49 protein-coding genes and 1 other annotated feature (2 of these 50 only partly in view) are annotated in these 57,671 nt (G+C 36.6%); of the genes, 34 read left to right on the top strand and 15 right to left on the bottom strand.

The features are described 5' to 3' along the window. From GJU32_RS10180 to GJU32_RS10170, 3 genes are all read left to right on the top strand, one after another. Nucleotides 1–107, top strand: the 3' end of a protein-coding gene (locus GJU32_RS10180) for an anti-sigma factor (protein WP_155591829.1). It extends 874 nt beyond the left edge of the window; 107 of the gene's 981 nt are visible here — the last part of the coding sequence; its start codon lies beyond the left edge, outside the window; the stop codon is at nucleotides 105–107. Beyond that, complete coding sequence (locus GJU32_RS10175) at nucleotides 89–382, top strand: hypothetical protein (RefSeq protein WP_155591828.1); 294 nt, start codon at nucleotides 89–91, stop codon at nucleotides 380–382. Before GJU32_RS10180 ends, GJU32_RS10175 begins: the two co-directional genes overlap by 19 nt. 520 nt (nucleotides 383–902) lie before the next feature. Next, nucleotides 903–1,298 carry an NUDIX hydrolase gene (locus GJU32_RS10170; RefSeq protein ID WP_155591827.1) on the top strand — a complete coding sequence of 132 codons (396 nt, stop codon included), beginning with the start codon at nucleotides 903–905 and terminating at the stop codon, nucleotides 1,296–1,298. Nucleotides 1,299–1,528: 230 nt separating this feature from the next. On the opposite strand, the gene GJU32_RS10165 is transcribed toward GJU32_RS10170, so the two are convergent. From GJU32_RS10165 to GJU32_RS10150, 4 genes are all read right to left on the bottom strand, one after another. Continuing rightward, a complete protein-coding gene (locus GJU32_RS10165; RefSeq protein ID WP_155591826.1) occupies nucleotides 1,529–1,708 on the bottom strand; it encodes a YjcZ family sporulation protein in 180 nt (59 codons plus the stop codon). 195 nt (nucleotides 1,709–1,903) lie between these two features. Then, a complete protein-coding gene (locus GJU32_RS10160) occupies nucleotides 1,904–2,383 on the bottom strand; it encodes a GyrI-like domain-containing protein (RefSeq protein ID WP_155591825.1) in 480 nt (159 codons plus the stop codon). Between the two features lie 145 nt (nucleotides 2,384–2,528). Then, nucleotides 2,529–4,025, bottom strand: coding sequence for a serine hydrolase domain-containing protein (locus GJU32_RS10155; RefSeq protein ID WP_155591824.1), 1,497 nt, complete (start codon nucleotides 4,023–4,025; stop codon nucleotides 2,529–2,531). Nucleotides 4,026–4,198: 173 nt separating this feature from the next. After that, nucleotides 4,199–5,332 carry a hypothetical protein gene (locus GJU32_RS10150; RefSeq protein WP_155591823.1) on the bottom strand — a complete coding sequence of 378 codons (1,134 nt, stop codon included), beginning with the start codon at nucleotides 5,330–5,332 and terminating at the stop codon, nucleotides 4,199–4,201. A 380-nt stretch (nucleotides 5,333–5,712) separates the two neighbouring features. Between GJU32_RS10150 and GJU32_RS23365 the strand changes: the two genes are divergently transcribed. Then, entirely contained in the window at nucleotides 5,713–7,254 is a 1,542-nt protein-coding gene (locus tag GJU32_RS23365) for a xanthine permease (protein WP_230875004.1), read from the top strand. A gap of 91 nt (nucleotides 7,255–7,345) precedes the next feature. Here GJU32_RS23365 and GJU32_RS10140 read toward each other — a convergent pair whose 3' ends face one another. Both GJU32_RS10140 and GJU32_RS10135 read right to left on the bottom strand, forming a co-directional pair. Then, nucleotides 7,346–8,791 (bottom strand): M20 family metallopeptidase, encoded by a 1,446-nt coding sequence (locus tag GJU32_RS10140; protein WP_155591822.1) that lies wholly within the window; start codon nucleotides 8,789–8,791, stop codon nucleotides 7,346–7,348. A 13-nt stretch (nucleotides 8,792–8,804) separates the two neighbouring features. After that, complete coding sequence (locus tag GJU32_RS10135; RefSeq protein WP_155591821.1) at nucleotides 8,805–10,046, bottom strand: MFS transporter; 1,242 nt, start codon at nucleotides 10,044–10,046, stop codon at nucleotides 8,805–8,807. 137 nt (nucleotides 10,047–10,183) lie between these two features. On the opposite strand from GJU32_RS10135, the gene GJU32_RS10130 reads away from it, so the two are divergent. Further along, nucleotides 10,184–12,196, top strand: coding sequence for a helix-turn-helix domain-containing protein (locus GJU32_RS10130; protein ID WP_155591820.1), 2,013 nt, complete (start codon nucleotides 10,184–10,186; stop codon nucleotides 12,194–12,196). Nucleotides 12,197–12,406: 210 nt separating this feature from the next. Here the strand turns inward: GJU32_RS10130 and GJU32_RS10125 are convergent, their stop codons facing one another. Further along, nucleotides 12,407–13,411 carry a nucleoid-associated protein gene (locus tag GJU32_RS10125; RefSeq protein WP_155591819.1) on the bottom strand — a complete coding sequence of 335 codons (1,005 nt, stop codon included), beginning with the start codon at nucleotides 13,409–13,411 and terminating at the stop codon, nucleotides 12,407–12,409. A 460-nt stretch (nucleotides 13,412–13,871) separates the two neighbouring features. Between GJU32_RS10125 and GJU32_RS10120 the strand changes: the two genes are divergently transcribed. The 4 genes from GJU32_RS10120 (at nucleotide 13,872) to GJU32_RS10105 (ending at nucleotide 18,395) form a co-directional block, all read left to right on the top strand. Next, nucleotides 13,872–15,539 carry a spore germination protein gene (locus GJU32_RS10120; protein WP_155591818.1) on the top strand — a complete coding sequence of 556 codons (1,668 nt, stop codon included), beginning with the start codon at nucleotides 13,872–13,874 and terminating at the stop codon, nucleotides 15,537–15,539. A 21-nt stretch (nucleotides 15,540–15,560) separates the two neighbouring features. After that, on the top strand, nucleotides 15,561–16,658 hold the full coding sequence (locus tag GJU32_RS10115; RefSeq protein WP_155591817.1) for a spore germination protein: 1,098 nt from the start codon (nucleotides 15,561–15,563) through the stop codon (nucleotides 16,656–16,658). After that, the gene (locus GJU32_RS10110; protein WP_155591816.1) at nucleotides 16,655–17,845 is read left to right on the top strand and encodes a Ger(x)C family spore germination protein; all 1,191 of its coding nucleotides are present in this window, start codon (nucleotides 16,655–16,657) and stop codon (nucleotides 17,843–17,845) included. Before GJU32_RS10115 ends, GJU32_RS10110 begins: the two co-directional genes overlap by 4 nt. An 88-nt stretch (nucleotides 17,846–17,933) precedes the next feature. Then, a complete protein-coding gene (locus GJU32_RS10105) occupies nucleotides 17,934–18,395 on the top strand; it encodes an SAM-dependent methyltransferase (RefSeq protein WP_155591815.1) in 462 nt (153 codons plus the stop codon). Nucleotides 18,396–18,634: 239 nt separating this feature from the next. On the opposite strand, the gene GJU32_RS10100 is transcribed toward GJU32_RS10105, so the two are convergent. Next, a complete protein-coding gene (locus GJU32_RS10100) occupies nucleotides 18,635–19,330 on the bottom strand; it encodes a response regulator transcription factor (protein WP_155591814.1) in 696 nt (231 codons plus the stop codon). A gap of 145 nt (nucleotides 19,331–19,475) precedes the next feature. Between GJU32_RS10100 and GJU32_RS10095 the strand changes: the two genes are divergently transcribed. From GJU32_RS10095 to GJU32_RS10070, 7 genes are all read left to right on the top strand, one after another. Next, entirely contained in the window at nucleotides 19,476–21,101 is a 1,626-nt protein-coding gene (locus tag GJU32_RS10095; protein ID WP_155591813.1) for a flavin-containing monooxygenase, read from the top strand. A 20-nt stretch (nucleotides 21,102–21,121) separates the two neighbouring features. Beyond that, the gene (locus GJU32_RS10090) at nucleotides 21,122–21,853 is read left to right on the top strand and encodes an SDR family NAD(P)-dependent oxidoreductase (protein ID WP_155591812.1); all 732 of its coding nucleotides are present in this window, start codon (nucleotides 21,122–21,124) and stop codon (nucleotides 21,851–21,853) included. A gap of 31 nt (nucleotides 21,854–21,884) precedes the next feature. Beyond that, entirely contained in the window at nucleotides 21,885–22,838 is a 954-nt protein-coding gene (locus tag GJU32_RS10085; protein ID WP_155591811.1) for an alpha/beta hydrolase, read from the top strand. A gap of 132 nt (nucleotides 22,839–22,970) precedes the next feature. Then, entirely contained in the window at nucleotides 22,971–23,387 is a 417-nt protein-coding gene (locus GJU32_RS10080; RefSeq protein WP_155591810.1) for a YugN family protein, read from the top strand. A gap of 152 nt (nucleotides 23,388–23,539) precedes the next feature. Next, complete coding sequence (locus tag GJU32_RS23145; RefSeq protein ID WP_196426645.1) at nucleotides 23,540–23,704, top strand: hypothetical protein; 165 nt, start codon at nucleotides 23,540–23,542, stop codon at nucleotides 23,702–23,704. A 67-nt stretch (nucleotides 23,705–23,771) separates the two neighbouring features. Further along, a complete protein-coding gene (locus GJU32_RS10075; protein WP_155591809.1) occupies nucleotides 23,772–24,842 on the top strand; it encodes a PQQ-dependent sugar dehydrogenase in 1,071 nt (356 codons plus the stop codon). A 50-nt stretch (nucleotides 24,843–24,892) separates the two neighbouring features. Continuing rightward, the gene (locus tag GJU32_RS10070) at nucleotides 24,893–25,312 is read left to right on the top strand and encodes a universal stress protein (protein WP_155591808.1); all 420 of its coding nucleotides are present in this window, start codon (nucleotides 24,893–24,895) and stop codon (nucleotides 25,310–25,312) included. A gap of 53 nt (nucleotides 25,313–25,365) precedes the next feature. Here GJU32_RS10070 and GJU32_RS10065 read toward each other — a convergent pair whose 3' ends face one another. The 7 genes from GJU32_RS10065 to GJU32_RS10035 all read right to left on the bottom strand — a co-directional run bounded on the left by GJU32_RS10065 (nucleotide 25,366) and on the right by GJU32_RS10035 (nucleotide 32,654). Continuing rightward, nucleotides 25,366–26,223, bottom strand: a complete 858-nt coding sequence (locus GJU32_RS10065; protein ID WP_155591807.1) for a DUF6612 family protein — start codon at nucleotides 26,221–26,223, stop codon at nucleotides 25,366–25,368. Between the two features lie 269 nt (nucleotides 26,224–26,492). Continuing rightward, nucleotides 26,493–26,777 (bottom strand): cytochrome aa3 quinol oxidase subunit IV, encoded by a 285-nt coding sequence (qoxD, locus tag GJU32_RS10060; RefSeq protein ID WP_155591806.1) that lies wholly within the window; start codon nucleotides 26,775–26,777, stop codon nucleotides 26,493–26,495. Continuing rightward, nucleotides 26,777–27,376: a cytochrome aa3 quinol oxidase subunit III gene (gene qoxC, locus GJU32_RS10055; protein ID WP_155591805.1), complete on the bottom strand. Its 600-nt coding sequence runs from the start codon at nucleotides 27,374–27,376 to the stop codon at nucleotides 26,777–26,779. The genes qoxD and qoxC overlap by 1 nt, the downstream gene beginning before the upstream one ends. Nucleotide 27,377: 1 nt before the next feature. Beyond that, nucleotides 27,378–29,321 (bottom strand): cytochrome aa3 quinol oxidase subunit I, encoded by a 1,944-nt coding sequence (gene qoxB, locus GJU32_RS10050; RefSeq protein WP_155591804.1) that lies wholly within the window; start codon nucleotides 29,319–29,321, stop codon nucleotides 27,378–27,380. A gap of 56 nt (nucleotides 29,322–29,377) precedes the next feature. Further along, nucleotides 29,378–30,271 (bottom strand): cytochrome aa3 quinol oxidase subunit II, encoded by an 894-nt coding sequence (gene qoxA / locus GJU32_RS10045; RefSeq protein ID WP_155591803.1) that lies wholly within the window; start codon nucleotides 30,269–30,271, stop codon nucleotides 29,378–29,380. A gap of 828 nt (nucleotides 30,272–31,099) precedes the next feature. Then, the gene (locus GJU32_RS10040) at nucleotides 31,100–31,942 is read right to left on the bottom strand and encodes a DUF2785 domain-containing protein (RefSeq protein WP_155591802.1); all 843 of its coding nucleotides are present in this window, start codon (nucleotides 31,940–31,942) and stop codon (nucleotides 31,100–31,102) included. A gap of 247 nt (nucleotides 31,943–32,189) precedes the next feature. Beyond that, the gene (locus GJU32_RS10035; RefSeq protein ID WP_155591801.1) at nucleotides 32,190–32,654 is read right to left on the bottom strand and encodes a hypothetical protein; all 465 of its coding nucleotides are present in this window, start codon (nucleotides 32,652–32,654) and stop codon (nucleotides 32,190–32,192) included. 213 nt (nucleotides 32,655–32,867) lie between these two features. Here GJU32_RS10035 and GJU32_RS10030 point away from each other — a divergent pair, with 213 nt between their 5' ends. The 18 genes from GJU32_RS10030 to GJU32_RS09945 form a co-directional block, all read left to right on the top strand. Continuing rightward, nucleotides 32,868–33,851, top strand: coding sequence for a CDC27 family protein (locus tag GJU32_RS10030; RefSeq protein ID WP_155591800.1), 984 nt, complete (start codon nucleotides 32,868–32,870; stop codon nucleotides 33,849–33,851). Between the two features lie 118 nt (nucleotides 33,852–33,969). Next, the gene (tig, locus tag GJU32_RS10025) at nucleotides 33,970–35,259 is read left to right on the top strand and encodes a trigger factor (protein WP_155591799.1); all 1,290 of its coding nucleotides are present in this window, start codon (nucleotides 33,970–33,972) and stop codon (nucleotides 35,257–35,259) included. A 660-nt stretch (nucleotides 35,260–35,919) separates the two neighbouring features. Continuing rightward, entirely contained in the window at nucleotides 35,920–37,191 is a 1,272-nt protein-coding gene (gene clpX / locus GJU32_RS10020) for an ATP-dependent protease ATP-binding subunit ClpX (protein WP_155591798.1), read from the top strand. Nucleotides 37,192–37,421: 230 nt separating this feature from the next. After that, nucleotides 37,422–39,746, top strand: coding sequence for an endopeptidase La (gene lon, locus GJU32_RS10015; RefSeq protein ID WP_155591931.1), 2,325 nt, complete (start codon nucleotides 37,422–37,424; stop codon nucleotides 39,744–39,746). Nucleotides 39,747–39,750: 4 nt separating this feature from the next. After that, entirely contained in the window at nucleotides 39,751–40,332 is a 582-nt protein-coding gene (yihA, locus tag GJU32_RS10010; protein ID WP_155591797.1) for a ribosome biogenesis GTP-binding protein YihA/YsxC, read from the top strand. A 141-nt stretch (nucleotides 40,333–40,473) separates the two neighbouring features. After that, a complete protein-coding gene (locus tag GJU32_RS10005) occupies nucleotides 40,474–40,647 on the top strand; it encodes a YjfB family protein (RefSeq protein WP_155591796.1) in 174 nt (57 codons plus the stop codon). Nucleotides 40,648–40,788: 141 nt separating this feature from the next. After that, nucleotides 40,789–42,447: a DUF5666 domain-containing protein gene (locus GJU32_RS10000; RefSeq protein ID WP_155591795.1), complete on the top strand. Its 1,659-nt coding sequence runs from the start codon at nucleotides 40,789–40,791 to the stop codon at nucleotides 42,445–42,447. A 164-nt stretch (nucleotides 42,448–42,611) separates the two neighbouring features. Then, nucleotides 42,612–44,060 (top strand): S-layer homology domain-containing protein, encoded by a 1,449-nt coding sequence (locus GJU32_RS09995; protein ID WP_155591794.1) that lies wholly within the window; start codon nucleotides 42,612–42,614, stop codon nucleotides 44,058–44,060. A 59-nt stretch (nucleotides 44,061–44,119) separates the two neighbouring features. Beyond that, nucleotides 44,120–46,999, top strand: a complete 2,880-nt coding sequence (locus GJU32_RS09990) for a vWA domain-containing protein (protein WP_230875003.1) — start codon at nucleotides 44,120–44,122, stop codon at nucleotides 46,997–46,999. Nucleotides 47,000–47,196: 197 nt separating this feature from the next. Further along, on the top strand, nucleotides 47,197–48,561 hold the full coding sequence (hemA, locus tag GJU32_RS09985) for a glutamyl-tRNA reductase (protein ID WP_155591792.1): 1,365 nt from the start codon (nucleotides 47,197–47,199) through the stop codon (nucleotides 48,559–48,561). Nucleotides 48,562–48,756: 195 nt separating this feature from the next. Next, on the top strand, nucleotides 48,757–49,569 hold the full coding sequence (locus GJU32_RS09980) for a cytochrome C assembly family protein (protein WP_230875002.1): 813 nt from the start codon (nucleotides 48,757–48,759) through the stop codon (nucleotides 49,567–49,569). 18 nt (nucleotides 49,570–49,587) lie between these two features. Beyond that, nucleotides 49,588–50,520, top strand: coding sequence for a hydroxymethylbilane synthase (gene hemC, locus GJU32_RS09975; RefSeq protein WP_155591790.1), 933 nt, complete (start codon nucleotides 49,588–49,590; stop codon nucleotides 50,518–50,520). Next, nucleotides 50,510–51,271 carry a uroporphyrinogen-III synthase gene (locus tag GJU32_RS09970; RefSeq protein ID WP_155591789.1) on the top strand — a complete coding sequence of 254 codons (762 nt, stop codon included), beginning with the start codon at nucleotides 50,510–50,512 and terminating at the stop codon, nucleotides 51,269–51,271. The genes hemC and GJU32_RS09970 overlap by 11 nt, the downstream gene beginning before the upstream one ends. Continuing rightward, nucleotides 51,268–52,248, top strand: a complete 981-nt coding sequence (gene hemB, locus GJU32_RS09965) for a porphobilinogen synthase (protein WP_155591788.1) — start codon at nucleotides 51,268–51,270, stop codon at nucleotides 52,246–52,248. Before GJU32_RS09970 ends, hemB begins: the two co-directional genes overlap by 4 nt. After that, nucleotides 52,249–53,541 (top strand): glutamate-1-semialdehyde 2,1-aminomutase, encoded by a 1,293-nt coding sequence (gene hemL / locus GJU32_RS09960; protein WP_155591787.1) that lies wholly within the window; start codon nucleotides 52,249–52,251, stop codon nucleotides 53,539–53,541. Between the two features lie 243 nt (nucleotides 53,542–53,784). Beyond that, nucleotides 53,785–54,231, top strand: coding sequence for an SRPBCC family protein (locus tag GJU32_RS09955; RefSeq protein ID WP_155591786.1), 447 nt, complete (start codon nucleotides 53,785–53,787; stop codon nucleotides 54,229–54,231). Between the two features lie 174 nt (nucleotides 54,232–54,405). Next, entirely contained in the window at nucleotides 54,406–55,080 is a 675-nt protein-coding gene (locus tag GJU32_RS09950) for a valyl-tRNA synthetase (RefSeq protein ID WP_196426643.1), read from the top strand. Between the two features lie 273 nt (nucleotides 55,081–55,353). Beyond that, nucleotides 55,354–55,612, top strand: a binding site (T-box leader). 80 nt (nucleotides 55,613–55,692) lie between these two features. Next, nucleotides 55,693–57,671: the 5' portion of a valine--tRNA ligase gene (locus GJU32_RS09945; protein ID WP_155591785.1), read on the top strand. It continues 667 nt past the right edge of the window; the window shows 1,979 of its 2,646 coding nt (coding positions 1–1,979); the start codon lies at nucleotides 55,693–55,695; its stop codon lies beyond the right edge, outside the window.

Genomic DNA, 57,671 nt, shown 5'->3' with positions numbered 1-57,671 from the left:
CTGTTGTCATTACAGGCCCTAAAGCTGAGATTGAACAGTTACAAAATCTAAAAATGATTAAACATATAAAACTTGGGGAGGTTAAATTATGGAACTGGGTGCGTTAAATAAGTTCATTTTTAATGTCTTTGGCTGGGCTAGTGTTAGCTTAGGCTTATGGACACTTATAATAATAAATAGTTGGATTATCATTGGGTATGATGCGCCATTAACTATTAGCTTTAAGACAGTTATTATCTTGATATTCATTTTTGGCATACTTGCTGCCATACCCAAATCTAGCCGTGCTCTTGGAAAGTGGGGAATATTTCTTAGCTGCTACCTAGTAATATTTATGATTGTCATATTTATGGTTGGCTGGTCTATTACCCCATTTCCGTGAAAAGGCTGAAACAGTAATTTCTAGATGAAAAGCCAGTCAGGGTAACCTGACTGATTTTTCATCATAAATGAAAATGAATCTTGTTGATCTGTTTTTAAAATACATCTACAATAAATCTTCCTAAACCTCTAAATAGCCAATAAATTAATCTAAATGGGAATAAAATCAATTCTGGTATCCAAAATAGTATGTCAAAAAATAAATCTACTAGAGGGTACATGTTATGACTCCTCTTGGCTCTCCTTGCTTCGCTTTTCTTTCTTTGCCACCATTTCCTCATATGACCTGACCCCTTTTTCCAAAATAGTCACTGACTTTTCTTAAGGAAATTTACGATTCAGTATCTTGATTAATTTCATTTTTTAACATTATTCCGACAATCCTAACCGTTAAATAGCTTAAGCCAAAATTGTGTTTAACTTCATCTTAGCCCAATTTAGTAGAGAATATAGTTTCAAGCTAATACGTAATAAAATGAAGCAAGAGCACAAAAAATAGCGTAAGAAAGGGTGTTACAAAAGTGAGAAATAGAAGCTCAGTAGTTATCGTTGAAAATAATATGGTTGCACTTATTCGAAGGGAAAGAAATGGTAAGGTTTATTATGTTTTTCCTGGCGGTGGCATTAAGGAAAATGAAAAACCAGAAGATGCAGCAAGAAGAGAGGCATTAGAAGAGCTAGGGGTGATAGTCAAGGTCGAGGAATGTATTGCACAAGTTGAATTTAATGGCAATCAATATTTTTTCCTATCTGAAATAGTTGGAGGAGAATTTGGGACTGGACAAGGTGAGGAGTTTACGGATAAATACAAAGATAGAGGAACCTATTTACCAGTATGGATAGGCATTGAAAAAATGTTGTCAATGGATGTTAAGCCACAAGAGGTTGCTTTAAAGATACAGTCCTTATATATGTAGTGATACTTCCTTTAAAAGGATAAAATTTTTATTATTCACATAGCTAGTAAGTATTTTGAGGGGAAAGTGAATTCACATACTGATTAATGTTAGAGAATGACAAAAGGGTCACCAGGCTGGGAGCGACCCTTTTGTCACAGTAAATGTGTATAAGGAATAGGGTTATGGAAAGACCGTTACCATTAATAAAGGCGCTTACCATATTTTCATTCACTTAAAAATGATAAATATTAATATTCTTTTTGCACGAAAGTTGCGCCGACAATAATTAGCAGAATAAATAGTACAACGATTAATACGAATGTTGAACTATTATCCTTACCGTGGTCCATGCAATAACCTTTGCCATAGTCATTACCATAGCCTCCGTAACAACAATTATAATTACCTGCGTTTCCATAGTATCCCATTTGAACCTCTCCTTTCTTCAACTTATTGTATGTATTGATGTTGAAAGAAGAGGGGGTTTTCGTCTAATTAATCGTATTTAGGTAAAAAAACAAAAAAGGAAAGCTGATGATACTTACGAAAAAAATTGTCACAACATGATGATAATAGTCACATGATCGTGGCTTTTCTTATGCATTTGTCATTCAATTTTCAATCTATAAAGGAATATAGATTTTAATTAAATTATCGCTATTATTCATTGCTGTTAAATCTCCCCATTGTTCCATATCGAATGATCGTGGTGTAACATAATTATTTTCTTCTAACCAATCATTGATTGAAACGTAGGTGCTATCTATACCCTCTTCAGGTCCTTGGTGTTTAAATAATAAAAATTTTCCATTGGGAATTGTATGTGTAATCATATTATTTGGGACAAAAGAAAAATCTGTTACTTCCACTGCAATTATATGTGTATAGGGCGTATCTGGAGTCCATTCTTCATCATCATACACTTGAATAAGATAAATACTATCGTTGATCCTATTCGTAATTTGTGGAAATTCATTTAAAACTTGTTCTCTAAGATTTTTTACGATGTTTAATTGAATATCCTCATTTAAGCTAGCCTTAGTAGAATAACCAATTAATTTCATTTCTTGTCTGCTAATCATTTCAATATCTTTTAATAACATTTTTCACTAACCTTTCTATCTATAGGATGATCTAGAAAAGCTCACGGAAATCAGAACAATGGGTGATTTTAAGTTCTTAGTAATAGAAAAGTTCTTCATTAAGAATGGTTGTATAAGCTATTGCTATTCCTATGTGCCAAACCACTCAACTTTGAACTTTCTTTTTAGTAACAATTAGCGTAATGCCTACGAATAAAAAAAGAACACTTGTCAAAATAATGCTATACAATAATACCGAAATAGAAGTTGGTGCCCAAACTTTAATAAATGTCCAATTTAAGCCGCCAAGTAACATATTAGGTGCGAAAAATATCATAGTCAGTAGTATGACAACGAGTCCAATATGGACAGACAATAGGATTATTTTCTTGTAAGTTAATTTTGCCACACAGCGTTGCTTTTTAAAAAGACTATGGACACCTCTAAATAATAAATAACAGAAAATCATACTGATTGCTATGACGATTGCACTTACTATAGTTACAATTTTATCTAGCTTCTGATAGCTACTAACATGTTGATCTTGAATCGTGTTGCCTTCCCACAAATCCATGACACCTTGTCCAATCGCTGTGGTAAAGCTTGTATTCATATTAGCTAAAATAGCTACGCCTATTTGTTCATCAGGTTGCATGATGAAATAGGATGTAAAGGTTGGATTTTCTCCAGCATGGTAAATATATTGCTGTTTGTTCTTTTCCACAACTGCCCAACCGTTTGCATAGTATGTATTCGTATCAAAAGGCTCAACGGTTTTATCTGGGGCATGTGATTCTCGAATGACCTTGTTCTCAATTGAATAAACGTCACTGTTTCCTAACTGAAACTTTAACCATCTCGCTATATCATTGGTGTCACTGATGATATAGCCAGCAGGAATATTTCCACGATAGACAGGGGGTGTGTATGGTTGCTCTCCCATAAGACCTATTTTATAACCAGAAGCCATCGCTGTAGATGGTGCTTGATGTATACCTACAAATGAGTGATGCATACCTATTGGTTCTAAAATCTTTTGTTTGATGTACTGATCAAAAGGCTGATTCGATAGTTGCTCAATGACTAGCCCTAGGACATCATAGTTGATCGTTGCATATTCAAATGAGCTGCCCGGCTTGCGATTTAATGGTTGATCAAGTAATGTTTTGACCGTTAGCTCAAGTGCGTTATCAGCAGTACTTTCTGGAATTCGGGCAATTGAACTAGAGGGAATCCCACTTGTATGAGACAGTAACTGCTGAATCGTAATGACCTGTTTTTTTTCATTATAGGCTAATGTTAACCATGGGATATACTTTCGAACATCATCTGATCGTTTTAACAATCCTTGTTTTTCTAATTGTAGAATAGCTAGTCCTGTAAAAGCTTTGGATGTGGAGCCTAGCTCAAAAAGGGTATCAGAAGTGACGGGTGTTTTTGTCTTTAAATCTGCAAAACCAAAGCCTTTTTGATAAACTGTTTCTCCTTTAGCAACAATTACTACTGAGAGACCTGGAATTTTACTGAGGGCTTGTTGCTTCTCAATAAAATGGTCAATTTTATTCATTGTTTCTTTTGATGTTGCATGTGCAAACGATGGTATTAATGTACAAAATACCAACATTACTGCGATCATCACAACATTCTTAGATGATAGTGTCATGCTCATTTTTCTCTTTAGAATATAAATTACTTGTTACAACATTGATTACTATAACAAGCAAATTATGGTCGAACTATCGATTAACATGACTATTCAAAGGATTACATGACAATTTTGTAACGTCAAAAAATATAAAAAGGCTGCTCCCAAATCAATAGGAGAGCCTTAATAGTTTATTTAGTTTGTTCTGGAAGTAAATCTTGCCCGTTCACTATTAGTTTAGATGCTGAGATGAGAATGTCTCTATTGGCTTCGTAATAAGGGTCTAAAATTTTGTAAAAGGCTTCCCATTGTTCGCCAGCTTTTTCTTCTTCTCCATCTTTCTCAAGGGTAACGGCTTTTTCGTAGTGTTGTTTTAATTTTGTGTAATCCGATTGACTAATTTCGAATTCAATATCAGCCATATATTCTTCAAAGGAAATATGTTCATATTTAAAGTGTGAGTTCAGTATCTCATAGAATTGATCCCATAATTTCATCGATAACTCTTCGTTTTTATCCTTTTCGGCTTTTTGAGCCTCTTCATAGATAGTTTTAAGTTCTGCAAGTTCCTCTTTTGTTAATTCTACATTCATATCAACCATGTATTGTTCAAATGTAAGAGGTGGATAAAGTGCTTGGTGATAAGGTTCGAGAATAGAATAGATTTTATCTATTTTTTCTTGAGCTGCTTCTGATTTATCTTCTTTTACAAACTTTATCCATTCTGTATAAAGAGTTTTCAGCTGTTCTTTATCTTGAGCTTTGATGACGATATTTTTTTCAGTGAACATAGCTTCATTGATAAATTCTTCAAAGGGCTCAGGTTGCCAGTTCGCTAATTCATAAGGTCTTGTGATTTTATCCATCGCCTGATAAATTCGTTCCATTTCCTCATAATTCTCTGCTTTCTCAGCTTTTTTCATATCATGAAAGAGCTTTTCTAATTGGACTAACTCTTCTTTCGTTACTTCTTTAGGTAAGCTTTTCTTAAATACTTCAAAGGTAAAGAAGTCAGAGTAATCCTCCACAATGCTACCTTCAACTGAAATTTCCTGTCCTTCCATTAACTTTAATTGTTCGATTTGTTTATCAGAGAATTTGTGTAAACCAATAAAATAATTTTTTCCATCTGTTCCTTTAATGTTAATACCATCGACATCAAAATATTTAACGGTACCTTTTATTTTTTGTTCTATTTGTACTGTGACATTGACATTATTTGTTGTTTCAACAGATGTTGCACCAGCCTGAAGCGGTGTAAGTACGGCCATCCCTAGTGTTAGTGCTGAAGCTAATACCCATGTTTTTTTAACAGGCTTTTTCATGTTTATCCATTCTCCTTTAGGTTAACTTTTGTTACCAATTATTAGACGTTTTACCAATAGAAAAAGTTTTATCTTTTTAAGAAAAATTTTCAAAGAAATTGTGTCTCAAAAAGAAGAAAAGATAAAGGGTACTTATTTACTCGAAAAATAGCCATTATTTGCAGTACAAACTGCACAACAGCTAGGAACAAATTTTGGTTTATATAGACAATGACGGTTATAAAAGAAAATTTTAGAATGATTTTATGAAAGCGCTTTCTGTGTACTTGAATAGAACATGGTAATTAAGATGTACACATTATTCCCTTCAATATAGGGAAAGGGTTTGGTTTTATAGTTCCTCAAGGTGTTATCAACTTATAGATAAGGGGAGAAGAAACATGAATCAAGTGTCATTTAAAGAAATGCTTTGGAAGCGAGGGGACTGGGCAGGCTATTTTGGTCTACTAGCAAATAATTTAACGAATTTGTTAACAATGGCCTCACTGCTATTATTTGTTGTAGGTTTTCCAAACGATCTTGTTTATGGGAGGATTGTACCTGCATTTGGGCTGGCCATTTTTCTAGCAAGTTTAGCTTATACTTGGTTTGCTCAACAATTGGCTAAAAAAACAGGGAGAACAGATGTAACAGCTTTACCATCCGGACCGAGCGCGCCATCTATTTTTACAGTTACTTTTTTAGTATTGATTCCAGTATTTAGAGAAACAGAAAATGCGAACCTTGCGATCCAGATTGGATTAGTTTGGTGTTTTTTTGAAGCAATGATTTTAGTGATTGGCTCATTCTTAGGAGATTTATTACGTAAATTAATTCCTAGAACCGTTCTATTGTCTTGTTTATCAGGGCTTGGTTTACTGTTGCTTGCTATGAATCCAATGCTGCAATCATTTGAAACACCAATTGTCGCATTTGTTGTGTTGGTTATTATTTTTATCAATTGGTTTGGTAAATCACCTATCTTTAAGAAAATACCTACAGGGTTTTTATTACTTGCTTCTGGCACCGTTTTAGCATGGGTGTTTGGTTTACAAAGCCCCGGGGCGATTACGGCTGCTCTTTCCAATCTAGGCTTTAATCCGCCAGAGGTACATATTGTCGGGTTATTTCAAGCAATTCCTTATGCATTACCTTATTTAGCCTCTGCAATTCCTTTAGGTTTAGCAAACTATATCTTTGATTTAGAAAATATTGAAAGTGCACATGCTGCAGGGGATCCCTATAATACGCGCAACGTGATGCTAGTGAATGGAATTGCCTCAAGTATCGGTGCTTTCTCTGGCAATCCTTTTCCTGTTACGGTCTATATCGGACATGCTGGTTGGAAGGCGATGGGGGCAGGGATTGGTTATACGATTGCCTCCGGTTTTACAATGCTCATTATCTGTATGTTTGGGGTAGGCGAATTACTACTAGCGATTATACCAGTTGTAGCTATTGTGCCAATTCTTGTTTATGTAGGGATTGTTACAGCTAATCAAGTTGTACGTGAAACACCTAGTTTAGAAGTACCTGTTATTTTTATTACTTTATTCCCTTGGATTGCCAATTGGGCCTTAACAATGGCTAATAATATTTTTTCTGCCGCAGAAACATCGGCAGCTGCTGTAGGAATAGATACGCTGTTAAGTAAAGGTGTTTATTATAACGGACTTATTCATCTAGGGAATGGAGCACCTCTAAGTAGTCTGATTTGGGGCTCAATTACTATATTTGCCATACTAGGTAAGCCGCTACGTGCCGCCATATTTGCCTTTATTGCCGCACTACTATCATTCTTTGGCATTATTCATGCACCTACTGTAGGTATTGCTCAACCTGAACTGATGCAGTTTGTTTATGCTTATTTAATGGTTGCGGGTCTATTCCTCTACAAATATTTTGTTGATCGGAAAGATCCTACGCAAAAGCTTGGAGAATAGCATCATCGTCTATCAAAAAAACGTCTAATTATATAGAAGCCTATAAAAATAAGACTTTCTATCAAACAATAGAAAGTCTTATTTTTATTTTTTATGCCATTATGCCAGCTATTGCTTTGGTTGATTTAGGAGGCTCTAAGTCTTTAGGAATTAAAGCTTCATATATTTCACCATCAAGACGTTCCATTAGCTCTGCTTTCGCGTTTTCAATCAATGTTGGGTTTTCCAGTGCGGAGATTACTGTACAAGCAATCGCCTTTCCAGCAAGCAAAGTTGCCTCATGTGCATAAGCTGTTTTTCCTTGTGCGACAGCCTGCCATGTATGGAATGGTGTCCCAAATGCCCAGGTTGCTGTCGAGCACTGTGCAGTTGGGACATTCCAACTGACATCAGCAACATCTGTTGAGCCACCCATGAAAAATGGTTCCTCTGGAAGAGGTGCAAGGAAATCAATAATGGGTTTATCAGCTAGCTTTTTAGCTGTTTCTTTTCCTATCTGTACAGCAGCTACATTTTTCTCTTCTTCGGAAAGTGTGCTATAAATTTCCTTTGCAAAATGAATGTCATCCTCTGTGATTCGAGCGCTACCCAAATCCTGCATATGCTGATGCATCACTTTTTCTAACGTTTTGTTTGGAATTAAATTATGGCAAGAGCCAACAATGTGCTCTTCCACAGTTGTTTCTGTCATTAAAGCAGCACCTTTTGCACAGTTGAGGACACGTTGATATAAGTCCTTAACTTGGTTTGGTTTAGGTGCGCGGATTAGATAAGTCACCTCAGCCTCTGCTTGTACAACATTTGGTGCAAGTCCGCCTGTATTGGTTACGGCATAGTGAATCCTCGCTTCATCAACGATATGTTCTCGTAAATAGTTTACACCAACATTCATTAACTCTAGCGCATCTAATGCACTTCTTCCTAAATGAGGGGAGGCAGCAGCATGTGAACTACGCCCTTTGAATTTAAATGTAGCGTTAATGACGGCATTTGCTCTAGCATGCATGACGCCATTAACTGTTCCAGGGTGCCATGAAAAGGCTACATCTACATCTTTAAAATAACCATCTCGTGCTAAAAAGGATTTGCCATAGCCGCTTTCTTCAGCTGGACAACCAAAATATTTGATCGTTCCAGTCAAGTTATTTTCTTGTAAGTACTGTTTAGCAGAGATGGCGCCAGCCAGTGCGCCGACACCTAAAAGGTTATGACCACAGCCATGACCATTGCCATTTGGAATGATAGGTTTAAAGTGCGGGTTACCTGCCTGCTGGCTTAATCCTGCGAGTGCATCATATTCACCAAGAATGGCAATCACTGGTTTTCCACTTCCAAAAGTTCCGATGAAACCGGTTTCGAGATTTGCAACGCCTCTTTCAACTTGAAATCCTTCATTTTCTAGTGTTTCACATAATAAATCAGCAGAGTGGACCTCATCAAATCTCGTTTCAGCAAAGCCCCAAATGCTATCACTTACATTTTTATACAGACTACTTTTTTGATCGATATAGTTTGCAATTTTGTCAGTTAAATTCATAATCTTTCACTCCTTAGTCAATGATTTCATTTATGGAAGGGGAATTCATCACAACTGTATTTTTATTCGGTCGAATCATAAATAATGACACGGCACACACGATTGTAAAGCCAATCAGCATGGCGAATGCGGGACTATAAGAGCCACCAAAAGCTTCCACTAAAAAACCGATTAGCATTGGTGTTAATACGCCTGCAAACTGAGCGCCTGTATTAATAAAACCATTGGCTGTTCCTACAACTGTCTCAGGTAAAATTTTTAGTGGAACAGATGTAATCAAAATAATATTAAAGGATAGCATGACCGTAACAACACTCTGACATAACGTAAATACTAGCATGCTCGGTGCATTTGCCATGAATAATAGTGCAATACCTGCAATGATGGCGAAAATACCTGCGACAAGTTTATCTCGACCTTGTGGCATTTTATCTAAAACATAGCCGCTACAAAGCATCGCGAAGATGCCTACAAACGGTGGAATGGCTGAATAGATGCCAACAGCAGTTAAATCTAATCCTCTTACTTTAGATAAATACGTTGGCATCCAAGATGTTAAGCCCCAATTCACCGCGTAAATACTAAAATAGGCAATAAACAACTTCCAAATCATCGGTGTCTTTAAGACGTCTCTTAATGGAGCTTTTGAGGTTGGTGCTTGTACCTGACTTGTAGCAGGTGCATTTTTTTCCTTCACTAAGAAGAAGAAAATAAGCGCAACAACAATACCGATTGCACCTACGATGTAAAAAATATCTCTCCAGCCCAATGCTAACATAAGGTACGTTCCTACAATTGGTGCAATAACGCCCATAATGGAGCCAGATGTTAACATAATGGACATGGCTTTACTGCGTTCATCGACAGGAAACCAATTGGCAATGCCCTTTGAAGCGGCAGGGAAATAGCTTCCTTCACCTACGCCAAATAGAAATCGAATCACAACGATGGATAGAAATGACCAGGCAGCTCCAGTTAATACGGTAAAGATGGACCACACTATAATAGTTGAAATTAAGACTTTGCGGTAACCAAAGCGATCTGCCAACCAACCACCTGGAATTTGCATTAAAGCATAGCCTGCAAAAAAGCTACTTAAAACAATGCCTGTTAAGGATTCAGTTAATTGTAATTCCTTAGAAATATCAAGAATGGCAAAGTTTATAATGAACCGATCAAAGTTTCCTAACGACCACCCTAAAAACAACATGGCAATAACGATATATTTTGTGTTTTGCGCTTTTGTTGCTGTCATTGTTTTTCCTCCTCGCAATAGTGGATTTGCTTATATTGCAAAGTATAAAAAATTTAGACTTTTCTAACAATGTGTGTTTTCATATAATGAAATTATTAAATATAGATGTTTATACATATAAAGTGAGGTGAATCATCGTGAGTATAGTAGAAAGACTTAAACAATTCCTATTTGATTTTTGCAATCTTTCACAATTACAGGTTTGGAAAAATATCAATGAAGATCGTTTATCCCTTGTTTTTTCACAAGGAATAGAAGAATATCGACCTCCTTCTAATGACAAGATAACTGCAAACTTTCAAGAATATTACTTTCAATTCCATGAAAAAAGTCTACTGGTGATACGGCTTAATAGAGCGCTATCAACCGCGGAACAACAAACTATCGAAACATTTCTACATGCTTATTATTTGGAATTAATGCTAGAAAAAGAACAATTTATTCGAGAAAAAATGATGGAAAGTATACGGGAAATTTCCGTACTAAACGATATTCATATTTTGCTGACAAAGATTTTGGAGAATGCACTATCGGTTATACCGGCTGCAGATTTTGGCGTACTTTGGATGTATGAAGAAAGTGAAGCTGCACTTGTACCGAAAGCGTGGGCTGGGGGACCTGGTGAGGATATTAAAAATATGCGCATGAAAGTCGGAGAAGGAATAATTGGGAAGACCTTTAAGGAAAATCGATCAATGATTTTGAATTCGTATACAGACGTGTTAAAAGCTTCTTCTTCTGTGACAGAAGAGAATCTACGTCATTTATTAAAAGCCTATACCTTTGAACATTTACAATCAGTTATTGCCGTTCCGATTGCTGTAGAAGAGCAAACATTATGTGTGGTCATTATTTATCAAAATGGAGAAAACGCACTTCTAACAATAGAGGATAAACAGCTTTTAGAAAGTTTTTCCGATCAAGTATCCATTGCTCTTACAAATTCCAAGCTATTTCAGAATTTGAAACATCAAAATGAATTGTTGCTGCAACGGGATCAGATTCACGATACCTTTATGAAGCTCTCCTTGCAAAATAAAGGTATGCAAGTCATTGTCAATGAGATAAGACATATACTAAATTTACGCCTTGTCATAATGGATTTAATGGATAACTCGATTTACGCGAGTCCACGCCATTGGATAGAAAATGACGAATTATTACGTTCCTTTCCTTTAACAGATGCTCCAGCATTTTATACACTTGAAATAGAGAATAAATCGGTGGATTGCTATATTCAACCTATCATTGGGGTGGGTCAAATACTTGGCTTACTACTTATCGAGGTAAATGAACATGGGCTTGAATCGATTCACAAATTAATAATCGAACAGGCAAGTGCCATTATTGCACTAGAAATGATAAGAAAACAAACAATTGTGGATTCTTTTTATAAAAAAACACATGATCTATTTCATGATTTTATCATGTGCAAGGATCAAGGACAGCTTATGAAAAAGGGTGAAGAACTTGGTATTCAGTCCAATGCGTATTATGCTGTTGTATTAATTCAATTATCATCTAGTACAGATATTCAAGTAATGGACATGCAAATACATCTTTTGATTGGAGAAATTAAAAAGCATTTTCAAGAACATGCCCCAATTGTATTTGGCTTTGGTAACAAAATAACTATTATTTGTCAATTCAAGCGAATGGTAAATGAGCTACTACAACTTGTGAAGCAATTGCAAACGAGCTGGGAAAGAGTAAAAAGCAATATGTTGAAAATTGGTATCGGTTCGTTATATTTGGGGTTGGACCATATAGCTAAAAGTTATAATGAAGCGGATAAAGCACTCTCGTTTTTGATAACTCGCCAGCGTTGGGGCGTCATGCCTTATCAGGAAATTGGTGTGAATCGACTATTTATTCATCAGACACAGGAGGAGCTACTAAGTTTTGTGAATGAGGTGTTTCAACCATTAAGAAATGAAAAAACAAAACAGCAACTTCTGGAAGAAACCTTGATGATGTATATAGCGCAAAATGGCTCTGTAGGGGAGACTGCTAAACAATTACACATTCATGTCAATACATTGTATCAGCGATTGAGAAAAATTGAAGAAAAATTAACGGTCTCTTTTCAAAATGCAGAAGATGTATTAAAGCTTCAGCTTGCCTGTTATTTAAGAGGTATGGTCAATTAATTAAAAAGGAGACATCCCTAATTTTACGAATGAAATGACAGAAATTAACATGCTACTCTGCCAACGCTTTGTTCTGCGCCAAAACAAAGCGTTGGCAGCAAGCGAGTAGCCTGGAACGGAAATCAGCTTCATTTTTGCAATTGCATTCACAAAGATGTTTATCTTTTTATTATTCTAGTGAGGCATCCCTAAAACAGGGTGATGCCTCTTTTACATTTCATCCTGGAAATAGATTTTATAGAATTTTCGATTCGTTGCTTCATCATAGCCAACTTCAATCAGTTCATCTATTTGATCGATATGTTGAATATTTACTTGTATTTCTATATTGGAATCGAGTTTAATTTTACGTTTATATTTCTTCTCGGCCTTTTCTATCGCACTGTCAGAAATAACCGTTTCATACGGTTTGACTGAATTGATGATGATATCTTTTTGGGTAGCGTCAGCTTGCTCAAATACAGTTTCGATATAATGATTTACTTGAAATTCCTCTTCATTTCTAAAGTAATCCAATGTTTTATTCAAAAGCCCTAGCTTCTCAGTATTGGAATAATTTTCTTCTTTTAAAATATATTTTTTGCATTCAGTAAGTGCTAAATCTGTTTTATGATAATGTTCATCAGCTGCTTTAATTTTTAAAAATCGTTCTTGCCAGTAAACGATATCCTCTTTTCGTTTTGTTTTCATAAAAACGGCAGGAGGGTGATCTGGTCCCATCTCAATGATAATGGCCATATTATTAATTTTCTTTACGTTAATGCCATCAATGCCGTTGACAATCATTTGATTGTGATCATTTTTCACATCTAAAAATATTTCTTTTTCATCAATCTTGACAATGGCGATAACCTTTTTAGCCTCATCGAATAGTAAACAATTCTCAAACAAGCCAATGAATAGTTCCCCACTTTTAATGTTTGGGTGCTGCGACACACTATGTAAGTGCCTAGCCATATTTTGTGATTGTTGTAAAAAGTCACTGTCCTGTTCGAACATGGCCTTGGAATACGTAAAAACCTCATTGAGTGCAATATCTGTTTCATGGAAAAATTGGTATTGCTGCTCCAAATCTATTTTACTAAAGGCAAGTTGTGTAAAGGCTGCTTCTAGCATGACCTCGGGCTGAGTAAACGCCTCTTCTCCTAAAATAAGTGTCTCGCTCAAATAATGTAGACTATATTGAGCTAATTTACTTTCACTGACTTCTAGCATAAATTCCACCTTCTAATTTTTCATAGTAGCTAGTATACCATATCCTATTCCATAGATTGCATTTAGCATAAACATTGAAGAGGAAAATACTAAATGAGATGCTGAAGAAAATGGAGATTCCAGCTAAAGACGACTGTATGTTAGCGTTGGCTACTAAAAGCTATAATAGGAAGCAATGATAAGCGAGACGCACGAAACCAATTTCTGAGCAAGAGCCATATAAAAAAGAATAGATAGTGAAAACTACTTAGGAAAGGAAGTAAATTCATCCAATACCGCATCAATTTATAAACGCCAGTACTCAAAATAATATGTGAGGCTGGTTTTTATTTTTGAAGGTCATGTGTCCTGTTCTGGAAAGAATATTGATGATTAGAAGTTTAAAATGCTGTTGCTTAGATAATGATAAAAACATGTAGAAATACTCTGTCTGATTGTCTGACTAAAGAGGGTGATCAAAATGTGGGAAAAGGTGATTTCCTACGTGCCGCATTGGCAAGTTTTTATGCAAGGTTTTTTAGCATTTTTAATTCCATTTTTGATTTTCAAATTATTTAATGGTTTTTTACTTGTAAAAAAGAACAATGGCAAGATTGATATTAAAGAACAAGCTAATCAAAGTGAGAAGGTGCACAAGCCAATTCAAAAAACGCTTGAGCAATTTACAGGAAACTACAATGTAGATCTTGCACAAATGAGGAAAGAAATTGGTCATAACTGGGATGTGCATTTTAGAGAATTTCACATAGGGAATACAGGCAATCGAGCGGCCATCGTTTTTCTTAAAGGGTTATGCGATAAAGAGTTGATTGACAAACATATTTTGACATCATTAATGAATTGCCATACAGAAAATCCCACTATCATAAAAGGTTATGAATTACAGCAATTAATTAAAAATGAAGTACTACCAGTCAGTGATTTAAGAGAAGAATCGAATGTAATGAAATCTGTAGGGAGAGTATTAACAGGAGCAACAGTATTAATTGTTGATGGTATAACAAGTGTATTTATCATTGGTACAGCACATGGTAAGACCCGCAATCTTGAGGAGCCTATTTCTGAAGCATTGGTGCGTGGGCCAAGAGTTGGTTTCACAGAAAAATTAAGTGTGAATACTTCTTTATTGAGGCAACATGGTGAAAACCAGCATTTATCTATTATACAAATGGAAGTGGGCGAGCGTTCTAAAAAAGAGCTAGTAATCGCCTATATAGATGAAATCGTTGAGCCGAATTTAGTACAAGAGGTTAAAAAACGTATTGAAAAAATAAATTTAGATGATGTAGCTGAATCAGGTTATATCGAGCAATTGATTGAGGACAATTATCTTAGTCCTTTTACACAAGTACAGAGTACCGAGCGTCCTGATCGTGTTATCGCAGCCTTAATGGAAGGACGGGTCGCTATTATATTAGATGGAACCCCCTTTGCTTTAATTGTGCCAGTTACCTTTAACATGCTATTACAATCGCCGGAAGATTATTATGAACGTTGGTTACCAAGTTCACTTATTCGTCTGCTTCGTTATTTAGCTGCAGGTATTACTTTGTTTGGACCCTCCTTGTATATTGCTTTTGTGTCTTTTCATCAGGGGTTAATCCCAACTAAACTAGCGTTGTCAATGATGGGGACAAGGCAAGGGGTACCTTTCCCTGCATTAATTGAAGCTCTAATCATGGAGGTTGCCATTGAAATATTACGAGAAGCAGGACTTCGCTTGCCTAAGCCTATTGGTCTGACAATGGGGATTGTTGGAGGACTTGTCATTGGAGAAGCAGCAGTACAGGCAGGAATTGTTAGTCCGATTATGGTTATAGTTGTTGCACTTACGGCTATTTCTTCTTTCGCTATTCCTCAATATAATGCAGGCATCACATTACGTATGTTGCGATTTATAGCGATGTTTTCGGCCGCTTTATTTGGCCTATATGGCATCATCCTGTTTTTCTTGTTTCTTTGCAGTCATTTAGTGAAGCTAAAGAGCTTCGGAGTACCATATGTTAGTCCAACCGTTCCGTATCGTGCAGGTGATTGGAAAGATTTTATGGTTCGTATGCCGTTAAAAATGATGAAACATCGTCCCCGATTGTTAAAGCCAAAAGATACTATCCGCAAAGGGGATTAAGAGGAAGGGGGAATAACAGTCATGAACAGCAGTTCAAAAGATAAAATAACGACTTCACAAGCAGTTGTTATTATTATTAACTATATTCTTGCAACTGGGATTCTAACCTTACCTCGTGCATCTGTAGAAAAAGTAAAAACGCCAGATGTTTGGATTAGTGTTTTTTTAGGTGGAATCGTTGCAATGATTGCGGGCGTGATTATTGTCAAGCTAAGTCAACAATTTCCTGACAAAACATTTTATCAATATAATCAAGAAATCATAGGGAAATGGTTAGGATGGTTGATTAGTGCGTGTGTAATTGTCTATTTTTTTACCATTTCCGCATTTGAAGTTCGTATTATGGCTGAAGTAACCTCTCTCTTTTTATTAGAAGGGACCCCAACATGGGCAATAATTCTCCCCTTTTTGTGGGTAGGACTCTACTTGATTAGTGGTGGAATCAATTCCATTGCTCGTTTATTTGAAATCATCTTCCCGATTACTTTTGTCATTTTTTTGTTAGTTGCTTTTTTAAGCCTAGGAATTTTTGAAATTGATAATCTTCGACCGGTATTAGGATTAGGAGTAATGCCCATGTTAAAGGGAATAAAAACAGCAACATTGGCATTTTTAGGTCCAGAAATTATGCTTCTCCTCGTGGCATTTATGTACCCATCAGATAAATCAAAAGCCGTAAAAGTTGTGCTAGTGGGCATAACGATCCCTTTACTTTTTTATGTCATCACAGTTGTTATGGTGATCGGTGCACTATCAATCGAAGGGGTAATGACAAGGACATGGCCAACGATCGAACTGATGCGAAGTTTTGAAATTCCTGGATTAATCTTTGAGCGCTTTGAGTCATTTTTACTTGTTATCTGGATTATGCAAATATTTGCTACTTTTACGATTACTTATTATGCAGCTGTTCTAGGATTAGCTCAACTTTTTAAGAAAAGTATACATCCGTTCTTATACGGTTTGTTACCCATTATTTACATTATTGCGATGACGCCCAAAAATGTTAATGACCTTTTTAAATTTGGAGATAAGATTGGCCATGCAGCATTAATTTTATTCGGTGTTATACCTGTCGCCTTGCTACTTATATCAAAGCTGAAGGGAGATAAAACATGAAGCGAAAACATCGGTATGTACGATTTTTTCTACTAATTCTTGTATCCTTACCTCTTACTGGATGCTGGAGTAGTAAAGAGATTGAAGATTTAGGTCTCATTGTAGGTACATCATTGGATTTAGAAACAGGTGATGTGTCTTCTGAAGAGCAACAAGATGCTAGATATGCAAACAGGGATCTACTTACGATTACCAATCAACTTATTACTTCAGAGACAACTGTTTCTGGAACGAAGGAAGGATCTTTACCAGAAAAAGCTTATAAAAATGTATCTGAAACAAGTGATGCTGTATTGCCAACTTTACGAAATATGCTTTTAAAGATTGATAAACGTTCCTTTGCCGAACATTCCAAAGTGATTATTATTGGAGAAGAACTAGCCAGTACCATCAATTTAAAACAATCGTTAGATTTTTTTCTAAGGGAATTGGAAATACGACCGAGTGGACTTCTCCTCATTGCTCAAAATCGAGCAAGTCAGGCACTTGAAACAAATGAACCAACAAAAATCCCAGCTTTTCAATTAGTAGAAATGATGGAGGGGCATGAAAGGACTACTAAAATTTTACCCCCGATGACCATTGCCAAGTTAGAAGGAAAGCTGTATTCAAACTCAAGTTTTTTATTGCAAAATGTGACAGCTGAGGATGGGGAAGTAAAGTTTGCAGGAGCAGCTGTAATTGATGGTAAAACCAAAAAGTTACGAGGGTTTTTAAATGAAGGCGACTTAGAAGGAAATGCATGGATAACAGGCGATGGAAAAGGTGGTCTAGTCAAAGGTTTTGATGAGCAGTCAGGATCACCTATTGTATATGAAATCATTTCGATGAAAAGTAAAATTGTTCCACATGTAGATGGAGATCAAATATCTTTTACCGTAAAAATTCAATCGGAAGGAAGGATTGCTGAACATTGGGTCCTATTAGATAAAGCATCTGACAATCGTTTTTTAAAAAAAGCAGAGAAAGTGTTTGAAAAAGAAATTGAACGGTTAGTAAAAAATACATTAGAAAAAACTCAACATGAATTTCAAACGGATGTTTCGGGCTTTGGCACTAAATTAAGAATTCACTATCCAAAAGTATGGCAAAAAATAAAAAAAGATTGGGATCAAACATTTAGTGAGGTTCCGATTACATGTGAAGTTGATGTAACTATCAAGGATTATGGAACGTCAGGTGATTAACTTGGTTAATCATCTTTTTTTTTGCATATTAGTATATAATGGTATTTAAGATTGAATTGACAATTGGAAAAGAAGGAGGATGGCAGGAATGCAATATATGATTCACCCCATCGCTACAGTTAGCAACAGCCGGAACGTGATAAAAGATGATAATTGGGGAGAGATTTTATCAACAATTGAACTCACTGACTATATGCATGAAGCGTCCTTAAAAGGAATAGAAGATTTTTCTCATTTAGAAATTATTTTTTATTTTGATAAAGTTTCAGACGCTCAAATCCAATATGAAGCAAGACATCCTAGAAATAATAAGGACTATCCAGAGGTAGGTATTTTTGCACAAAGAGGTAAAAATAGACCAAATAAATTAGGAAACACGATTGTAGAATTGTTAGAGGTAAAACATCGAACTTTAATCGTAAAAGGGTTGGATGCCATCGATGGGACACCCATTATAGACATTAAGCCTGTTATGAACGAGTTTTTACCAAAAAGCGATGTTAAACAGCCAGCATGGTCAACAGATTTAATGAAGTCGTACTGGGCATAACCAGCTAGAACGTTACCGTATTTTAAAAGGGCATTTGAAGTGGCTTCTGCCTTATTAAAAAACGCTTTCTAGACGATTGAATTAGCTGCTGTTTATCCTGACAATATCGCGTCTATCCGAATCTTGAACTAATAACAAACTAGCTAAGTCATTAGAGGATTTCGAAGGGATGCTGTATTATGCGATAGATGCGTTCAGCTAGAAAGCTAGGGGAGTAGAGAAGAGTGCTCCCCTTATTTTTATTGAATGATTCCCTCTTGATATAAAATGCTAATAGCATGGGAGCGATTTTTGGCATGCAATTTTTTAATAGCTGATTTGACATATTGAGTAATGGTTAATTCACTTAAATTCATAAAACCTGCAATTTCCTTCGTGCTTTCTCCTAGCGCTACCTGTCGCATCACCTCTAGCTCACGTTTGCTAAGTAAGCCCTCTTTTTTACAGCTTCTTGCTTGAATGATAAGCTGACCAATGACGTTTCCAAAGGTCGTCAAGTCACCTAAAAGCTTTTCGCTTATATCGATTTCCTCTTCCAATTGAGTACTACAAATATAACCAAAAACATATTGACCTATGAAAATGGGAACGATTAAAAATGAATTATTTTGGGAGGGAATAGAATACTTAATACTAATATTTTTTAAATAATCCATCCCTGTGCAAAACTTAGCTTTTTTATCGACAATAGCAGAATAAATAATAGGGAAACTACGGATCTCCTCACGAATTTCACCGATATGACTACCACCAGATTCATTTAAAAAAATAATTCCTTCAGCTACAAAACCTATTGGAGAATACCTCAATAAATAGGCATCCTTGATAGGAAAAGAATCTAAATATACCTGCAAAATGTGGATCAACAACTCTTCATGATTGGCATAATTTTGTACCGTGTCGAAACGTTTTTGAATGGTATAAAGATTGGACATGACCTATCCCCTTTTTTAAGTATATACTACGCTTAAAATAAGGAATATTCAATATTTTCTGTAAGTTGTAGCATTTAAGTTAAGGAAATCCAATATTTTCTTACATTTGAATTTGGTAAATTACTGGGATAAGGGGGAACAGCGGATGAGTAGTCAAACAATTAAAGAGGTAGATGCAGTTGTCCTAGGCGCTGGGTTTGCAGGCTTGTATATGCTACATCAGTTGAGGAGTAAGGGTTTTTCCACCGTTGTATACGAGGCTGGAGATGGTGTAGGCGGTGTTTGGTATTGGAATCGTTATCCTGGTGCTAGATGCGATATTGAAAGTATCTATTACAATTATACTTTCTCAAAAGAATTATATGAAGAATGGACATGGACATCTAGATTTCCTGAACAAAAAGAAATCTTACAGTATTTAAATTATGTGGCAGATCGTTTTCAATTGCGAGAGGATATCCAATTTAACACACGTGTCAATGCTGCTCATTTTGATGAGGAACTGAATAAATGGCTCATTGATCTAAACGATGGACAGCAAGTTCTAGCAAAGTATTTTATTACAGGAATAGGCTGTCTTTCTGCTGCCAATATTCCTAAGATTGAAGGGTTACAACAGTTTAATGGAAAATGGTATCATACTGGGCATTGGCCACATGAGCAAGTTGATTTTACGGGGAAACGAGTGGGGATCATTGGAACTGGCTCCAGTGGCATTCAAGCCATACCTGTGATTGCGAAAGTAGCAAAACATTTAACTGTATTTCAACGAACGCCCCAGTATACCATTCCCGCACGTAATCATCCATATGATGATGGCTTTATAAAAGAAACGAAGCAAAATTTCGAAATGCTAAAGCAAGCAATGCGAAACTCTGTTTCGGGGACACCCTTTGCACAAAATCATCAATCCGCCATGGAAGATAGTGATGTTACAAGACAAGAGGTTTTTGAAAATGCTTGGACACAAGGTGGTTTTGCCTTCTCGACCACGTATCATGATTTATTAACGAATGAACAATCGAATGAACAAGCGGCAGAATTTATCCGCTCCAAAATAAAACAAATTGTGAAAAACCCAGCTATAGCAGAAAAGCTATGTCCAACGTATATGTATGGCACGAAAAGACAGGTTTTAGATAGCGATTATTTTGAAACATATAACAGAGAGAATGTTTTATTAGTCGATGTTAAAGAATCACCAATCAAAAAAATAACAGAAACAGGTATTCAGACAATCGATAAACATTTCGATTTAGATATCATCATATTTGCGACTGGCTATGATGGCATGACGGGCCCATTGTTTAAAATTGATATTCAGGGGAAGGATGGCGTGACATTAAAGGATAAATGGGAAGATGGCGCATCTGTTCAAACCTATCTCGGACTAACAACGGCAGGTTTTCCAAATTTATTTATGATTACAGGTCCAGAAAGCCCATCTGTTCTGGTGAATATGCCAATTGCTATTGAGCAGCATGTAGAATGGATTGCACAATGCATCGACTATTTGCGTAAGCATGACATTGATGTTATGGAAACAAAAATAGAAGCAGAGGAAGCGTGGAGCAAGCATTGTCGAGAGATTGCAAACGGAACATTGTATGTCAAAGGTGATTCATGGTATACGGGAGCAAATATTGCTGGAAAACCTCGTAGCTTCTTAATTTATCTGGGTGGATTTGATTACTACACAAAGCGCTGTAATGAAGTTGCTCAAAACAATTATGAAGGCTTTAAGTTAATGAAACTAAAATCAATATCATAGTTTAAGAGAGAGGAGCATATATGAGAATGGAACGACAAGTGGTGATTATCACAGGTGCAGGTAACGGTATTGGTAGAGAGACTGCTAAACTTCTTGCAACAATGGACAAGGCATTAGTATTAGTAGATTTTGATGAAAAAAATGGACAAGACACTCTAAAGGCCGTAAAGGAGCATCAACAACAGGCCATTTTTGTCCATGCAGATGTTTCTAAAAGCCAAGATGTAAGGAAGTATGTGAAGGCAGCAAAAGAAACATTTGGTAAAATTGATGCTTTCATCAATAATGCAGGTGTGTTAAGCCCACCATCATTACTAGGAGATTTAGATGAGGAGACGTTCGATAGAGTAATCTCGGTTAATCTTAAAGGGGCATTTTTGGGCTTAAAGTATGTGTTAAAAGAAATGGAGCAACAACATTCAGGTGTCATTGTGAATACTTCTTCAGCGGCTGGTATACAAGGACAACCATATTTAGGGGGCTATGCGGCTAGTAAGCATGGTGTTATTGGTCTAACTAAAACGGCCGCGATTGAATATGGTCCTAGCGGTATACGAGTAAATGCTATTTGTCCAGGTGGAGTAATGACCAATATGACAAAGGGATTAGAGTCCAGTCCAGAGGAAAATGGACCACTAAGAAGATTAGCAGATGCTACTGAAATTGCAAATGTAATCGCTTTCTTAATAGCGCGAGAATCTTCTTATGTTAATGGTGCTGTCGTAACAATTGATGGAGGTTTAACATCGTAAAGATCATTTAAATAAGAGAGGAAGAGATTTTATGGAACATCGTATTGACCCAGAACTAAAAGAAACGTTAGCTTTTTTCCCGCCTTTAGATTTAGACAATGTGCAAGCTACAAGAGAAGGGATGGCGGCCGTTGCCGTACCAGCATCAATAGATGAGCATATCTCAGTTGAGGATAAAATGATACAAGGGCCTACTGACAACGATTCCCTACGTATTAGACTTTATAAGCCAAAAGAGCAAAATGAGATTTATCCAGGACTGCTATGGATTCATGGCGGCGGCTATGTCTTAGGTGCTCCAGAAGGTGATGATTTACTTTGTCAGCGCTTTGTCAATGAAGCGAAGTGTGTTGTTGTATCTGTAGATTACAGACTTGCACCTGAACATCCTTATCCGGCACCACTTGAAGACTGTTATGCAGCGTTAAAGTGGGTATCAGACCATGCTGACGAACTAGGGATTGATCGGCAGCGTTTAGGTATCGCTGGGGCAAGTGCTGGTGGGGGGCTAACAGCTGCTCTCGCATTACTCGCTCGTGATCGCGATTATCCAAAGATTAGCTTCCAAATGCCCTTATATCCAATGATAGATGATCGAAATAATACGGCATCTTCATTAGAAATTACAGGACATATGATTTGGAATCATGCTCTCAATCAAAAGGGCTGGGAAATGTATTTGAATGGAGAAAACGGTAGCGACAATGTTTCTCAATATGCTGCCGCAGCTAGAGCAGATGACCTATCAGGTTTACCATTTACGTATACATGCGTTGGTCAACTTGATCCATTCCGTGATGAGACGTTACAATATGTGACGAAGCTATGTCAGGCTGGTGTAGATGTCGAATTTCATTTGTACCCTGGATGCTATCATGGCTTTGAAAGTATTGTTCCAGCAGCCCTAGTAAGTCAAAGAGCTACCACAGAATATGTAGAAGCAGCTAAATATGTATTAAATCGAAATATATCAGTTCCTTTATAAAAAACTTACGAAAGTCTCGAAGCTTTGTTAAATCAAGGTTTCGGGATTTTTTATATGGATCATTCTTAGTTCTAGTTTGTAATTCCACATTTTAGGTTAGACTTTTATGGAGTGAAAGGAGGAGAATGCAAATTGTTACCATTTGATTCGAAAATTGTTGGAAAAGAGATTGGTTTCGGCTATTTACGAGATAAAATTGCCAGTAGAGGTTTTACTATTGGAGGGAATTGGGAGTATTATAAAGGAAGTTTCGACTCGGTATTATGGAAAGAGGCAGGAGAAACCATTTATTTACGCGTACCCTTTATCGTAACATCAGGGGAACTAGATAATGAAGATGCTAATATTCGTTTTGAAAAACCGTTTGTTATTAAGCATGTTGAGAATATTGGTTTAGATTATGATGAGGGATCCTTACTAGACGCAACGGGAGCTAGCCAATTCCAAACACCACTTGATAAAGATGGGTATATACATGATAAAAGTAGATGGATTCAAGCAGGTGAACAAGCTGTGGAAGAAAAAGTACTACCATTTTTCATTCATTAGCTAGATAAATTTGAATAGTTATTAAAAGAATTAATATGCCTTTTATCCTTTTTGTCTTTGGGGACTTGTAATCAAAAATAGAAATAGAATTGTCGTAAGAATTTTCCAACATTATAATAGTAATAACATATACTACTATAAGAGGTGAGTTTATGGACAAAATAGCTATAGATGATTTTCAACATTCCTATCAAAAATTGCAACAAGAACGACTCATCAATCGAAAAGAAGCATATCTTGAAATGCTAGAGAAAACAAAAGAATTCGGTGAAATAATCATTTTTGAAAGTATAAAAATAGGTAAAAAAGGCGTCTAGGAGGCGTCTTTTTCTATTTTTTACAACTCGTAGCCAAACATTTTCAAAATGGAAAGGGTGTTTAACAATGAAACGTGTGATGCCATGTTTACTGCTAATATTGGTTTTGTTTGTTGCGTGCACGTCATCTAATGATAATGAAAGGTCGGAAAATGAGAAAACCCGCTCTAAATCAACTAGAAATACAGCTGTTGAAATAATAGCAGATCAATTGCAAACACCGTGGTCTATTCAAAAAAACGGAACCGATTTTTATATAGCAGAAAGGCCAGGAAATATTGTGAAGATTGCGGAGGGAACAGTTGAAAGGCAACAGGTTATCTTAAAGAAGGAGCTTTCAACAGCGCCAGAAGCTGGTTTGTTGGGTTTTGTATTAACACCTAAGTTCGCTGAAACAAATGTTGCTTTTGCTTACTATACGTATGTAGAAGGAACTGAACAATTTAATCGAATAGTTACATTAAAGTTGAGTGATAATAAGTGGCTAGAAACAGAACTTATTATTGATCAAATAAAGAGTGGTACATATCATCACGGCGGTCGTTTGAAAATTGGTCCTGATGGTAAACTGTATGCTACTGTAGGGGATGCGACACAACCTTCTTTGGCTCAGCGTTTGGATGTACAAGAAGGGAAAATTTTGCGCATCAATTTGGATGGCTCGATACCGAATGATAATCCTTTTCCCCAATCTTATGTATATAGCTATGGACATCGAAATCCACAAGGGTTGACGTGGAGTATGGATGGTACAATGTATGCAAGTGAGCATGGTAATGCGGCAAATGACGAGATTAATATGATTGAAAAGGGGAAGAATTATGGATGGCCGATTATTGAAGGAACTGAGAAACAACAGGGTATGATAACACCTCTCTATACATCTGGTGCTTCTAATACATGGGCACCATCCGGCATTGCTTTTGCTGATGATCATCTATATGTTGCATCACTAAGAGGTACAGCAGTGTTAGTATTTGATTTAAAAAAGGATAAACAAAAGAAGATACTATCAGAATTTGGGAGAATTCGAGATATATTTGTAGATGATGCATTTCTTTATTTTATAAGCAATAATACAGATGGCAGAGGAAATCCGCAGCCACAGGACGATAAACTATATCGAACACCATTGTGATATAATATTTGTGAATACATGGAATCGCATGATGAATGGGGAGGACTAACATGGTTAACTATCTTAAAATCGCAGTAGCAATTGATTTCTCAGAACAATCACTGAAAGCATTAGACAGAGCGAGTCAATTAGCAATGCAACACAGTGCAATTTTGCAATTAGTGAATGTGATTGATACAAAATCTTTTGGAGCGGTTTCTGCATATGACTTAAAATATGCGGAGGAATTGAAGAAGGAAAACGTTCTTAAAATGGAAAAATTAGAAAAAGATGCGTTAAAAACAGGTGTCAAAGAGGTAAAATCGGTGGTAGAAACAGGTTCACCAAAAGGGATTTTAACGCAATTACCTGATGTGGATTTAATCGTCTGTGGTGCAACAGGGTTAAATCGAATGGAGAAAATGATGTTAGGGTCTGTTGCTGAAAAAGTTGTACGTTATGCTCCATGTGATGTATTAATTGTTCGTTAGTTTTTTACAAGAAAGAACCCGCTTGTGCGAAGAAGACAAGCAGGTTTTTTTTATTATTCTATTGTTTGAGCGTTATCAATAATGTTTTGAGGAATATCAATCGTTTTTAGGTGGTTGAAATCAGTATACGTAACGACTGATTTTGTATTCATTAACAATTCGTCACCTTCTACCGCCATTTTTAAATCAAAATTCATATCCATTTTGTTCGTATCGAAAGTCTCTTTATCGATGTGTAGTACATAATTAATCTTTTCAATTTGTAACTGATCTAGTGGGTTTTCCTCTAGCCCCATATCCTGCATTGATTTAGTAATTTCAGAATCAATTAGCTCTTTAAATTTATCGCCTTTTGCCTCTAATGTAAGGACATATTCATCATCAGTTTGTTCGAATGAAAAATCACCAATGAATTTTTTTAGTTGTTCTAGCTGTTCCTTAGCGTCTGCAGAAGCAGCAGTTTGATCTAAAATTGCATCAAAGTTTTCATCAGGAAGCTTTAACCAGCTATCAGTTGTCATATCTTTCATGAAAAGGCCAGCGTCTTTTTTCATATACATTTCAATTGGCATGTCCGTTGTTTCTTCGCCTTCACTCATCATATCTGGCATTGTCATAGACCCTGATAAATGCATCGCAAGTGGGTCAACTAGGATGTCCATTTCCATTTTAGAGTTGATAGAAAATTCCATAGCCTCTTCACCAGATCCAACCTTTGTCACCTGTGTCATGTCCATATTGGCACTTGCACTTTTAATGTCAGCCTGGCGGTCCACCGCTTTGTCATACACTTGTTCTAAAGTGAGTTTGCTTGTTTTAGTTGTGTCTTTCGTAGGTGTAGCACTTGAGTTACAAGCCGCAAGTGTCAATGCGAGTGTTCCAACTGCTAATACTTTAAAAATTTTCTTCATTACTTTCATCTCCTATTCTTGGTAAAAAACACTATCTACTAATATACGCCCTAAAAAAGGAAAAGTTTCATTGTTTTTAAAAAAATAACATTTTTTCTATAGTGGTGAGTAGAAAATGAGAAAATTACTAAAAAAAAGTGCAAAAAAATAGCTGTCACCAACTCATCGTTCAAGGACGATAGGTTAGGACAGCTACATTGTTTATCTTTGTTCAGTCTTTTCAAGTTGGATTGAAAAAACTGGACGCCATTACGCTGAAACGTAATGGATTAATTATAACCCCAGATCATGGCGAACAATGTACCAATGATCGTTACAACACCTACGAATACTGAATATAAAATCGTTGTATATAACGTTTTCTTATCTTCAGATTCACCAATGTGCATGAATAATACTAATTGTACAGTTGCTTGTGCAAGGGCAGTTACGAGTAAAATAGCGAAAGCCAATTTATAACTCATATCAAATGCTACTACGGCTAAAGCGACAAGTGTCAGTAATAATGAGAAGCCGAAGCCCATGACATGTTGTTTTGGGAATAATTCCTTCATCAGCTAATCAGTCCTTTCAAGTAGACGAAGCTGAAGATGAAAATCCAAACAACGTCTAGGAAATGCCAGTACAATGAGAAGATAAACGCTTTGTTCGCTGTTTGTGGATTTAAACCACGTTTAGCCACTTGGATTAAAATAGCTACGCCCCAGAAGAAACCAAATGTTACGTGGGCACCGTGCGTTCCAAGTAAAGTCATTAATGACGATAAGAATGCGCTTGTTTGAATCGTCGCACCTTCGTGAACATATGTGACAAATTCATCAATCTCAATAGCTAAGAAGCCAAGGCCTAGTAAAAGCGTAATGATGAAGAATGTCATCATTGCTTTTTTACGACCAATACGCATTGCATGAACACCAAGTCCAATTGTGAAACTACTTGTTAATAATAAGAATGTTTCCCACAGAACTGGAGTTAATTCGAAAATTTCAGCGCCATTAGGGCCATTACCTGTACGTGTATGAAGTGTGAAGTACACTGTAAATAACGTGGCAAATAACACGATTTCGGCGCCGAGGAAAATCCAAAAACCAAAGATTTTAAGGCGATTTTCCTCTGTACTATATTCTAATGGAAGTGAAGAATCGATTTTCATATTATTTATCACCTCTCAAGCTTTTCTCAGTTGCCATAACTTCCTCAACTGAAATGTAACGACCATGATCTTTTTCAAATGAACGATGGATCATAAAGCCAAATACACCAAGCATACTAATGATGGCTGGAATCCACAGATTGAATACAGCGAAGAATGCTGCAAGGAAGAAGAATCCACTCATCCAGAATGGCGTGCCAGTATTATTCGGCATGTGTATTTTTTCAATAGTACCTGCTGTAATATCGCGACCTTCTTTTTTCGCGAACCAAAACTCATCTAAACGAGTAACAGTTGGAACTACTGCAAAGTTGTATTCTGGTACTGGAGAATGAGTAGCCCATTCAAGTGTACGACCATCCCATACATCTGCCTTTTCATTACGAGGCATATGTTTCCAGCTGTAGTAAATGTTATAGACGATTAATGCAAAGCCGACTGCAAGACCTAATGCACCGATGAACGATAACATGTTCAATGGACCGTAGCCAGTAGATTCAGAATAAGTGTACATACGACGTGCGTAACCATCTAGACCTAAAATGAATAATGGGAAGAACGTTACGTTGAAGCAGATTGCAATTAACCAGAAAGCGGCTTTCCCTAATTTTTCATTTAAACGGAAACCGAACATTTTTGGCCACCAGTAGTGGTAACCTGCAAGTACACCAAATACTGTACCTGGAATTAATACGTAGTGGAAGTGGGCAACTAGGAACATCGTATTATGATATTGATAGTCGGCACTTGCCATTGCGAGCATAACCCCTGTAACCCCACCAATTGTGAAGATAGGAATAAAGCCAAGTGCGTAAAGCATCGGGGTTGTAAATTGTATTTTCCCGTGCCTCATGGTTAGTAACCAGTTAAAGATTTTAACCCCAGTAGGAACAGCGATTGCCATTGTTGTAATAGAGAATACACTGTTTACCATTACACCGTGACCCATCGTATAGAAGTGGTGGGCCCATACTACGAATGATAGTAAGGAAATGACAACCATACTCATAACCATTGATTTGTAACCGTATAAGTTTTTACGTGCAAATGTTGCAATGATTTCTGAGAAAATACCGAAAGCAGGCAGGATAACGATATAAACCTCAGGATGTCCCCAAACCCAGAATAGGTTGGCCCAAAGCATATCCATACCACCGTCTTGCATCGCAAAGAATTTTGTGCCGAATTGACGGTCTAACATCATTAGGGCAAGCGCTACAGTTAATACTGGGAACGCGAATACGATAATAACGTTTGTAATTAAAATCGACCAAGAAAACATTGGCATTTTCATTAATGTCATACCAGGTGCACGCATTTTAATGATCGTCGTAATGAAGTTAACACCTGTCATTAATGTACCAATACCTGATAATTGAAGAGCTAAAGAATAATAGTTGTTCCCTACAGTCGGACTAAATTCCGTACCTGCAAGAGGGAAGTAGGCTGTCCAACCAGCATCTGGTGAACCACCGATAATGAATGATAAGTTTAATAAACCAGCACCTGCTGCAAATAGCCAAAAGCTGACAGCGTTCAGACGTGGGAAAGCAACGTCACGTGCTCCGATTTGTAGTGGGATAACAATGTTCATTAAACCGATAACAAATGGCATTGCCATAAATAGAATCATTATTAAACCGTGTGTTGTGAAAATTTCATTATAATGTTGTGCATCAAGAAGTCCGTTATCTGGAACGGCTGTTTGTGCACGCATTAATAGTGCATCGATACCACCGCGGAATAGCATTAATAATGCTACAGCGATATACATAATCCCGATTTTTTTATGGTCAACAGTTGATAGCCAGTTTTTGTAGAAATAGCCCCATTTTTTGAAATAAGTAAGGCCTGCTACGATAACCACTGCACCAACTACGATACTAATAGCTGCCGCTAAAATCATCGGTTCTTGCATTGGATGGAATATTTCTTCCATACTCATTGGATGCGCTCCTTTCAGAATTAAAAATTAATGTAAATATTCGTTCGAATTAAAGATTAGTGATGACCTGAATGTTCCTCAGATGTATCCTCATGATCCGTATCGTCCATATTCATGTGTTTACCATGTTCCATTGGAGCTGGACTGAAGTCTAAGTGTGTAGATGAGAAGCTTTGGCGACCAACATGTTCTGCCTTTAATAGCTCATCAAATTTTTCTTCTGTTAATGGTTCCTCTTTTGCTTTCACATCAGCAACCCATTTATCGAAGTCTTCTTGTGTCATAGATTGTGCTTCAAATTCCATCTCTGCAAAGCCACGTCCATTAAAGTTTGAGTTACGTCCCATAAATGAACCAACTTCATCTGCTGCAAGGTGAATAGTTGTTAACATATCACTCATGGCATATTTTTGACCTGCTAATTGAGGAATCCAGAAACTTGTAATTGGACCAAATGAGTAAAGCTTAAACTCGATTGGACGATCAATAGGAAGGTTTACATAGTTAACCGTTTCAACACCTTCTTCAGGATAACTAAAGTGCCATTTCCAGTTTGATGATGATGCATAAATAACTAAAGGTTCTTTATCGTCATAGCCTGCTGGTTGAGCCTCTACTGTAGATGTTGTTCTTACAGTAACAACAGCCAAGAATGCTACGATAATAATTGGAATTACTGTCCATGTAATTTCTAGAAGATGGCTTCCCTCTTCATGAGGAGGCTCATAATCTGCAGGTGCTTTTGATGCGCGATATTTTGTTAGCATAAAGGCTAAAAGCACATACACGACTAGTAATATAAAGGCCATTGTAATAATGGATAAGATAATTGTGTTTGATAATGTTTCGGCATTTGGTCCTTTTGGATTGAATACTGTTAATGGTTCACATCCAGCGAGAAGAGCAAGAGCACTCAATGCTACAAACATTAAACTTAATTTTTTCTTCATGTTTGACTCCTTTCTATAGAACGGCTATTCATAAAATTCATGTGTTTTTTGTCAGTCTCACATTTACAAATAGTAGATACTGAGGTCACCTCTTTTATCTTGGGGTATCAATCAACAACATAAGAATTTACAATGGCATGGTTCAATATGAAACATAAAATCTAGTGTTGATTGATCTGATGCAAGCGTTAGCAAATTCAATGATCTGTGCAATCGTTTCATAATACGTACTTTGTTATCTACGAATGTCACAATTTGTCGTTGTTTGCACATAGGATTATACGCTCTGTTTTTAAGAAAAAACATAATTTTGTTATGAAAAAGATAGTAAAGAGACATTGAATTTGAACATTTTTTGAACAAAAATCGTTATTTTAGTATTGGTATTTAAAGGTTTATATTATTAAACACTGTGGAAACGTTGCAAATACTGAATTCATCATGTTTAACTAAGTAAATAGTTTTTTTTGTGAAAAATCGCATTTCACATTTTAGACGCTGTTTTGTAATAAAATCTAAGTCTCATCAGAAGTATGAACACTTTTTAATTGCCTTTTTTAAAAAAAGGGAGTACACACAATGAGATCTTGTGGAAACAATAGGATGAATTTTCAATGAAAGGAATGAGTGGAAAGGGAATAATTGGGGAAGTGTATTAATTATGTTAATATAATATTAACCTTTCTTTTATTTCCATATTTTTACTCTATTTGTTCTACTCGGAAAGTAAAAAGCAAACTAAGAGAAGTCCTAGTTTGCTAGTATTTTAGAAAATTTTTATGTGATGGAGAAAGATGTGGAGTAAATCAGCATTTTTTAAATTGATTGTCAATCACCAAGCTTCAACCACTTAGCTACTTGTCCGTAAATAGCGTTTTGCAGTTGAGGAGCTTTATTATTCATTTTTAAAGAAAAATACAATGTTTTCATAAAGTTTAATGTACAAGTTCGTCCGCTAAAGAAATACTCATTATAGCCTTGTGTCATTAAATGCATTTCAAATTTATCAAAAGCCTGTTCAACAAATTCAATCAGTGCTTCCTCTGAGTAATTTTGATTCAATAACGCGTCTACTATGTTGATTAAACGTTCTTCTTCATCATTGACATAGACAGTGTCTTTCCAAGTAACAAGCTTTAAAGCGTGTAAGATGGATGGCGCAAATTGTAAATCGAATTTTGGATGTTTAATTGTTGTTGTAGCTAAATCAGCACCATGTGCAATACTATGTGCCCAACCTTTACCTTGTACATACCCTCTCGTATCTTGTTCTAATAATAAATAGCGTCCAATCTTTTTAAAGAAAATTTGTAAGTCGTCATCGTTTAATACAAGTAATTCAGCATCCTTTGCAAGGAGACCTGCAACAAGTAGAGCAGAAAACGAACGTGTAAAGACACTATCTGTTGGTTTTTCACCGATATGTAAGTATAAGAAGTCCTCGCTAGTTGCTGTTTCAAATAAATATTGTAGTTGTTGTGGTGTCAATAAATTATCACTCAATAAATCAACGAAAGTACGATAAATGTAATGATCCCGTAATTCTGCATCAATTGAACCAATATGCGTTAACATTTCTTGTAATAACCAATCACTATGCTGCAACATAAATGTTTGGCGTTCAGAAAGTGTCATTGTAGAAAAAGACTGTAATGTTTCTTTAATATGCATGTTTTAATATGCCCCCATAATAATTTTTGTACTATATATTATAGCTCCTTTAAATTCAAATTGATAAAATTGAAGCCTTCATTTAGATAGCTGAAAAAATGTCCTCGCTTTGAACAATTGTAAAAGACAACTTTTACAATATTATTTCCAGAAACTATAGAAAGTTGTTATGATAGAAACGCAACAAAATGGTAAAGCTTAAATGAGAGCAAAAAAAGACATACCTATTTAAGTATGTCTTAACGCTCTAGATTATGACCGCTGACTTAATGCCGATTGGCCATTCTGTATATGTGTGCTGGTTTGTCTTTAACTCGACAAGAATGTTGGTGTTTTTGATTGCGTCAATGAGCCATTCACTATAATGACGATTTGGCTCTGGATGTAGTAAAATTTGTTGCATATCTTTTTTATCAATATGTAACAGTTTGTAATTACATTCAATGTTTACTTTTTGAGGAATTATGGAAAGAGATTCATTTTGATGACCAAGTGCAATAGAGCCAGGAATACAACCTTGAATACGTAAAATATAAGTGCAGGCTTCTTGTGTGTAGACGTCAATTTTGGTGCGTGTTAAAATTTCAAATTCTATCGGGTTATCTTGAAAAGGTCCATCCGTTGTAGAAAATGAAATGACTTTAATTGATAATGCCTCGAATGCAGATGAGATACAATGATCAAATTCTGTGATTGTATCTAGTAATTGCATGGATTCCACTCCTTGTTAAGAACTTGATTTTCTTGATGCAGACACCAATGATAATCGCCTGCGAATTGTAATAAATTTTAGATTATTCTAATTATAATACAATTTATTACAAAATATGAATGCAAAAGCAATATTTTTTTGTTAAAAATAAGAAACTTGTGGATTTTTTAGTAAATAACCGAAATGGAAAATAGAACTCAAGAGGTGAGAAAAATGACAAAACGAAAGCGTCATGTCATTAAACATGACAATATTGTTGTTTTTCCAGGCGCTGTCCAAACCTTAATACGTGAAGGACATATGTTTGCTGAGAATTATCAATATGAAAAAGCGGTTGCATGTTTTGAAAAGGCATTTGTGTATGAAACTGGAGATGAATTTGCTCTGAGTGCCTATGCATTTGCTTTATATGAATTAAAGGACTATGACAAAGCGAAAAGTGTTTGTGAGCAGCTGTTTGCAATGGGAACGACATTGTATGTTGAAGTCATGGAATTGTACATTACCATATGCATGCAGTTAAAAGAATACCATCAAGTGGAGACATTAATTTCAACCCTTCTTGAAGAAAATGTATTGCCTCATGACCAAGTTGAAAAATTTGAACGTTTAAAAAGCTTGAATAGTGAAGTGTCTAAAAATCTAGAAAAAAAGGAAAATGCACAACGATTAATAGAGGAGCAGGAATATGAGCTAACGAATTTTTGTGCGTTAACACCAGATGAGCAATCCATACGATTGCATCGCCTTATGGATACGAATGTAAGACAATTAAAAACAGAACTGAAAGCGATTATTGAATGTTCAACGATCCACGCTTTTGTTCAAAGCTTAGCATTAATTTTACTAGTGGAACAAGAAGTAGCCATTGATGTTACCGTGTCAAAATTTAATCAAACAAAGGTCATTAATCCTGCTCAGTTAGTATTGCCTAACCAGTTACCACAGTATAAGGAAATAAAAAATATTATAGAAATGAAGTTAGAACAAGACCCAACGACACTAGAGATGGTACAATATTTAATGGCGAGACATGCCATTGTAACGTATCCGTTTGAATGGCACCCGTTTGAAGCCGATGATGTTGCCTATAGTTATATCGATTTTGTACTAGCAATGCTGGGAAATGTGCAAGAAATGGACTATGAAATTATCGACTTTTTACAAATGTTAGAAAAGCTAACAGAACTACATTAGGTATGAAATAAGTTGAAACTATACACATCTATGTTATACTGAAATGGTTGTCAAAATCGTAGTTACGAATGAATTGTCTAACATCTAAACTTGATTATTTATTTGGAGGTATTTATACATGTCAGCAAAATGGGAAAAACAAGAAGGTAATATCGGTACTCTTACAATAGAAGTACCTGCTGTAGAAGTAGATGCAGCAATGGACCAAGCGTTCAAAAAAGTTGTAAAACAAATTAACGTACCAGGTTTCCGTAAAGGTAAAATGCCTCGTAAAATGTTTGAACAACGTTTCGGTATTGAGTCTCTATACCAAGACGCATTAGAAATCATCGTTCCTGATTCATATGCAAAAGCAATTGATGAAGCTGGTATTATGCCAGTTGATTACCCAGAAATTTCTGGTACAGAAAACTTTGTACATGGTCAAGATTTCACATTTACTGCACAAGTTACAGTAAAACCAGAACCAAAACTTGGTGACTACAAAAGCTTAGAAGTTGCTAAACTTCCAGTAGAAGTAACTGATGAAGAAGTAGATGCTCAAATTCAAGAACAATTAGCTCGTAAAGCAGAGCTTGAAATCAAAGAAAATGAAGCAATCGTAGAAGGTGATACAGCAGTTATTGACTTCGAAGGTTTCGTAGGTGAAGAAGCTTTTGAAGGTGGTAAAGGTGAAGACTATCCACTAGAAATCGGTTCAGGTTCTTTCATTCCTGGGTTTGAAGAGCAATTAGTAGGTATTAAATCTGGTGAATCTAAAGATGTTGTTGTAACATTCCCAGAAGAATACCATGCAGCTGAATTAGCTGGTAAAGAAGCTACTTTCAAAGTAACAGTGAAAGAAGTTAAAACAAAAGTTCTTCCTGAGTTAAATGATGAATTCGCAAAAGAATTAGATCCAGAAGTTGAGGGTGTAGAAGCTCTACGCGCTAAAATTAAAGAACAAACTGTAGCTCAAAAAGCAACAGAATCAGACGCAGCTCTTCGTGATGAGCTAGTAGAAAAAGCAGCTGAAAATGCTGATTTTGAAGTACCAGCAGGTATGATTAACTCTGAAACTGATCGTATGTTACAAGAGTTTGGTCAACGTTTACAAACGCAAGGTATGAACTTAGATCTATACTATCAATTCTCTGGTCAATCAGAAGAAGACTTACGTGGCCAAATGAAAGAAGAAGCAGAAAGCCGTGTACGTGTATCATTAACACTTGAAGCTATTGCTGAAGCTGAGAAAATTGAAGCAACTGAAGCTGATATTGAAGCAGAATTAGAAAAAATGGCTGCTCAATTCAACATGACAAAAGATCAAATCACAGGTGCTTTAGGTGGTACAGCAGTACTTGAAAACGACATCAAAATCCAAAAAACAGTTGAATTTTTAGTAGAAAACGCTAAAATTACTGAATAAGATTTTGTGTAACTAGATAGCTAAAAAAAACAAGGTACGGCATTAAACCGTGCCTTGTTTTATCACATAAACTCTTAAATATCAGTCCCCTTAAAGTTTAGTTCACTTTTATACTTCACATATACATAGTATTGTTTTAGTTTTTATCTTCATTCAGCAGATATTTTGTATCGAAACCATAGCGTCAGGTACAAAAAATTCCCATCACTTCAGGTGGTGCGATGTATGTCTATTAATCCTTTTTTAGTATGTGTTCAAATGCCGACTGAATGAAGATAAAGCCATTGGCAGGAGTCAAGGCGAAATTAATACGATGCTAAATGTAACTTCATTCAGAAAGGCCATAATAAAAATATAATTACTTATTTTTAAATGGAATAAGCCTACTGTAGATGACTGTAAGTAGATTTATAAAAAACTATGTAGATATCAGTAGTTTACGACGTGTCTTGCGTGAAGAGCTGTAACTTTGTGGCGATGTAAGGTAGTGAAGTAAGCAGGGTCCTAAAGTATGCTTTGAAAGACAAATGAAGTAAATGACATAACAATGAGTTATAATCTACACATGCATAAATGCTGAGGCGTAAATGATGCAGACAATTTATTTGATAAAGGTTCAATAATCTTGTAAGATTGTTGCTTGAATAGGGGTGAAACATATTGTTCAAATTTAATGATGAAAAAGGCAATTTAAAATGCTCATTCTGTGGAAAACCACAGGAACAAGTACGTAAATTAGTTGCAGGTCCAGGTGTTTATATTTGTGATGAATGTATCGAACTTTGTTCAGAAATCGTTGTAGAGGAACTAGGTGTAGAAGAGGAAATCGAATTCCAAGATATCCCAAAACCGAAAGAAATCTTAACGATTCTAGATGAGTATGTAATTGGACAAGAGCGTGCTAAAAAGGCATTGGCAGTCGCAGTTTACAATCACTATAAACGCATCAATACAAATAGTAAAATTGATGATGTTGAATTAGCAAAATCGAACATTGTGTTAATCGGCCCAACTGGTAGCGGTAAAACTTTATTAGCTCAAACGTTAGCACGTATATTAAATGTTCCATTCGCAATTGCGGATGCCACTTCCCTAACTGAAGCAGGTTATGTTGGTGAGGACGTTGAAAATATTTTATTAAAGTTAATCCAATCAGCTGATTATGATATCGAACGTGCTGAAAAAGGGATTATCTATATTGATGAAATCGATAAAGTTGCACGTAAGTCGGAGAATCCATCCATTACACGAGATGTATCTGGCGAAGGTGTACAGCAGGCACTTCTTAAAATTCTAGAGGGGACAGTTGCAAGTGTTCCACCACAAGGAGGACGAAAACATCCTCATCAAGAATTTTTACAGATCGATACAACCAATATTCTATTCATCGTTGGGGGTGCATTTGATGGCATTGAATCCATCATTAAACGCCGTCAGGGTGAAAAAATAATTGGATTTGGTTCAGATCCGAATAAAGTAGACATCGATGAAGGTTCTATCATGTCCAAGTTGATTCCTGAGGATTTACTGAAATTTGGTCTAATACCAGAGTTCATTGGTCGATTACCTGTACTTGCGAGTTTAGAGCAATTAAATGAAGCTGCACTTATACAAATTCTAACAGAGCCAAAAAATGCGCTAGCCAAGCAGTATCAAAAAATGCTTGAACTAGATGGTGTTGAGCTTGAATTTGATGAAGGTGCTCTTGTTGAAATTGCGAAGGAAGCGATTGAGCGTAAAACAGGTGCACGTGGTCTTCGTTCAATTATTGAGTCAACAATGCTTGATGTAATGTACGAATTGCCTTCACGTGAAGACGTAAAAAAATGTATCATTACAGCAAAAACAATTACGGATAAAGAAAAACCGAAATTGCTTCTTGAAGATGGCACTGAACTCGATGAAGGTAGCGATACTAAAACTTCAGCATAACGAATAGACGTGGCTGTCTACGGTTGTGAGATAGAGAGTAATTAGCTGACTTCGATTGTGCAATATTGGCACATATCGACAGTCAGCTTTTTATTCATTCCTACATAAAGCCAGCTGTAACTTGAAGAAATTTTTGGCTCGCTTCAATAATTAGTGTGAATCAATTTTTTAAACACATACTAGTAGCGCGGGATGTGAACATGAAAATTTTGACGGAGGTGAATGCCCGCATGGTGACAATACAAAAAACAACAAATGTACCATTATTGCCTTTACGTGGACTTTTAGTATTCCCATCGATGGTGTTACATATTGATGTGGGTAGAAATCGTTCTGTAGCGGCGCTAGAGCAGGCGATGTTAGAGGACCAAATGATTGTTTTGGTAACACAAAAAGAAATGCACGATGAACAGCCTGAAGAGCAAGATTTGTATTCAGTTGGTACAATTGCTTATGTTAAACAAATGTTAAAATTACCGAATGGCACGTTGCGTATTTTAGTAGAAGGGGTTGCTCGTGCTACATGGGAAAACTATCGTGCGTTAGAAAAGTATACAGTTGTGGATATTGATATTAAAGAGGAACCGATAGGTAAAGATGTAGAAACGCAAGCGTTGATGCGTACTTTATTGACCTATTTTGAAAAATATGCAAAATCCTCCAATAAAATTACGACTGAAACAATCAATACTGTAACGGATATTGAAGAACCTGGACGTTTAGCAGACATTATCGCTTCTCATTTGCCATTTAAGATTGCGGATAAACAAGAAGTATTAGAAATGCTTCATGTAAAAAAACGACTAGATCACTTAATTATTCGTTTGCATGATGAACAAGAAGTGTTGGATCTTGAAAAGAAAATTAATTCTAAAGTAAAGCAATCAATGGAGCGTACGCAAAAGGAATATTATTTACGTGAACAAATGAAAGCTATTCAAACAGAGTTGGGAGACCGCGAAGGAAAAACGGGAGAAGTAGCGGAATTACGTAAACGTATCGAAGAAGCAGGTATGCCCGAGTCGACAAAAGAAGCGGCACTGAAAGAATTAGATCGATATGAAAAGATACCTGGAGCTAGTGCAGAAAGCGGTGTTATTCGCAATTACATTGATTGGCTCATCTCATTACCATGGACAAATGCAACAGAGGACCGCATGAATATTGAACATGCTGAGAACATTTTAAATCGAGATCATGATGGATTAGAAAAAGTAAAAGAACGTGTTCTAGAATATTTAGCTGTACGTCAGCTGAAAAATTCGCTACGAGGACCTATATTATGCTTAGCGGGACCACCAGGAGTAGGTAAAACATCATTAGTTCGCTCTATTGCGGAAAGCTTAGATCGAAAATTTATTCGTATTTCGTTAGGCGGCGTTCGTGATGAATCAGAAATTCGTGGGCATCGACGTACGTATGTAGGCGCAATGCCGGGTCGTATTATTCAAGGAATGAAAAAAGCAGGTACCATTAATCCGGTATTTTTATTAGATGAAATCGATAAAATGTCTAACGATTTTAGAGGCGACCCTGCAGCAGCAATGCTAGAAGTTTTAGATCCGGCGCAAAACAATACATTTAGTGATCACTATATTGAGGAATCATACGATTTATCAAATGTGTTATTTATTGCAACGGCCAATGATTTGAGTAGTATCCCTGGACCATTATTAGATCGTATGGAAGTAATTTCTATTGCGGGCTATACGGAAATCGAAAAAGCTCAAATTACAAAAAATCATTTAATACCAAAACAACTGAAAGAACATGGTTTGAAAAAAACGCAGGTCATTATTAAGGATGAAGCGGTCATTGATATTATTAGGTATTATACACGTGAGGCAGGAGTACGTGGTTTAGAGCGTCAAATCGCTACACTTTGTCGTAAAATTGCCAAAATAATTGTTTCTGGTGAGAAAAAACGAGTAACAGTTAGCTCAAAGTCGGTACAAGATTTACTTGGTAAACATCGTTTCCGTTATGGACAAGCCGAAAAGGAAAATCAAGTAGGTGTCGCTACTGGGCTTGCCTATACAACAGTTGGTGGTGACACGTTACAAATAGAAGTTTCCTTAACACCAGGAAAAGGGAAGTTACAGCTTACTGGTAAGCTAGGTGAAGTCATGAAGGAGTCTGCTCAAACAGCATTATCCTATGTTCGCACAAAAATGGAACAACTCAATGTGGATGCAGAATATTTTGATACACATGATATTCATATTCATGTTCCAGAAGGTGCTGTACCTAAAGATGGACCTTCAGCTGGTATTACAATGGCAACAGCCATTGTCTCCGCTATTCTACATCGGCCGATCCGCCGTGAAGTAGGGATGACTGGTGAGATTACATTACGTGGTCGTGTATTACCAATCGGCGGCTTAAAAGAAAAAACATTAAGTGCTCACCGTGCAGGCTTAACGACTATTATTTGTCCAAAGGATAATGAACGTGACATAGAAGATATTCCTGATAGTGTGCGTGAGCAACTAACATTTAAACTAGTGTCATCTGCTGATGAAGTATTAGCTTATGCACTGGACGGAGGTTTTTAGAAAAATGAAAGTCCATAATGTCGAAATGGTCATTAGTGCGGTACGACCAGACCAATATCCAGAAGATGGACTGCCAGAATTTGCATTAGCTGGTCGTTCGAATGTCGGGAAGTCTTCCTTCATCAATCGAATGATCGGACGTAAAGCTTTAGCACGTATTTCTTCTAAGCCTGGTAAAACACAAACCCTTAACTTTTATAAAATTGAAGAACAATTGTTTTTTGTGGATGTTCCGGGTTACGGTTATGCAAAGGTTTCTAAGACTGAGCGTGAAGCGTGGGGAAAAATGATTGAGCGCTACTTTACAGGGCGCCAGGAATTAAAAGCTGTTGTACAAATTATAGATTTGCGTCATCCTCCGACAGATGATGATTGCATGATGTATGATTTTTTAAAGCACTATAATATTCCTTGCATTGTGATTGCAACGAAGGCAGATAAAATTCCAAAAGGTAAATGGGATAAACATAAAAAGATTGTCAAAGAGACATTGGAGATGGACAAAAATGATCCACTTATTGTCTTCTCTTCAGAAACGGGTCTTGGCTTTGAAGAAGCTTGGAGAACGATCGAAAATAAAATGTAATGGAAAAACATCTATTGTGTCTAATCGTTAGGACAGTAGATGTTTTTTTTTGCATTTTCAGCAGGAGGAAATGTAGAAAATTAGGGAAAACGCTTGATGATTAAAATATTTGTCCGATAAATTAGATAGGAGGTGGACTATATGGATATCGCAGCTTTATCGATTGCAATGAATCAAGCTTCACTTATGCAAAATGTATCTCTTGCTGTAACAAAACAGGCAATGGAGATGCAACAACAAAACTCAGAACAACTAGTTGAAATGTTAGATGCTCCACATCCGACAGCAGGACATACAATTGATATTCAAGTATGAAGCAGGCAGGGTAGCTTGAAATCGAAAGCTACCTCTACTTTTGGTTAGTAATAGATTTAAAAATGTAACTATTTAATAAGAAAAGCTACCAATAATACGATATACTATTTATTACTAATATTTAGCAAGGAGGCAGGATTTTTGAAAAAATATTCATACATACTCATGATCATGTTACTGATAGTGATTGGTTTTTCCTTTAACCAACCTGCAAAAGCGGCCCAACTAGTTACTGGGACCTTTGTTGATGTAACGTTTTCAGAATATACAAAGCCAGATGGTACGATTGAAAAGCAACTTAGCAAAGTGACTTTGCAAAATGATCGTGGGCGAACAGTGACATTCAATATTAATAAGAACACTCGTTTATATATTAATAATACGTCTACGACTATTGAGGGCTTTAAGATGGGAATGGAAGTTGAAGCGGAAATTTCTCTAAGAAGTGTTGTTGAACTTCGAGGTACATCTAATACGCCAACAGAAACAAATGTACCATCAGCAGAAGGTAGCAGTAAAACGACAGCTGGTGTCGTAACGAGTATTGATCCAAATGGATTATTTATTATGGTAAAGCCAGATGTTGGTGCAGAAACGACTTATTATATAAATAAAGATACCAATTATCAAAAAGGATCTTCAGCAACGGATATAAGTGCGTTATATGTTGGGGATCGAGTTAAATTAAGTTTCAAAAATAAAAATACTTCGCTCGTGACAAAAGTAGCTATTAGTGAAACAGGTACATTAGTGGAAAACTTATATAAGGGCGAAATTCAAGCGGTCAATCCTAATGCCAATAAATTAACGGTGAAAAATCAACATGCCTTTGTTAACTGGCAATTTGGCTCTCAAACAACAAATGATCTTTCAACAATGCCATTTACATCCAAAGTGCCAATATATGTTGGCAATACGAAAGTGGAGAAAGGTCAGCTGAAAAATTATATCGGTAGTGAAGCGTACTATGCAACGGTTAAACAATTTGGTAAAGAAGTAATTGAAAAAATTGTAGTATTGAAAAATAATGAACGAACATATTACGAACCAATGCTGTCTGTGGATACAGATTACCAATTATTGAAATTGAAAACAGCAGGTACAATGTACTTCCATAATGGCACCATTTTAATTCGTAATGGACGTTTAATTGAGCCTACAGGATTAATGGCATATGGTACTGCTTTTGTTGTTGCGGACGGTGCTGCGCGTGATCATTATGCACAGGTGGTACAAGTAACAAGTGATAGCTTTATGTCACCAAACTTAGCTGGTCATGAATTATACTATGGACGCTTATCTCAGGCTGATGGTTACTTAATTGAAATTGACGATGCAATGAAAATTGAATCGAATGTTTTCAAGAAAACAGAACGTACTGTATTGTCGGTAAGTAATTCGACAAAAGCGAAGGTGGATGACGGCAATAAAACATATAATGTGATGCCAGATATTGAACTTTACTTATCTGAAGGTGACTATGGTTACTTCTATGTGAAGGAAGGTCATGTACAAGCACTTCATATTTTAAATAATGCTAAGCCTGTTGCACCATTAATGCTTGCAGGGAAGCTACAGTCTGTAAAATCTACTTACCCTGCTGTTATTAACGTCAAGAGTGTTAGTCAATGGCAAAATGGTCGTTGGTATGAAGCGGGGGAAATGGTCAATATGAATATTGACCAAGCGACACTGATTAAAGCAGGTAAAGTGATTCAAGCTTCTGACTTACAACCATCTGATCGTTTAGTTGTATTATCAGATCGATTTGTGAAAGCTCATTTTATTTTAGTAGATTAAAGTAAATGATAAACTAAAAATCTGCGAGTCTACTGCGAAAGAAGGTTACTTCGCATAGGCTTATGTGCTGAATTGTGATTACTTTCGAAAGACGAGCAGATTTTTTGGTGTTTAGAACAAGCTTCATTAGGCACTTCATGCACAGTGAAAGAGAGGACAAGTGAATGCAAAAATATTTATCCAAAATCATGTTAGTAGTTCTTGCAATTGTTGTAATTGGAGCTACTATTCCGTTCAATGCATCGGCTGCTTCATTAGAAACAACAGGTGCTGTAAAAAATGAGTATACATATGAGGAAGCAGTATTCCTCTCAGGGACACCCGTTATTTTTAAAGGAACAAGTAAAGATATTAAAATTGCACAAAAAGAATCAAAAGGTAAATTAACGGAAACATATAGTATGAAGTTAACGGCAAACAATGGCGCAACATTGACACGAAATATTGCCTATGAATCTGATGTAGTAGATTATGCGGTTATTGGCCAAAAAACATCCAATGGTGAGGTTAAGAAATATACTGAAAAAATTACAATTGGAGCAATTACCTATTCATTAGTCGATTATCAATTTTCTCAAGGAACGGTCACAGATAATCGTGCAGCCTCTGATTATTACTCGGGAAATGTTATTTCTAGAAAAACCTATGCTTTTGAAACTGGAAAAGGGAAAAATGCTGTTCAAAACACAGTAACGATTGAAACAGATAGTCGACATGCAGGCTATGAAAATTTCTGGGGTGCAACTGAAACACAAATTACAGAGTCTGTTTATTCCTACAGTGATGGCAAGACAAGCCATGTGAAAAATCGTTTATCTACAAGTAAATCACGTGTATTAAACTACGAGGAGAATCTTGGTAGTTTAGGAAGTTTTGAAGGTGGATATGCCGTTGTTAGTGAAAAGGATGTTATTTCTGAATATACATACGACTTATCTTCAGGGCAAAAAGGTACGCTTGATTTAGATACAGAATACATGCCAACTATTGAGCGTCTTATTATTCCTAAGTTCCGCGATTTAACAAATCATTATGCTAAAGAAGCAATTGAAAAGCTTTATTCTCTAGGTATTTATTCAGATTCAAGTAATTTCTTCTCTCCTAATACACCGATGAAACGCATTGACTTTACTACAGCGATTGGTAAAGCTGTTGATTTACGTGTGTTTGAAGAAAAGAAAAAGAAAAAGGCTCCAACTACAAGTGTCTTTAAGGATTTAAAACGTTCTGTCAAAGATTATGGTTATATCGAATCGGCATTAAACAAAGGGATTATAAAAGGCGTTTCAGCAGACTATTTTAAACCTGATAATGCCATTACAAGAGCACAGGCTGCTACTATTTTTGTGCGTGCATTAGGGCTTGAAAATAGAGCTCCAGATCCTGGCTATATGACGAAATTTACAGATTCCCATCAGATTCCAAACTATGCTAGAGATGGTATTTATATAGCGAATGAAATTGGTTTAATGATTGGTGATTCTGCTGGTCGTTTTAATCCAAATAAACCACTTACTCGCGCGGAAGCGTCCGTTGTCCTTGAGCGTTTCTTGAAATATTTAGAAGATGATTTAAAACAAAACTATCGCGATGACATATTGTTCTTTAACTAAAGAAAGGACTGACAAAAATGACATATGTAAAAAAAGCATTGCTTACTACGCTTTGCTTCATGCTACTTCTGATGACAGCAACACCTGTTGTCACGCAAGCGGCTACAACAATTAGAGATGTTCCTACAAATAGCAATAATTATAAAGCTATTTCTTGGGCAGTTGACAATGACTTAATGTCCTTGAACCATGCTAATAACTTTTTACCTAATGAACAAGTGACAGATCGAGAGCTTGTCCTCATGTTTGCCAAGCTAGATCGTAACTATGCTTTATCTTATATTGATAGCGTTGCTTATAATTTCTATAGCGATTTTTATTTGCCGTTTAATGGTACACATGTGAATGCTAATCGAACAAAAGCTGTAACACGTGGCCAATTTGCACAAATTTACGCTGCTTTTAAAGGCTTAGATTTAGATGAACCGCAGGCTGTACAATATCTATATTCAAATGACTTATCTACAAGTAGTGAAGGCAAAAAAACATTTGCTAGCTTTAATCCATCTACAAAATTAACACGTGGTGATGTCGCTACATTTTTATATCGAGCTGTGCAAAATGACAAATTTGCCGTTCAAGGGTTAAAGCGTAGTGCAGCTGGTCGTGACAATGACAGTATCACTTTACCTCCAGGTTTCATGGGATCCGGTAATGCTGATTTTGAAGAGCCAAAGGACAACTCCAATGATTTCACTGGACCAGATAACGTCAATAATGCATTGCAAAACATAGTAGTTGAAAAACCTGATTTAATTGCGAATGATGTTGATTCAACACTTGTGACTGTATCGTTAAAGGCTTGTAATGGTGACCCAATTGCGGATGATAAATCTTACACATTCAAAGTTACGTCATCTTACGGCACAATCGTTGATACTTCTGGTGAAGCAGTTAAAACAGTCCAATCTGATGGTTCGACTGTGTCAGCTATAGTGATCGCTCCATCATTAACAAAATCTGTTCGTGATACTATTTCTTTTGAGTTAGTTAATAATACTGATCCAGCAATGAAATGTCTTGTCGGGCAAAAGCTAAATGCAGAAGTTCGTTACTCACCACAGCCAGAATTGCGTATCGATTATCAAGTATACGATCCTGCAAATACGGATGACGAAAACGGCAATGTGACACCTCCATATGTCCCATATGAAAAATTGCCAGAGTTCTTCACACAAAATTTAATTGATGTGTATGCACCAGTACCTTTAAATTCAAATGGGGATGAAAAACTGTTTAGTATTGGACAGCAAACAAATGTAACAGATGCTTTAGGCAATGTGCAAAATGTCTATTTACGATATGGTGGATCTGATCCTAGATATCCAGCGCTAGGATATGAACATGCTATTTTACAATTTGAAAACTACGATATTTCAGTTTACTTATTTGAAGAACTTTTAAATCGTCGATTAGATAACTCGGTAACAAACCCTGCTAAAACTGAAATTATGTATATGATTTCTGATGATGGACGACCAATTTATCGTGTTCAAGGGATTGATGATAATATTGCCTCACAAGTAGAAAACATTAATCCAGTTGGCGCTATTATACAGCTAATGAACCATATGCCAGAAGAAAAACAGCTAACACTTGAGCATTATGATAGTGTAATGAAGATTTATGCTATCTTCACAAACTTAAGTAATTATGACCGTACGGTATTATTAAAATATCAAGGTGGGAAATTACTTGGACAAGTAGAAGCCTACAAAAAACGTGTGGAGGCACTGAAGGAAAGTGCTGATGCTGCATCAAGACCATCAGGGAAAGATCGATATACTAAGGTCATGGTGACGTTAGTTCGCCCAGGTGGAGAGCCTGTTACGGACTATCAAGGAACAGTTAAAATTAAGTTTGATGGAGTAGAAAAAACAGCTTCATTCATTACGAATACTTCAGATCCATTAAACAATACAGGTGGCCCAGGTACTGCAGTAGCCTACTTTGACTCGATTATTTATGGAAAGTCAAAAGTAGAAGCAAAACTTGTTAATCCAATAGACCCTCGCTATGCAACGATATTGAAGGGTTTAAAAGATAAAACAGTGACAAAAGACATTTTTACTAATCCATACTTTAGTAAAAACTCTTGTTCTTTAGCAACTGAAATTGCCTATGTAGTGGATTATTCTTCTTCCATGAAGGCAGTTGATCCAACAAATTATCGTGGTAAGAAAATGATCGAACTGATTAATCAATTGAAGGCGAAAAATAACATTGTCATCGAAACCAATACAAAAGCAACAATCCTTGGTGAAGGTACAACAGATGTTGTATTAAAAAAAGATCTTTATAATGCATCAAAAGACAAAGGTGCGACAGATATTTTTGAAGGCATTGATATGGCTCTAAAGAAATTCTCGAATGATACGAAAACATCAAAGGCTATTGTAGTTGTATCTGACGGTAAAACAAGTAAATCAAAAATGACAAAAATCATTAACGATGCGAAAAAGCAAGGCGTCAAAGTATATACAGTAAGTATGGGTAAAAAATCACAAGTAAATGATGCAACTTTAATGCAATTGTCTGCAGAAACAGGCGGATCTTATTTCCATGCGATTGATAATTTACAATTGCATCAGGTATTCCAAAAGTTAATTGATACAATTTTATGTAAAACACCAGCATCAAGCTGTATTAATCCAGAGGATTTATTTGAAGAAGCAAGTGTTTCTTTACGAAAAGGCTATCTTACAATGAGCGCTCGTATCGACGGTAATTGTCCAAACGTTGCAAAAATGAATGTACGCTACAATTCAATTAGTGGTGATGTACAATTCGAATTGCAAAAACGTAGTGATCATGTCTATATGTTAACTAAAACAGTGCAAACAATGCAGGACTTTAAAGTCAATCAAGATATTGAGTTTATAGCATATGATAAAGATGGTAATATTATCGCGTATAAAACAGTAACAATAACAAATTAATGAGAAAAACTGCCTCCAGCTGTGAGGCAGTTTTTTAATTTGAAACAAGACGTATAATTTGTTACACTTAGTTTATAATAATTCTAATGTAGATGACGAATTGCAGTTCTTCATGACATGTTCACAAATTAGTGATGAACTATTGTCGAACTGTGCTATAATGAGATTTGTGAATTAGAACGTGTGAGGTGTTATTCATGCATACCATCGTAGTAGGCTTGAATTATAAAACAGCGCCTGTTGAAATACGTGAGAAGTTATCATTCATTGAGAGTGAGCTACCACAAGCAATGGAAGCGCTGCAAAAGCAAAAAAGTATATTAGAAAACGTCATTGTTTCGACATGTAACCGTACAGAAATATATGCTGTTGTGGATCAATTGCATACTGGACGTCATTTTGTGAAACAATTTTTGGCTAATTGGTTTGACTTGCCTGTGGAGACATTTTCTTCTTATTTAACGATTCGTGAAGAAGATGAGGCAATCGAACATTTATTTAAAGTGACAGCCGGAATCGATTCAATGGTTCTGGGTGAAACACAGATTTTAGGGCAAGTAAAAAAAAGCTTTTTAAATGGACAAGAGATTGGTACAACAGGAACGGTATACAATCAGCTATTTAAGCAAGCAGTCACATTTGCAAAACGAGCACATAATGAGACAGCTATCGGTGAGAATGCGGTATCAGTTTCCTATGCAGCAGTGGAATTAGCAAAGAAAATTTTCGGCTCTTTACAACGCAAGCATGTAGCGATTTTAGGTGCAGGGAAAATGGGGGAACTTGCAATTGAGAACCTTTACGGTAGTGGGGTAGGAAAAGTTACTGTCATTAATCGTACATTTGAAAAAGCAGAAAGCTTAGCGGCAAAATTTCATGGTGAAGCTAAATCCATGAAAGAATTACAATGTTCTCTCTTAGAGGCGGACATTTTAATTACTTCAACAGGTGCAACAAATTTTGTCATTGATTATGAATTGATGCAATTTGTGGAACGTTTACGTAAAGGAAAACCGTTATTTATGGTAGATATCGCAGTTCCTCGTGATATTGATCCACGTGTTGGAGACTTACCGAATGTTTTCCTATATGATATCGATGATTTACAAGGCATTGTCGAAGCAAATTTAGCAGAGCGCGAACGTGCTGCTGCTGACATTACGGATATGATTGGTAAAGAGGTTGTGCAATTTAAAGATTGGGTTACAACACTAGGTGTAGTACCAGTAATCTCAGCACTACGTAAAAAGGCAAATCGTATTCAAGAAGAGACGATGACGAGTATCGAAAATAAAATGCCGGATTTAACGGAACGTGAGCGTAAAATTTTAAGTAAACATACAAAATCTATTATTAATCAATTGTTAAAAGAGCCAATCTTACAAGCTAAGGAAATGGCAAATTCACCAAAAGCAAATGAACAGTTACGTTTATTCCAACAAATTTTTGGTATAGAAGATGCTGTGGAGGTTGAAGTGCAAGAGATGACAAAGCAAGAGCTTGAGCGCAAAGAACGCTCTCAGGTATCTCAAACTTCTACTGAGCCGAAGTACTCTTTCTAAAATATCTAATGCATATTCGTAGACAGAATTGTTGTGCGTGAGTATTTTGCGCGATTGGATTCTCTACTGATATTACATGAGGCGTTTTCGTATCTGTATGGTAAACTTATGATACGAAAACGTTTTTTATTTTCTAAGCTATAGTAGCTTGACAATTTCACTACAAAGAAGGGATGTCTATTGGCTGATTTGACCATGACGAGACTATATGAAGTGATGATCGTCTTGTATGCGATCAGTCTAGTTTTTTACTTTACTGATTATTTTTATAAGCAAGTACGAGCAAGGCGCATTGCTTTTTGGCTTGTTTCATTTGTATGGGTGATTCAAAGTGCCATTATTATTTTAACGTTTGTGGAAACGAAGCGTTTTCCGATTTTATCCTTGTCTGAGGGAATTCTCTTTTATTCCTGGTTACTCGTGACGCTATCCATTATCCTTCATTGCATAGCGAGGGTTGATTTACCTGTGTTTATTATTAATATACTAGGGTTTTTATTCGCTAGTATATTTACGTTTATGCCGAAACGTCCTACAGGAGCTGTCGGGGATACATTAATTTCGGAAATGCTTTTTATTCATATATCTTTTGCGATCTTGTCATATGCAGCGTTCACTTTAACATTCGTGTTTGCCATTTTATATCTAGTTTTATATCGTTTGCTGAAAAAGAAAAAGTGGTCACAATTATGGACAAGGTTGCCATCTTTACAGCAAACAAGCAACTGGATGAATGTTTCATTTTTTATTGGGATTCCGATGTTATTTATAAGTTTAATATTAGGGTTTGAATGGGCATTATTAACATTAGAGAGTCTTTCGATTTTCGATGCGAAAATCATAGGTTCCTTTATTATTTTAATTTTGTATTGTTTTATCTTATATGTGAATCGCAAAAGCAAGCTGACAGGTACAACTTATGCTTGGGTACATATTTATGCCTATTTATTAGTTGTTGTGAACTTCTTCTTAGGAAGTAGTTTATCGCGATTCCATTTATGGTATTAGAAGAAAGGTTGGAGACTGTTGAGAAAAATTATTGTAGGTTCTAGGAGAAGTAAGCTAGCGCTAACTCAAACAAATTGGTTCATTAATGAATTAAAGGCGGCTGGTGCACCTTTCGAATTTGAAGTAAAAGAAATTGTAACAAAAGGTGATCAGATTTTAGATGTGCAGCTATCAAAGGTAGGGGGAAAAGGATTGTTTGTTAAAGAAATTGAACAAGCCCTTTTCGATAAAGAAATTGATTTTGCTGTTCATTCTATGAAGGACATGCCTGCTGTATTGCCAGATGGATTAGTGATTGGTTGCATTCCTCCACGTGAAGATGCTCGTGATGCATTTATTTCGAAAGGACATGTTCAATTTGCTGATCTTCCTGCGGGTGCGGTTGTTGGGACAAGTTCTTTACGTCGTAGTGCGCAGCTTTTAACAGTACGCCCTGATATTGAAATTAAATGGATTCGAGGAAATGTTGATACACGGTTAGCTAAGCTTGAGACAGAAGAATATGATGCAATTATTTTAGCAGCAGCTGGCTTGAAACGACTTGGTTGGAGTGATGATGTTGTCACTGAGTTTTTACCTGTAGAGCATTGTTTGCCAGCAGTAGCGCAGGGTTCTCTTGGCATTGAATGTCGAGGAGAGGATGCTGAGCTATTAGCCGAATTAGGAAAACTCACTGATCAATTGACATGGCAAGAGGCACATGCAGAACGCGCATTTTTAGCAGCAATGGATGGTGGCTGTCAAGTACCTATTGCTGGGTATGCCACATCACAAGGGGAAGAAATTACATTAACAGGGCTTGTTGCTGCTCCGGATGCATCTGTTATTTATAAGGAAACAGTAGTTGGTACAGATGCCAAAAAAATTGGGCAAGAGCTGGCTGCTATTTTAACAGAACAAGGCGCCTTTGAATTAATTCAACGTGTAAAGGCAGAGCAAGATGCAAAGTAATTTACCTCTAAAGGGTAAAACGATACTTTTAACTGGTACATCTAAGACAACAACTATTGTAGACAACATAACGGCTTTAGGTGGACATGCAATTATTGCCCCATTAATCGAAACTTGTGAACGGATGGATAGTAATGATGCTGAACGATTGCATTGTGTAAATCAATTTGATTGGATCATTTTTACTAGTCAAAATGCTGTCGATGCTTTTGCTAGTAAGATGCAGCGGCATCAATTTAGTGCAGAAAATTTCCGAGGGAAAATTGCTTCCATTGGGACTAAAACAACTTCAGCATTAGAAAAACTAGGATTTCAAGTGAGCTTTATGCCTTCCGTATTTAGTGCAGATATTTTCGTCAAAGAATTCCCAAGTATAGCGGGCAATCTTCCAAGTTGTCTGTTTATTCGTGGAGAAAAGGCGAAAAGTACACTAAAGGATGGACTTCCCTTTGTATTAAAAGAGTGGACAGTTTATGAAACGATTGAACGACATGATCAAACATCTGTTATTATCAATTGCATCCATCACAATCAAGATGTCACAGTGATTTTTGCTAGTCCTTCAGCTGTTGATGTGTATGCAAGGGATGTAGCGTCACATGTTGGCTGGCAAGCAACCCGCATTGCAGCCATCGGTCATATTACGGAAGCGGCTCTTGAACAATACGGTGCTACTGTGAATATTATGCCAAGTGTATATACAATGCAGGCAGTCATCGAAGAAATTATGAAAGTAGGGGACAAATCATGACAAAACTACAATTTCAAAGACATCGTCGTTTGCGTGCCAATGCAACGATGCGATCAATGGTAAAAGAAACATACTTACATAAAGAGGACCTGATCTATCCTATTTTTGTAATTGAAGGCGAAAATATTAAAAATGAAGTACATTCTATGCCTGGCGTTTTTCAATTTTCATTAGATAAACTAGAAGCAGAGATTGATGAGGTTGTAGCATTAGGAATTCCTGCGGTTATTTTATTCGGCTTACCAGCTGAAAAAGATGCTGTAGGAACAGGTGCGTTCCATGATCATGGCATTGTTCAAGAAGCAACCCGATTAGTTAAAACACGTCATCCTGAGTTACTAGTCATAGCAGATACTTGCTTATGTGAATTTACAGACCATGGACATTGTGGTCTAATTGAAGGCGATCAAATTTTAAATGACCCTTCATTAGATGTTTTAGCCCGTACAGCTGTGTCACAAGCAAAAGCTGGTGCAGATATTATTGCTCCATCTAATATGATGGATGGCTTTGTGACAGCAATCCGTGCTGGACTAGATGAAGCTGGTTTTGAACATATTCCGATTATGTCTTATGCAGTCAAATATGCATCTAGTTACTATGGTCCATTCCGTGATGCTGCAGATGGTGCTCCACAATTTGGTGATCGTAAATCCTACCAAATGGATCCATCGAATCGTTTAGAGGCATTCCGTGAGGCAGAATCAGATATCGAAGAGGGAGCAGATTTCTTAATTGTAAAACCTGCCCTTAGTTATTTAGATATTATTCGAGATATGAAAAATAATTATCCATTACCGCTTGTTGCGTATAATGTTTCAGGTGAATATGCAATGATAAAAGCGGCTGCTATTAATGGTTGGATTGAAGAGAAAAAAGTTGTGCTTGAAACATTATTAGGCATGAAACGTGCAGGCTCTGATTTAATCATTACGTATCATGCAAAAGATGTAGCACGTTGGTTGGAGGAGAAATAAATGTCACGTTCTTACGAAAAATCAAAACAAGCCTATGCTGAAGCTGTTCAGTTAATGCCAGGTGGCGTTAGCAGCCCAGTACGTGCATTCAAATCAGTGAATATGGACCCAATTTTCATGGAATCAGGTCATGGTGCCATTATTAAAGATATTGATGGCAATGAGTATATTGATTACGTATTGTCTTGGGGTCCACTAATTTTAGGTCATACACATCCAGAGGTTGTTAAAGCGATTGCTGACACAGCAGCAAAGGGTTCTTCCTTTGGAGCTCCAAGCTATACAGAAAATCGTTTAGCTCAATTAGTATTAGATCGTCTACCAGGTATGGAAATGATTCGCTTCGTATCTTCAGGAACAGAGGCTACTATGTCTGCACTACGTGTAGCTCGTGGCGTTACAGGACGTGATAAGATTTTAAAATTTGAAGGCTCTTATCATGGTCATGGTGACTCATTGTTAATCAAAGCAGGTTCTGGTGTTGCCACATTAGGTTTACCTGATAGCCCAGGTGTACCAGCAGATATCGCTCGAAATACCTTAACTGTTGCTTATAATGATTTAGAAGGGGCAAAAGTTATTTTCGAAAAATTTGGTGCAGAGTTAGCGGCAGTGATTGTGGAGCCAGTTGCAGGGAATATGGGTGTTGTACCACCACAACCAGGTTTCTTAGAAGGTTTACGTGCCCTTACATCTGAGCATGGTGCATTATTAATCTTTGATGAGGTAATGACAGGCTTCCGTGTGGATTATGGTTGTGCACAAGGTTATTTTGGGGTAACACCTGATATGACTACTTTAGGTAAAGTAATTGGCGGCGGTCTACCTGTAGGTGCATTTGCTGGGAAAAAAGAAATTATGGAACAAGTTGCACCAGCTGGACCAATCTATCAAGCAGGTACATTGTCAGGCAATCCGTTAGCGATGACTGCTGGCTATGAAACGTTATCACGTTTAGACTACGGCACGTATGACTATTTTAAAAAATTGGGTGATCAGCTAGAGGCTGGTTTCCGTGAAGCAGCAACGCAATGCAATATCCCACACACTGTTAATCGTGCAGGTTCAATGATTGGCTTCTTCTTTACAAATGAAGATGTTATTGATTTTGCTTCTGCTAAAACGTCTGATTTAGCATTATTCGCTGAATATTTCCGTCTAATGGCAGAAGAGGGTATTTTCCTACCTCCTTCTCAGTTTGAGGGCTTATTTATCTCCACAGCTCATACTGAAGAACATATTGCTAAAACAGTGGCTGCATTCCATAAAGTGTTTGCACAATTAGCGCGATAGCATTTGAGAGGGCAAGCTAGATTTATTTCTAGCTTGCTCTTTTGATTTATAAGGAAAAGTTATTATAGTGCTTGAGCAATGGATGAGCAAAAGAGAAAAAATAGCATATATTAACTAGCAAGCAAGATCTTCTATACTGGATGAAGGACCTGTTTTTGTTAAAATTATATCTTTCAGCATAGCCAAATTGTGGGCGATATCGTTTATAATATAGCTATTCATAATAGAAAGTAGTGAATTGATATGGCAACAGGCACACATATGGTCGAAGTACCCGTAGGAATTGAACATGTATGGGATTTCGTAAGTGATATGGAAAAATGGGCAAAGCTTGTCCCAGGTTATAACGCACATGAGATGATTGATGACAAACATTCAACATGGACTTTTAAAGGCAATGTTGGCGTTTTGAAAAAAACAGTAGAAGTAGAAATTACGATTTTAGAATGGCTTGCACCATCAAAGGTTACATTCGAATTAAAGGGTCTTTCAGATAATTTCACTGGAAATGGCTATTTTCTTGCAGAAAGCATTGATGCTGAAAACACAAAAATGACAGGCTTTTTAGAAGTAATAGCTGGTGGATTAGCTGGGCCTGTTTTAAATCCTATTTTCAAACCGATTGTACCAAAGGCAACACAAATGTTAACAGATCGTGTAGCCAATAAAATTAAATTAGTAAATGTTTAATTGAATGTAAGATCAACCATAAAAATGGCATGCTAGAAGGTAATATTCTAGCATGCCATTTTTTTAGTAGTATCTATTTAAATGGTGTTCAACTTGAAACACGCTAGCATACTATCCTCCAAAACGTCATATGATGCAAAGGGAGGGATTATTATCGAACACAAAACTTGGAATATGCGTGAAACATTTTGTTTTCCTGGATACGGCTGCCCAACAGAAATAGCAGCTGTGCAAATTAAACCTCAGTGGCAGGCAATGCAGTTAGAAGATTCACTTCGACTAATGGGCATCTATCATATCACTGCACACGTTCGCTTTGATTTTCAAGATATGCAAGCCTATACGGGTGATGAAGAATTAATTGCAATTGATGCCCTTGATATCCAAGGAGATACTGGCTATTTTGAGTATGCTGTGCCTTTACATGTCGATTTACCAAAAGAGTCGGATGTCAAAGATTTAATGGTCAAAGATATTCGTCCAGGTCTGACGAATCAAATGTGTCAGCTTGAGTGGACAGTAACAAGTATTTTTAACGAATATGAACCTGTTGTTGAAAAGGATGTGTTAGACAATCCGCACATTACGGTTAATGCTTTCGAGCAAGAAGAAAAAGTAGCTGTGATCAAAGAAAGTGTTCAAGTGAAACAACCTACTGCAGTTGCAGCAGCTTCACGCCAAGAGAAATCTACAACAGTTGACCATAAAACAGTATTGAGAGAATCCTCGAGTCATATTGTTGTGCGTGAATCCAGCTCTTGGCATGAAGTGCCTTCCATGATTTGGGATCTAACGGAGGAATATACTCCGCTTAAAGTCCGTGTTTCAAATGATATCTTTCAAAAGTAAATAGCAGAGAAGTAGCAGGAGCAATAAGAAGATTAAATCGCCTGATGTTGGAACAATAATGACTCGGATAAACTGAAAACCACAAATTGGCAGGATAATTGTTCTACAATAAAAACGAACTTGCCGTACCCAAGGTGGTAAAAGCCAAGGGTTATACTTGCGTCGACGCATTTGAATTGTCACTTCCTTTTCTATTTACTTTACTCTTACTAAAAGATGACTAAATCACTTGAAAAATTACAGTATTTTGCGGTACAATAAGGAAAATCAAATACAGATGCTTTGATAGGGAAGAGTAAGTTATGTCTACATTTTCAGAGAGGAAACGGTAGCTGAGAAGTTTCTATTTGTACGTAATTGAAGGTAGCCCTTGAGCAGCTTTAGTGAACTAATAGTAGTTAAAGCCGGTTAAACACCGTTACCGAATTGAGAGCCAGTAGGTAAGGCTGAGAAAATGTACAATTAAACATTTATCTTAACCGCTGCTGGAATTAAAGGTGGTACCGCGAACTAAAACTCCTTCGTCCTTTTAGACGAGAGGAGTTTTTTTATTGGGCAAAAAAATGAACAGCATTTTTTACCAACAGTCTTCAAACAATAGGAGGAGTCAATATGACAGAAAACATTTCAATGCCAACTAAATATGACCCGCAGTCCATTGAAGCCGGTCGCTATGAATGGTGGTTACAAGGGAAGTTTTTCGAGGCACAGCCTGAAAGTGGGAAAAAGCCCTATTCAATCGTTATTCCACCACCGAACGTAACAGGTAAATTACACCTTGGTCATGCTTGGGATACAACATTACAAGATATCATCATTCGTATGAAACGAATGCAAGGTTACGATGCACTTTGGTTACCAGGTATGGACCATGCAGGTATCGCAACACAAGCAAAAGTAGAAGCAAAGCTGCGTGAAGATAATATTACACGTTATGATTTAGGCCGTGAAAAATTCCTAGAAAAAACGTGGGAATGGAAAGAAGAATATGCTGGACATATTCGTGATCAATGGGCAAAGCTTGGTCTTGGATTAGACTATACACGTGAGCGTTTCACACTTGATAAAGGTCTTTCAGATGCTGTTAACACAGTTTTTGTACAATTATATGAAAAAGGCTTAATTTACCGTGGTGAACGTATCATCAACTGGGACCCTGCAGCGAAAACAGCATTGTCTGATATTGAGGTAATTTATCAAGATGTGCAGGGTGCCTTCTATCATATGAAATATCCATTAGCCGATGGCTCAGGATATGTAGAAGTTGCTACAACACGTCCGGAAACAATGCTTGGTGACTCTGGGGTAGCTGTTCACCCGAACGATGAGCGTTACAAGCATCTAATCGGTAAAACGGTTATTTTACCAATCGTAGGTCGCGAAATTCCAATTGTAGCTGATAACTACGTTGATATGGAATTTGGTACTGGGGTTGTAAAAATGACACCAGCCCATGATCCTAACGACTTTGAAGTTGGAAATCGTCACAACCTAGAGCGCATTCTAGTGATGAATGAAGATGGCACAATGAACGATCTTGCTGGAAAATATAAGGGAATGGATCGTTTTGAATGTCGCAAGCAAATTGTTGCTGATTTACAAGAAGCAGGCGTGTTAATTCGTATTGAAGAGCATATGCATTCAGTAGGGCACTCTGAACGCTCTGGAGCTGTTGTCGAGCCATATCTTTCAGCACAATGGTTCGTTAAAATGCAACCACTTGCTGATGCTTCTCTAGAACTACAAAAAGACGAAGAAGGTAAAGTAAACTTTGTGCCAGCTCGTTTTGAAAACACATATTCTCGCTGGATGGAGAATATTCGTGATTGGTGTATCTCTCGTCAGTTATGGTGGGGCCATCAAATTCCTGCTTGGTATCATAATGAAACAGGCGAAATTTACGTAGGTAAAGAAGCGCCGGCTGATGCGGAAAATTGGACGCAAGATGAAGATGTACTCGATACATGGTTCTCTTCTGCGTTATGGCCGTTTTCTACAATGGGTTGGCCAGATGCTGCAAATGAAGAATATAAACGTTACTACCCAACAGGCACACTTGTAACAGGCTATGATATTATTTTCTTCTGGGTGTCTCGAATGATTTTCCAAGGTCTTGAATTTACAGGTCAACGCCCATTCCAAGATGTGTTAATTCACGGTTTAGTACGTGATGGCGAAGGGCGTAAAATGAGTAAATCACTTGGCAATGGTGTAGATCCAATGGATGTTATCGAACAATACGGTGCAGACTCATTACGTTACTTCTTAGCTACTGGTTCATCACCTGGTCAAGATTTACGTTATACAACTGAAAAAGTAGAGGCTGTTTGGAACTTTAGCAATAAAATTTGGAATGCATCACGTTTTGCACTTATGAATATGGACGGTATGACATATGATGAGATCGACTTAACGGGTGAAAAATCAGTTGCTGACAAATGGATTTTAACACGCTTAAATGAGACAATTGAACGTGTAACCTCTCTTGCAGAGCGTTATGAATTTGGTGAAGTTGGTCGTGAACTATACAATTTCATTTGGGATGATTTCTGTTCTTGGTATATCGAAATGGCAAAATTACCACTTTACGG

Origin of the sequence: Lysinibacillus cavernae (assembly GCF_009724685.1) — a bacterium.
GTDB classification, from domain to species: Bacteria; Bacillota; Bacilli; order Bacillales_A; family Planococcaceae; genus Lysinibacillus; species Lysinibacillus cavernae.
The sequence above is the reverse complement of the archived record's forward strand: the minus strand, read 5'-3'. Positions and strand labels throughout refer to the sequence as shown.

What these genes read in the sequence shown, in the direction of transcription:
- GJU32_RS10175 (WP_155591828.1), top strand. Translation starts at nt 89, where the DNA reads ATGGAACTGGGTGCGTTAAATAAGTTCATTTTTAATGTCTTTGGCTGG.
- GJU32_RS10165 (WP_155591826.1), bottom strand. Translation starts at nt 1,708, where the DNA reads ATGGGATACTATGGAAACGCAGGTAATTATAATTGTTGTTACGGAGGC.
- GJU32_RS10160 (WP_155591825.1), bottom strand. Translation starts at nt 2,383, where the DNA reads ATGTTATTAAAAGATATTGAAATGATTAGCAGACAAGAAATGAAATTA.
- GJU32_RS10155 (WP_155591824.1), bottom strand. Translation starts at nt 4,025, where the DNA reads ATGACACTATCATCTAAGAATGTTGTGATGATCGCAGTAATGTTGGTA.
- GJU32_RS10150 (WP_155591823.1), bottom strand. Translation starts at nt 5,332, where the DNA reads ATGAAAAAGCCTGTTAAAAAAACATGGGTATTAGCTTCAGCACTAACA.
- GJU32_RS23365 (WP_230875004.1), top strand. Translation starts at nt 5,713, where the DNA reads ATGAATCAAGTGTCATTTAAAGAAATGCTTTGGAAGCGAGGGGACTGG.
- GJU32_RS10140 (WP_155591822.1), bottom strand. Translation starts at nt 8,791, where the DNA reads ATGAATTTAACTGACAAAATTGCAAACTATATCGATCAAAAAAGTAGT.
- GJU32_RS10135 (WP_155591821.1), bottom strand. Translation starts at nt 10,046, where the DNA reads ATGACAGCAACAAAAGCGCAAAACACAAAATATATCGTTATTGCCATG.
- GJU32_RS10125 (WP_155591819.1), bottom strand. Translation starts at nt 13,411, where the DNA reads ATGCTAGAAGTCAGTGAAAGTAAATTAGCTCAATATAGTCTACATTAT.
- GJU32_RS10120 (WP_155591818.1), top strand. Translation starts at nt 13,872, where the DNA reads ATGTGGGAAAAGGTGATTTCCTACGTGCCGCATTGGCAAGTTTTTATG.
- GJU32_RS10115 (WP_155591817.1), top strand. Translation starts at nt 15,561, where the DNA reads ATGAACAGCAGTTCAAAAGATAAAATAACGACTTCACAAGCAGTTGTT.
- GJU32_RS10110 (WP_155591816.1), top strand. Translation starts at nt 16,655, where the DNA reads ATGAAGCGAAAACATCGGTATGTACGATTTTTTCTACTAATTCTTGTA.
- GJU32_RS10105 (WP_155591815.1), top strand. Translation starts at nt 17,934, where the DNA reads ATGCAATATATGATTCACCCCATCGCTACAGTTAGCAACAGCCGGAAC.
- GJU32_RS10100 (WP_155591814.1), bottom strand. Translation starts at nt 19,330, where the DNA reads ATGTCCAATCTTTATACCATTCAAAAACGTTTCGACACGGTACAAAAT.
- GJU32_RS10095 (WP_155591813.1), top strand. Translation starts at nt 19,476, where the DNA reads ATGAGTAGTCAAACAATTAAAGAGGTAGATGCAGTTGTCCTAGGCGCT.
- GJU32_RS10090 (WP_155591812.1), top strand. Translation starts at nt 21,122, where the DNA reads ATGAGAATGGAACGACAAGTGGTGATTATCACAGGTGCAGGTAACGGT.
- GJU32_RS10085 (WP_155591811.1), top strand. Translation starts at nt 21,885, where the DNA reads ATGGAACATCGTATTGACCCAGAACTAAAAGAAACGTTAGCTTTTTTC.
- GJU32_RS23145 (WP_196426645.1), top strand. Translation starts at nt 23,540, where the DNA reads ATGGACAAAATAGCTATAGATGATTTTCAACATTCCTATCAAAAATTG.
- GJU32_RS10075 (WP_155591809.1), top strand. Translation starts at nt 23,772, where the DNA reads ATGAAACGTGTGATGCCATGTTTACTGCTAATATTGGTTTTGTTTGTT.
- GJU32_RS10070 (WP_155591808.1), top strand. Translation starts at nt 24,893, where the DNA reads ATGGTTAACTATCTTAAAATCGCAGTAGCAATTGATTTCTCAGAACAA.
- GJU32_RS10065 (WP_155591807.1), bottom strand. Translation starts at nt 26,223, where the DNA reads ATGAAGAAAATTTTTAAAGTATTAGCAGTTGGAACACTCGCATTGACA.
- qoxD (WP_155591806.1), bottom strand. Translation starts at nt 26,777, where the DNA reads ATGAAGGAATTATTCCCAAAACAACATGTCATGGGCTTCGGCTTCTCA.
- qoxC (WP_155591805.1), bottom strand. Translation starts at nt 27,376, where the DNA reads ATGAAAATCGATTCTTCACTTCCATTAGAATATAGTACAGAGGAAAAT.
- qoxB (WP_155591804.1), bottom strand. Translation starts at nt 29,321, where the DNA reads ATGAGTATGGAAGAAATATTCCATCCAATGCAAGAACCGATGATTTTA.
- qoxA (WP_155591803.1), bottom strand. Translation starts at nt 30,271, where the DNA reads ATGAAGAAAAAATTAAGTTTAATGTTTGTAGCATTGAGTGCTCTTGCT.
- GJU32_RS10040 (WP_155591802.1), bottom strand. Translation starts at nt 31,942, where the DNA reads ATGCATATTAAAGAAACATTACAGTCTTTTTCTACAATGACACTTTCT.
- GJU32_RS10035 (WP_155591801.1), bottom strand. Translation starts at nt 32,654, where the DNA reads ATGCAATTACTAGATACAATCACAGAATTTGATCATTGTATCTCATCT.
- GJU32_RS10030 (WP_155591800.1), top strand. Translation starts at nt 32,868, where the DNA reads ATGACAAAACGAAAGCGTCATGTCATTAAACATGACAATATTGTTGTT.
- tig (WP_155591799.1), top strand. Translation starts at nt 33,970, where the DNA reads ATGTCAGCAAAATGGGAAAAACAAGAAGGTAATATCGGTACTCTTACA.
- lon (WP_155591931.1), top strand. Translation starts at nt 37,422, where the DNA reads ATGGTGACAATACAAAAAACAACAAATGTACCATTATTGCCTTTACGT.
- yihA (WP_155591797.1), top strand. Translation starts at nt 39,751, where the DNA reads ATGAAAGTCCATAATGTCGAAATGGTCATTAGTGCGGTACGACCAGAC.
- GJU32_RS10005 (WP_155591796.1), top strand. Translation starts at nt 40,474, where the DNA reads ATGGATATCGCAGCTTTATCGATTGCAATGAATCAAGCTTCACTTATG.
- GJU32_RS09995 (WP_155591794.1), top strand. Translation starts at nt 42,612, where the DNA reads ATGCAAAAATATTTATCCAAAATCATGTTAGTAGTTCTTGCAATTGTT.
- GJU32_RS09990 (WP_230875003.1), top strand. Translation starts at nt 44,120, where the DNA reads ATGCTACTTCTGATGACAGCAACACCTGTTGTCACGCAAGCGGCTACA.
- hemA (WP_155591792.1), top strand. Translation starts at nt 47,197, where the DNA reads ATGCATACCATCGTAGTAGGCTTGAATTATAAAACAGCGCCTGTTGAA.
- GJU32_RS09980 (WP_230875002.1), top strand. Translation starts at nt 48,757, where the DNA reads ATGACGAGACTATATGAAGTGATGATCGTCTTGTATGCGATCAGTCTA.
- GJU32_RS09970 (WP_155591789.1), top strand. Translation starts at nt 50,510, where the DNA reads ATGCAAAGTAATTTACCTCTAAAGGGTAAAACGATACTTTTAACTGGT.
- hemB (WP_155591788.1), top strand. Translation starts at nt 51,268, where the DNA reads ATGACAAAACTACAATTTCAAAGACATCGTCGTTTGCGTGCCAATGCA.
- hemL (WP_155591787.1), top strand. Translation starts at nt 52,249, where the DNA reads ATGTCACGTTCTTACGAAAAATCAAAACAAGCCTATGCTGAAGCTGTT.
- GJU32_RS09955 (WP_155591786.1), top strand. Translation starts at nt 53,785, where the DNA reads ATGGCAACAGGCACACATATGGTCGAAGTACCCGTAGGAATTGAACAT.
- GJU32_RS09950 (WP_196426643.1), top strand. Translation starts at nt 54,406, where the DNA reads ATGCGTGAAACATTTTGTTTTCCTGGATACGGCTGCCCAACAGAAATA.